Source organism: Cellulosimicrobium sp. I38E, assembly GCF_001647255.1.
Lineage (GTDB): Bacteria > Actinomycetota > Actinomycetes > Actinomycetales > Cellulomonadaceae > Cellulosimicrobium > Cellulosimicrobium cellulans_E.
In genome coordinates this window covers 1-55,073 of record NZ_LUAZ01000018.1, presented here as the reverse complement: position 1 = coordinate 55,073, position 55,073 = coordinate 1, and the positions used below count along the sequence as shown (strand labels likewise).

Annotated in this window: 54 protein-coding genes and 1 pseudogene (1 of these 55 running past the window's edge); 26 read left to right on the top strand and 29 right to left on the bottom strand. The window is 75.1% G+C overall.

Translation table 11 applies throughout. The features are described from left to right. The 7 genes from A0J59_RS06655 to A0J59_RS06625 all read left to right on the top strand — a co-directional run. Positions 1–62 carry the 3' end of a histidine phosphatase family protein gene (locus A0J59_RS06655; protein ID WP_047231138.1) on the top strand. 628 nt of this gene lie to the left of the window's left edge, so only the last 62 of its 690 coding nucleotides appear in the window; the start codon falls outside the window, past its left edge; it ends in the stop codon at positions 60–62. 56 nt (positions 63–118) lie between these two features. Beyond that, complete coding sequence (gene kynA / locus A0J59_RS06650; protein WP_064315622.1) at positions 119–988, top strand: tryptophan 2,3-dioxygenase; 870 nt, start codon at positions 119–121, stop codon at positions 986–988. Continuing rightward, the gene (locus tag A0J59_RS06645; RefSeq protein WP_064315621.1) at positions 985–2,091 is read left to right on the top strand and encodes a hypothetical protein; all 1,107 of its coding nucleotides are present in this window, start codon (positions 985–987) and stop codon (positions 2,089–2,091) included. The genes kynA and A0J59_RS06645 overlap by 4 nt, the downstream gene beginning before the upstream one ends. Then, positions 2,088–3,365: a kynureninase gene (locus A0J59_RS06640; protein WP_064315620.1), complete on the top strand. Its 1,278-nt coding sequence runs from the start codon at positions 2,088–2,090 to the stop codon at positions 3,363–3,365. Before A0J59_RS06645 ends, A0J59_RS06640 begins: the two co-directional genes overlap by 4 nt. Then, the gene (locus A0J59_RS06635) at positions 3,362–4,222 is read left to right on the top strand and encodes a PaaX family transcriptional regulator C-terminal domain-containing protein (protein WP_064315619.1); all 861 of its coding nucleotides are present in this window, start codon (positions 3,362–3,364) and stop codon (positions 4,220–4,222) included. Before A0J59_RS06640 ends, A0J59_RS06635 begins: the two co-directional genes overlap by 4 nt. Positions 4,223–4,435: 213 nt before the next feature. After that, on the top strand, positions 4,436–6,118 hold the full coding sequence (locus tag A0J59_RS06630) for a collagen-binding domain-containing protein (RefSeq protein ID WP_064315618.1): 1,683 nt from the start codon (positions 4,436–4,438) through the stop codon (positions 6,116–6,118). A gap of 229 nt (positions 6,119–6,347) precedes the next feature. After that, positions 6,348–8,498, top strand: a complete 2,151-nt coding sequence (locus tag A0J59_RS06625) for a metallophosphoesterase family protein (RefSeq protein ID WP_064315617.1) — start codon at positions 6,348–6,350, stop codon at positions 8,496–8,498. 71 nt (positions 8,499–8,569) lie between these two features. Here the strand turns inward: A0J59_RS06625 and A0J59_RS06620 are convergent, their stop codons facing one another. Further along, complete coding sequence (locus tag A0J59_RS06620; protein WP_064315616.1) at positions 8,570–9,946, bottom strand: ADP-ribosylglycohydrolase family protein; 1,377 nt, start codon at positions 9,944–9,946, stop codon at positions 8,570–8,572. 26 nt (positions 9,947–9,972) lie between these two features. Between A0J59_RS06620 and A0J59_RS06615 the strand changes: the two genes are divergently transcribed. Next, complete coding sequence (locus A0J59_RS06615) at positions 9,973–10,452, top strand: heme-degrading domain-containing protein (RefSeq protein WP_047231143.1); 480 nt, start codon at positions 9,973–9,975, stop codon at positions 10,450–10,452. A 128-nt stretch (positions 10,453–10,580) separates the two neighbouring features. Here A0J59_RS06615 and A0J59_RS06610 read toward each other — a convergent pair whose 3' ends face one another. Next, positions 10,581–11,120 carry an Hsp20/alpha crystallin family protein gene (locus tag A0J59_RS06610; RefSeq protein WP_064315615.1) on the bottom strand — a complete coding sequence of 180 codons (540 nt, stop codon included), beginning with the start codon at positions 11,118–11,120 and terminating at the stop codon, positions 10,581–10,583. 157 nt (positions 11,121–11,277) lie between these two features. After that, positions 11,278–11,940 (bottom strand): DUF4097 family beta strand repeat-containing protein, encoded by a 663-nt coding sequence (locus A0J59_RS06605; RefSeq protein ID WP_064315614.1) that lies wholly within the window; start codon positions 11,938–11,940, stop codon positions 11,278–11,280. 233 nt (positions 11,941–12,173) lie between these two features. Between A0J59_RS06605 and A0J59_RS06600 the strand changes: the two genes are divergently transcribed. Then, positions 12,174–12,908: a GbsR/MarR family transcriptional regulator gene (locus A0J59_RS06600; protein WP_053370580.1), complete on the top strand. Its 735-nt coding sequence runs from the start codon at positions 12,174–12,176 to the stop codon at positions 12,906–12,908. A gap of 18 nt (positions 12,909–12,926) precedes the next feature. On the opposite strand, the gene A0J59_RS06595 is transcribed toward A0J59_RS06600, so the two are convergent. Next, on the bottom strand, positions 12,927–13,937 hold the full coding sequence (locus A0J59_RS06595) for a hypothetical protein (protein ID WP_064315613.1): 1,011 nt from the start codon (positions 13,935–13,937) through the stop codon (positions 12,927–12,929). Continuing rightward, a complete protein-coding gene (locus A0J59_RS06590) occupies positions 13,934–15,274 on the bottom strand; it encodes an exonuclease domain-containing protein (RefSeq protein WP_064315647.1) in 1,341 nt (446 codons plus the stop codon). The genes A0J59_RS06595 and A0J59_RS06590 overlap by 4 nt, the downstream gene beginning before the upstream one ends. A gap of 208 nt (positions 15,275–15,482) precedes the next feature. On the opposite strand from A0J59_RS06590, the gene A0J59_RS06585 reads away from it, so the two are divergent. Together A0J59_RS06585 and A0J59_RS06580 are read left to right on the top strand one after the other, a co-directional pair. Continuing rightward, positions 15,483–17,249, top strand: a complete 1,767-nt coding sequence (locus tag A0J59_RS06585; RefSeq protein WP_082918804.1) for a M28 family peptidase — start codon at positions 15,483–15,485, stop codon at positions 17,247–17,249. Between the two features lie 171 nt (positions 17,250–17,420). Further along, positions 17,421–18,590, top strand: a complete 1,170-nt coding sequence (locus tag A0J59_RS06580) for a hypothetical protein (RefSeq protein ID WP_064315611.1) — start codon at positions 17,421–17,423, stop codon at positions 18,588–18,590. Positions 18,591–18,593: 3 nt separating this feature from the next. On the opposite strand, the gene A0J59_RS06575 is transcribed toward A0J59_RS06580, so the two are convergent. The 8 genes from A0J59_RS06575 to A0J59_RS06540 form a co-directional block, all read right to left on the bottom strand. After that, complete coding sequence (locus A0J59_RS06575) at positions 18,594–19,277, bottom strand: SDR family oxidoreductase (RefSeq protein ID WP_064315610.1); 684 nt, start codon at positions 19,275–19,277, stop codon at positions 18,594–18,596. A gap of 164 nt (positions 19,278–19,441) precedes the next feature. Beyond that, complete coding sequence (locus tag A0J59_RS06570; protein ID WP_064315609.1) at positions 19,442–20,023, bottom strand: PASTA domain-containing protein; 582 nt, start codon at positions 20,021–20,023, stop codon at positions 19,442–19,444. Positions 20,024–20,130: 107 nt separating this feature from the next. After that, complete coding sequence (locus tag A0J59_RS06565; RefSeq protein ID WP_172820029.1) at positions 20,131–21,447, bottom strand: NAD(P)/FAD-dependent oxidoreductase; 1,317 nt, start codon at positions 21,445–21,447, stop codon at positions 20,131–20,133. Between the two features lie 407 nt (positions 21,448–21,854). Continuing rightward, the gene (locus A0J59_RS06560) at positions 21,855–23,651 is read right to left on the bottom strand and encodes an AMP-binding protein (protein WP_064315608.1); all 1,797 of its coding nucleotides are present in this window, start codon (positions 23,649–23,651) and stop codon (positions 21,855–21,857) included. 79 nt (positions 23,652–23,730) lie between these two features. Next, complete coding sequence (locus A0J59_RS06555; RefSeq protein ID WP_064315607.1) at positions 23,731–24,621, bottom strand: aminoglycoside phosphotransferase family protein; 891 nt, start codon at positions 24,619–24,621, stop codon at positions 23,731–23,733. A 29-nt stretch (positions 24,622–24,650) separates the two neighbouring features. Next, positions 24,651–26,147 (bottom strand): amino acid permease, encoded by a 1,497-nt coding sequence (locus A0J59_RS06550; protein WP_082918803.1) that lies wholly within the window; start codon positions 26,145–26,147, stop codon positions 24,651–24,653. A 102-nt stretch (positions 26,148–26,249) separates the two neighbouring features. Then, positions 26,250–26,537, bottom strand: a complete 288-nt coding sequence (locus A0J59_RS06545; protein ID WP_047231151.1) for a hypothetical protein — start codon at positions 26,535–26,537, stop codon at positions 26,250–26,252. A gap of 3 nt (positions 26,538–26,540) precedes the next feature. Next, on the bottom strand, positions 26,541–27,083 hold the full coding sequence (locus A0J59_RS06540) for a hypothetical protein (RefSeq protein WP_064315606.1): 543 nt from the start codon (positions 27,081–27,083) through the stop codon (positions 26,541–26,543). Positions 27,084–27,234: 151 nt separating this feature from the next. Between A0J59_RS06540 and A0J59_RS06535 the strand changes: the two genes are divergently transcribed. Together A0J59_RS06535 and A0J59_RS06530 are read left to right on the top strand one after the other, a co-directional pair. Then, on the top strand, positions 27,235–28,299 hold the full coding sequence (locus tag A0J59_RS06535; RefSeq protein WP_156186267.1) for a C2 family cysteine protease: 1,065 nt from the start codon (positions 27,235–27,237) through the stop codon (positions 28,297–28,299). A 3-nt stretch (positions 28,300–28,302) separates the two neighbouring features. Next, on the top strand, positions 28,303–28,578 hold the full coding sequence (locus A0J59_RS06530; RefSeq protein ID WP_047231154.1) for a hypothetical protein: 276 nt from the start codon (positions 28,303–28,305) through the stop codon (positions 28,576–28,578). Positions 28,579–28,600: 22 nt separating this feature from the next. Here A0J59_RS06530 and A0J59_RS06525 read toward each other — a convergent pair whose 3' ends face one another. Further along, positions 28,601–29,221, bottom strand: a complete 621-nt coding sequence (locus A0J59_RS06525; RefSeq protein WP_064315605.1) for a bifunctional 2-polyprenyl-6-hydroxyphenol methylase/3-demethylubiquinol 3-O-methyltransferase UbiG — start codon at positions 29,219–29,221, stop codon at positions 28,601–28,603. 89 nt (positions 29,222–29,310) lie between these two features. Here A0J59_RS06525 and A0J59_RS06520 point away from each other — a divergent pair, with 89 nt between their 5' ends. Continuing rightward, on the top strand, positions 29,311–30,066 hold the full coding sequence (locus tag A0J59_RS06520) for an MOSC domain-containing protein (protein WP_082918800.1): 756 nt from the start codon (positions 29,311–29,313) through the stop codon (positions 30,064–30,066). Between the two features lie 4 nt (positions 30,067–30,070). Here the strand turns inward: A0J59_RS06520 and A0J59_RS06515 are convergent, their stop codons facing one another. Both A0J59_RS06515 and A0J59_RS06510 read right to left on the bottom strand, forming a co-directional pair. After that, positions 30,071–30,637, bottom strand: a complete 567-nt coding sequence (locus tag A0J59_RS06515) for a PH domain-containing protein (protein WP_255365043.1) — start codon at positions 30,635–30,637, stop codon at positions 30,071–30,073. A gap of 57 nt (positions 30,638–30,694) precedes the next feature. After that, a complete protein-coding gene (locus A0J59_RS06510) occupies positions 30,695–31,342 on the bottom strand; it encodes a histidine phosphatase family protein (protein ID WP_064315603.1) in 648 nt (215 codons plus the stop codon). Positions 31,343–31,650: 308 nt separating this feature from the next. Here A0J59_RS06510 and A0J59_RS06505 point away from each other — a divergent pair, with 308 nt between their 5' ends. The 3 genes from A0J59_RS06505 to A0J59_RS06495 all read left to right on the top strand — a co-directional run bounded on the left by A0J59_RS06505 (position 31,651) and on the right by A0J59_RS06495 (position 33,362). After that, complete coding sequence (locus tag A0J59_RS06505) at positions 31,651–32,277, top strand: DinB family protein (RefSeq protein ID WP_064315602.1); 627 nt, start codon at positions 31,651–31,653, stop codon at positions 32,275–32,277. Positions 32,278–32,326: 49 nt separating this feature from the next. Then, the gene (locus tag A0J59_RS06500; protein WP_047231158.1) at positions 32,327–33,025 is read left to right on the top strand and encodes a DsbA family protein; all 699 of its coding nucleotides are present in this window, start codon (positions 32,327–32,329) and stop codon (positions 33,023–33,025) included. Between the two features lie 157 nt (positions 33,026–33,182). After that, entirely contained in the window at positions 33,183–33,362 is a 180-nt protein-coding gene (locus A0J59_RS06495) for a hypothetical protein (protein ID WP_053370594.1), read from the top strand. Between the two features lie 78 nt (positions 33,363–33,440). On the opposite strand, the gene A0J59_RS06490 is transcribed toward A0J59_RS06495, so the two are convergent. Both A0J59_RS06490 and A0J59_RS06485 read right to left on the bottom strand, forming a co-directional pair. Beyond that, positions 33,441–34,445 carry a DNA-3-methyladenine glycosylase gene (locus A0J59_RS06490; RefSeq protein WP_255365041.1) on the bottom strand — a complete coding sequence of 335 codons (1,005 nt, stop codon included), beginning with the start codon at positions 34,443–34,445 and terminating at the stop codon, positions 33,441–33,443. Between the two features lie 118 nt (positions 34,446–34,563). Next, entirely contained in the window at positions 34,564–35,151 is a 588-nt protein-coding gene (locus tag A0J59_RS06485; protein ID WP_047231160.1) for a ribonuclease H, read from the bottom strand. 193 nt (positions 35,152–35,344) lie between these two features. On the opposite strand from A0J59_RS06485, the gene A0J59_RS06480 reads away from it, so the two are divergent. Beyond that, positions 35,345–36,070, top strand: a complete 726-nt coding sequence (locus A0J59_RS06480; protein ID WP_064315601.1) for a DedA family protein — start codon at positions 35,345–35,347, stop codon at positions 36,068–36,070. 86 nt (positions 36,071–36,156) lie between these two features. Here A0J59_RS06480 and A0J59_RS06475 read toward each other — a convergent pair whose 3' ends face one another. Beyond that, a complete protein-coding gene (locus A0J59_RS06475; protein ID WP_047231162.1) occupies positions 36,157–36,537 on the bottom strand; it encodes an FKBP-type peptidyl-prolyl cis-trans isomerase in 381 nt (126 codons plus the stop codon). 136 nt (positions 36,538–36,673) lie between these two features. On the opposite strand from A0J59_RS06475, the gene A0J59_RS06470 reads away from it, so the two are divergent. The 3 genes from A0J59_RS06470 (at position 36,674) to A0J59_RS22035 (ending at position 40,670) form a co-directional block, all read left to right on the top strand. Next, positions 36,674–37,828: a VIT1/CCC1 family protein gene (locus A0J59_RS06470; RefSeq protein ID WP_082918799.1), complete on the top strand. Its 1,155-nt coding sequence runs from the start codon at positions 36,674–36,676 to the stop codon at positions 37,826–37,828. Between the two features lie 106 nt (positions 37,829–37,934). Then, on the top strand, positions 37,935–39,089 hold the full coding sequence (locus tag A0J59_RS06465; RefSeq protein WP_064315600.1) for a hypothetical protein: 1,155 nt from the start codon (positions 37,935–37,937) through the stop codon (positions 39,087–39,089). Between the two features lie 84 nt (positions 39,090–39,173). Further along, positions 39,174–40,670: a hypothetical protein gene (locus A0J59_RS22035; protein ID WP_064315599.1), complete on the top strand. Its 1,497-nt coding sequence runs from the start codon at positions 39,174–39,176 to the stop codon at positions 40,668–40,670. 61 nt (positions 40,671–40,731) lie between these two features. Here A0J59_RS22035 and A0J59_RS06455 read toward each other — a convergent pair whose 3' ends face one another. Next, complete coding sequence (locus A0J59_RS06455) at positions 40,732–42,114, bottom strand: GntP family permease (protein WP_053370597.1); 1,383 nt, start codon at positions 42,112–42,114, stop codon at positions 40,732–40,734. A gap of 51 nt (positions 42,115–42,165) precedes the next feature. Beyond that, entirely contained in the window at positions 42,166–42,741 is a 576-nt protein-coding gene (locus A0J59_RS06450) for a gluconokinase (protein WP_053370598.1), read from the bottom strand. A gap of 164 nt (positions 42,742–42,905) precedes the next feature. Here A0J59_RS06450 and A0J59_RS06445 point away from each other — a divergent pair, with 164 nt between their 5' ends. Beyond that, positions 42,906–43,607: a FadR/GntR family transcriptional regulator gene (locus A0J59_RS06445; protein ID WP_064315598.1), complete on the top strand. Its 702-nt coding sequence runs from the start codon at positions 42,906–42,908 to the stop codon at positions 43,605–43,607. Positions 43,608–43,677: 70 nt separating this feature from the next. On the opposite strand, the gene A0J59_RS06440 is transcribed toward A0J59_RS06445, so the two are convergent. Continuing rightward, positions 43,678–44,136, bottom strand: coding sequence for a MarR family winged helix-turn-helix transcriptional regulator (locus A0J59_RS06440; RefSeq protein WP_053370600.1), 459 nt, complete (start codon positions 44,134–44,136; stop codon positions 43,678–43,680). 180 nt (positions 44,137–44,316) lie between these two features. Here A0J59_RS06440 and A0J59_RS06435 point away from each other — a divergent pair, with 180 nt between their 5' ends. Both A0J59_RS06435 and A0J59_RS06430 read left to right on the top strand, forming a co-directional pair. Continuing rightward, positions 44,317–45,135 (top strand): aldo/keto reductase, encoded by an 819-nt coding sequence (locus A0J59_RS06435; protein ID WP_064315642.1) that lies wholly within the window; start codon positions 44,317–44,319, stop codon positions 45,133–45,135. A 74-nt stretch (positions 45,136–45,209) separates the two neighbouring features. Next, positions 45,210–46,481, top strand: coding sequence for an MFS transporter (locus tag A0J59_RS06430; RefSeq protein WP_064315597.1), 1,272 nt, complete (start codon positions 45,210–45,212; stop codon positions 46,479–46,481). Positions 46,482–46,496: 15 nt separating this feature from the next. On the opposite strand, the gene A0J59_RS22615 is transcribed toward A0J59_RS06430, so the two are convergent. From A0J59_RS22615 to A0J59_RS06415, 3 genes are read right to left on the bottom strand one after another with little or no spacing between them, the layout of a single operon-like run. Further along, positions 46,497–48,698, bottom strand: coding sequence for an ABC transporter permease (locus A0J59_RS22615; RefSeq protein WP_064315596.1), 2,202 nt, complete (start codon positions 48,696–48,698; stop codon positions 46,497–46,499). A gap of 25 nt (positions 48,699–48,723) precedes the next feature. Continuing rightward, positions 48,724–49,617 carry a molybdate ABC transporter substrate-binding protein gene (gene modA, locus A0J59_RS06420; RefSeq protein WP_064315595.1) on the bottom strand — a complete coding sequence of 298 codons (894 nt, stop codon included), beginning with the start codon at positions 49,615–49,617 and terminating at the stop codon, positions 48,724–48,726. Beyond that, positions 49,614–50,018 (bottom strand): molybdopterin-binding protein, encoded by a 405-nt coding sequence (locus A0J59_RS06415; protein WP_064315594.1) that lies wholly within the window; start codon positions 50,016–50,018, stop codon positions 49,614–49,616. Before A0J59_RS06415 ends, modA begins: the two co-directional genes overlap by 4 nt. A 115-nt stretch (positions 50,019–50,133) precedes the next feature. Between A0J59_RS06415 and A0J59_RS06410 the strand changes: the two genes are divergently transcribed. Both A0J59_RS06410 and A0J59_RS06405 read left to right on the top strand, forming a co-directional pair. Further along, complete coding sequence (locus A0J59_RS06410) at positions 50,134–51,108, top strand: acyl-CoA thioester hydrolase/BAAT C-terminal domain-containing protein (protein ID WP_064315593.1); 975 nt, start codon at positions 50,134–50,136, stop codon at positions 51,106–51,108. A 134-nt stretch (positions 51,109–51,242) separates the two neighbouring features. Then, positions 51,243–51,731 (top strand): GNAT family N-acetyltransferase, encoded by a 489-nt coding sequence (locus A0J59_RS06405; protein ID WP_255365039.1) that lies wholly within the window; start codon positions 51,243–51,245, stop codon positions 51,729–51,731. Positions 51,732–51,847: 116 nt separating this feature from the next. Here A0J59_RS06405 and A0J59_RS06400 read toward each other — a convergent pair whose 3' ends face one another. From A0J59_RS06400 to A0J59_RS06385, 4 genes and pseudogenes are all read right to left on the bottom strand, one after another. Next, the gene (locus tag A0J59_RS06400) at positions 51,848–52,414 is read right to left on the bottom strand and encodes a DoxX family membrane protein (RefSeq protein ID WP_082141539.1); all 567 of its coding nucleotides are present in this window, start codon (positions 52,412–52,414) and stop codon (positions 51,848–51,850) included. Positions 52,415–52,600: 186 nt separating this feature from the next. After that, on the bottom strand, positions 52,601–53,359 hold the full coding sequence (gene narI, locus A0J59_RS06395; RefSeq protein ID WP_141388954.1) for a respiratory nitrate reductase subunit gamma: 759 nt from the start codon (positions 53,357–53,359) through the stop codon (positions 52,601–52,603). Continuing rightward, a complete protein-coding gene (gene narJ / locus A0J59_RS06390; RefSeq protein WP_082918798.1) occupies positions 53,356–54,111 on the bottom strand; it encodes a nitrate reductase molybdenum cofactor assembly chaperone in 756 nt (251 codons plus the stop codon). The genes narI and narJ overlap by 4 nt, the downstream gene beginning before the upstream one ends. Further along, positions 54,108–55,073 (bottom strand): annotated as a pseudogene (locus A0J59_RS06385) (hypothetical protein); the annotation flags it as partial. The gene narJ and the pseudogene A0J59_RS06385, both read right to left, overlap by 4 nt.

The following is a 55,073-nucleotide window of genomic DNA, read 5'->3' as shown; positions in this document are numbered from 1 at the left end:
CGGAGGACCCGACGGGCGAGTCCGTCGACGAGGAGGAGCGCCGCGCCGCGGCGGACGACTGACCTCGACGCATCGCACAGATCTAGCGGTCGTCACGTTCGTGACATACGCTCGGCGGATGGCCGACGCACCGCTGCCCGCGCCGAACGAGCGCGCGCTCGAGTCCGACATCGTCACGGACCTGCGCGAGCAGATGACCTACGGGTCGTACCTGCACCTCGACACGCTGCTCGCCGCGCAGGAGCCCGTGAGCGACCCGGAGCACCACGACGAGATGCTGTTCATCGTCCAGCACCAGACGACGGAGCTCTGGCTCAAGCTCGTGCTGCACGAGCTGCTCTCCGCGCGCGACCTGCTCGCGGCCGACGAGCTGGGCGCCGCGCTCAAGCGCATCGCGCGCGTCAAGCACGTGCAGCGCACGCTCACCGAGCAGTGGTCCGTCCTCGCGACGCTCACGCCGAGCGAGTACGCGCAGTTCCGCGGGTACCTCGGGCACGCGTCGGGCTTCCAGTCGTGGCAGTACCGCGCGGTCGAGTTCCTGCTGGGCAACAAGAACGCGCGCATGCTCGACGTGTTCGACGCCGAGCCGGACGCCCGCGCCGAGCTCGCCCGGCTGCTCGCCGAGCCGAGCGTCTACGACGAGTTCCTGCGCCACCTCGCGCGGCACGGCCACGACGTCCCGCAGCGCGTCCTGGACCGGGACGTCACCGTCGCGCACACGCTCGACGACGACCTCGTCGAGGTCTTCCGCCGCATCTACGACGACCCGGAGACGTACTGGTCGGCGTACGAGACGTGCGAGGAGCTCGTCGACCTCGAGGACAACTTCCAGCTCTGGCGGTTCCGCCACATGAAGACGGTGCTGCGCATCATCGGCACCAAGCGCGGCACGGGCGGGTCGAGCGGCGTCGGGTTCCTCCAGAAGGCGCTCGACCTCACGTTCTTCCCCGAGCTGTTCGCGGTGCGCACCGAGATCGGGCGGTCGTGAGCCTCGGCCGGGCGGGCGACGGCGGCACATGGCTCCCGCCGTTCGTCGACGCGCACGTGCACCTCGGCCTCGTCGATCCCGTCGCGGTGCGGCGCGGCGGGATCGCCGTCGTGCACGACCTCGGGTGGGTGCCCGACGTCGCACGCACGTGGCCCGGCCGGCCCGGCTTCCCGGAGGTCGCGTTCGCGGGCGCGTTCCTCACCGCGCCCGGCGGCTACCCGTCGGACCGGTCGTGGGCGCCGCCGGGGTCGGTCGAGGAGGTCGGCTCTCCCGAGGCGGCCGTCGCCGCCGTCGACCGCCAGGTCGCCGCGGGGGCGTCGTTCGTCAAGGTCGCCCTGCACTCCGACGCCGGTCCCGTGCCCGACGACGTCACGCTCGCCGCGCTCGTCGGGCACGCCCACGCGCAGGGCCGGGACGTCGTCGCGCACGTCGAGGGGCGCGACATGGCGGCGCGTGCGTTCGAGGCGGGCGTCGACCGGCTCGCGCACGCCCCGTTCTCCGAGCGCCTGCCCGACGACCTCCTCGCCGCGATGGCCCACCCCCGCCCGTCGCCGCTCGCCGAGCACGACCCTGCCCGCCGTCGAGCACGACCTGACGGTCGAAAAGGGCCGGATAACGACCCTCAGGTCGTGTTCGGCGGGTCGTGGGTGAGCTGGGTGAGCACGCTCGATGTCCATGGGTGGGGGAGCCCGACGGCCGAGCAGGACGTCGCGATCGACAACGTGCGGCGCTTCGTCGCGCTCGGCGGGACGGTCGTCTACGGCACCGACCTCGGCAACGGGCCGCTCCCGCACGGCGTGAACGCCCGCGAGCTGCGGGCGCTCGTGGCCGCCGGCCTCGACGCGCGAGCGCTGGTCAGGGCCCTCACGCACGACGCCGCGGCCGAGCGCAGCGTCTCCGCGCGAGTGCTGCGTCCCGGGACGCAGCACTCGAGCACGGACGCAGCGCTCGCGACCTGGATCCCCGGCGACCCGCCCGACCTCGACGACCTCGACGCCGTCGCCACGTGGCTCGCGCGCGCCGTCGTCGTCCGGTGCGACCCTGCCCGCGGCCCCGTACACGACCTCGCCCGCGACCCCGCCCCGCCGGAAGGACGACCATGACCGAGGACCACGCCGCCCGTTCCGCCGCGCTCGACGCCGCCGACCCGCTCGCGCGGTTCCGCGACGCGTTCGCCGACTCCGACGAGGTGACGGCGTACCTCGACGGGAACTCGCTCGGTCGGCCCACGCGCGCGTCGGCCGAGCGGCTCGCGCGGTTCGCGACGGAGCGCTGGGGCGCGCGGCTCATCCGCGGCTGGGACGAGGAGTGGTACGACCTCCCGCTGACGCTCGGCGACCGGATCGGCGCGGTGACGCTCGGCGCGGCGCCCGGGCAGACGTTCGTCGGCGACTCGACGACGGTGATCCTCTACAAGCTCGTGCGCGCCGCGCTCTCGGCGCCGCAGGTCGCGGGCCGTGACGAGATCGTGCTCGACGCCGGGAACTTCCCGACCGACCGCTACGTGCTGGAGGGCGTCGCGCGCGAGCACGGCGCGACGCTGCGCTGGATCACGCCGGACCACGACGCCGGGGTCACGCCCGAGCAGGTCGCCGCGGTGCTCTCCGACCGCACCGCGCTGGTGCTGCTGAGCCATGTCGCGTACCGGTCGGGGTACGTGAGCGACGCCGCCGCCATCACGACGCTCGCGCACGACGCCGGGGCGCTCGTCCTGTGGGACCTGTGCCACTCCGCGGGCGCGGTCCCGGTCGAGCTCGACGCGTGGGGCGTCGACCTCGCGGCAGGCTGCACGTACAAGTACCTCAACGGCGGGCCGGGCGCGCCGGCGTTCGGCTACGTGCGCGGCGACCTCCAGAGCGCGCTCACCCAGCCGATCCAGGGCTGGATGGGGAGTGCGGCGCCGTTCGAGATGGGCCCGGCGTACGCGCCGCACGACGGCGTCCGGCGCTTCCTCTCGGGGACGCCCGCGATCGTCGGGATGCTCGCGATGCAGGACATGCTCGACCTGGTGGACGAGGCCGGGATGCCGGCGGTCCGCGCGAAGTCCGTCGCGCTCACCGAGCACGCGACCGCCCTCGTGGACGACCTGCTGCTCCCGCTCGGTGCGCGGTACGCGTCACCCCGCGACCCGGACCGACGGGGAAGCCATGTCACGGTCGACCACGACGCGTTCGAGGCGACGCTCCCGCTCCTGTGGGGCCGCGGCGTCATTCCCGACTTCCGACGCCCGGACGGCCTGCGCCTCGGCCTGTCCCCGCTCTCCACGAGCTTCGAGGAGGTGCGCGTGGGCGTCGAGGCGGTCCGCGACGCGCTGCTCGAGGTGCTCGGCGCCCGGGCGACCACGGGCGCGTCGGCGGGCGCGGACGGCACCGCGTGATCCTCGACGACCTCGACTCCCGGCCCGGGAGCACGACGTCGCTGCTGCGCACCGTCGTCGGGCTGTACCTGCGCGACGTCGGCGGGGTGGTCGCGGTAGCCGACCTCGTCGAGCTGCTGGGCGCGCTCGACGTCCCGCCCGTCGGCGCGCGCGGCGCGGTCTCGCGGGCGAAGGCCAGGGGGCTGCTCGCCCCGGAGACCGTCGACGGCCGGGCCGGCTACCGGCTCGCGCCTGGCGCCGGCCGGATGCTGGAGCAGGGTGACCGGCGGATCTTCGCCTACCGCCAGCAGGGCGAGGACGACCCGTGGTGCCTCGTGTCGTACTCGCTGCCGGAGGAGCGGCGCGCCGCGCGCCACCAGCTCCGGCGGCACCTCGCGTGGATCGGCGCGGGAACCGTCGCGGACGGGCTGTGGATCGCGCCGGGCCACCTCGTGGACGAGGTCGAGGAGATCCTCCTGGCGCTGGAGGTCCGCGACGCCGCGACGGTGTTCCTCGCGGGGGCGCCGCGCGTCGCGGGGTCGTTCGCGGACGCGGCGGCGCGGTGGTGGGACCTCGACCGGGTCGCGGCGCTGCACCGCGCGTTCCTCGCGCGGCACGGTGCCTCCCGTGCAGGTCGTGGCTCGGTGCCCGACGGCGGCCCGCCCGTCACGGAGGACGGCCCGCCGCGCGCCGCGTTCGCCCGGTGGGTACGCGCCGTCGACGACTGGCGGCCGATCCCGTACGCGGACCCGGGCCTGCCCCCGTCGGCGCTGCCCGCCGACTGGCCCGGCACGGCGAGCGTCGCCCGGTTCGTCGCTCTCCGGGAGGACCTGGAGGCAGGCGCGCGCGACCACGTGCGGGCCGTCACGGGTCGCTGACTGGGCGGAAGGCCGGAGCGCCGCGCGGCGACGGCGCGCACGATCCGGACATCGCCGACACATGCGGAGGCATCGGCCGGCGCGGGGGTGGGGTTGCTCACACCGGTGTGACTTCACCCGGCTCTCAGACCTGGACGGGCGTCCAGGTTTGCCTACGGTGGTCGGGAGGGGTCGTCCGACCCCGTCGCCCGCGACACCGAGACCCAGGTAGTGATGACCCGCTCGACCCTGACACCTGAACAGCAGACCCCCTCGACCCCCCGCCGCGCCCGCCGACGCCCGGCCGCCGCGCTCCTCGCCGTCGGCCTCCTCTCCGGTGCCGGCCTCGTCGTCCCCGCGACGAGCGCCGCGGCCGCCGACGCGGTCAACCCCTTCGACCTGGCCGGTGGCTTCAGCGTCTACGCACGCGAGGACGCCCGCCTCGGCAACCACGAGACGGAGGGGTCCGTCGCCGTCGGTGGCGAGCTGACCGTCCGGGCCGAGGGCGGCATGTACGCGATCGTCCACCAGGTGGCCGGGACCGCCGACTACACGATCCCGACCGTCGACGGCGACCCGACCCGTCTGCTCGTCGGGTCGTACGCGACGACGTCCGGGCTGACGCAGATCACGAACGCCGGAGTTCCGGCGGGCAGCGGCGCCGAGCTCGAGGGCTACCTCAAGGTCGTCGGTGACGACCCCGCGTTCGACACCTACCAGCGCGGCGACTGGGTGCGGTACCGCACCGAGGTCGACGAGGCCCCGTCGATCGACGCGACCAACCAGAAGTGGCCCGACGGCGCGACGACCGTGGCGACCCAGCGCGACTCCGTCGCCGCGTACGTGGAGGCGGGCGCCACGGAGACGGCCGAGGTGCGCCAGTGCCTCGCGGACCTGGTTCCCAGCGGCTCGGCCCACGTGCTCTCGGTGACCGAGGACGTCGGCGACCGCGTCGTGCTCTCGGCGCTCGAGCCCGGGCGCCCGAACGTCGTCGACTACGCCACCATCGCGGACGCGTACACGGTGCAGTTCGCGGACGGCGTGCTCCCGTCGGCCGACACCCCTCTGGTCGTCTCCGTCCCCGCGGGGACGACCGACGTGCGCGGCTCGGTGTTCGGCGCCGAGGGTGCGGCGGCCCGCTCCGTCCTGTGGGACCTCTCGCAGCTCGAGGGCCCGGTCACCCTCGGCACCGGCGGGACGCGTCTCGACGGGTCCGTCTACGCGCCGACCGCGGACCTGACGGTCGAGGCGGCCCCGCTCGACGGCCAGGTCGTCGCACAGAACCTCACGCTGCTCGGCGGCGAGGCGCACGCCTACCTCTTCGCCGGCTCGATCCCGTGCGCCACCGAGCCCGTCGTGGAGACCGGCAGCCTCACGGTCACCAAGCGCGTCGCGGGTGACGCCGCCTCCACCGTTCCGGCGGGGACGACCTTCACCGTCGCGTACGACGCCGACGGGTCGACGGGCGAGCTCACCGTGCCCGTGGGTGGCTCCGCGACCGTCGCCGACCTCCCGCTCGGCACCGAGGTCGTGCTGTCCGAGCCGGGTCTCCCCGCCGTGGACGGGGTCGAGTGGGGCGAGCCGACGTGGCAGGTCGACGGCGCCGCCGTCGAGCCGGGCGACGACGGGACCGTGCGCGTCGAGATCGGCACCACGGCGGACGTCGCGGTGGTGCTGACCAACACGGCGGACACGCCGGTCGAGCCGACGCCCACGCCTCCGACCCCCACCCCGACCGAGCCCACGACCCCGACCGCGCCGGTCACGCCCGACGCGCCGACGCCGCCTGCCGCCGACGGTGGCTCCGACGGCCTGGCCACGACCGGCGTGCAGGCCTGGGGCGTCGCGCTCGCGGCGACCGTGCTGGTCGTGCTCGGCGTCACGGTCCTCGCCCTGCGCCGCCGCCAGGACGCCTGACCCGCGGCCTCGCACGCCCGACGCCGCGTCCCCGACCTCGGGGGCGCGGCGTCGTCGCGTTCCGGGCGCGTCCGGGACGGCCACCTGCGCGCCGTCGGGAGTTCACCAGGACGACGGGTGCCCGCCACCCCGGCTCCGTACGGTGACAGCGCTTCCCACCACGGGTCCGGCGCCGCCACGGTGGTCCGACGGTCGTCGCCGCGCGGACCCCTGACCTGCGAAGGAACCCATGAACCCGCACGCCTCCCGGCTGCCCGGCGCGCTGACGCGCGCGGCGGCGTCGGCGCTCGCCGTCTCGCTCGTCGGCACGGTGCTCGTCGCCGCGACCGCGACCCCGACGGCCGCCGCCGACGAGTCCCTGCTCTCGACGTCCGGCACGACCTGGCGCTACCTCGACGACAACACGAACCCGGCTGGATCTGCCGCGGACCAGCGCGCGTGGACGACCACCGCGTTCGACGACTCCGCGTGGAAGACCGCGACCGGTGCGTTCGGCGCCAAGCGCGGCGCCGCGACGGGGATCGGCGCCGCGTTCCCCATCACCACGCTCCTCACCCAGTACATCGAGGGCACGACGACGGACGTGCCCACGTTCTTCTTCCGCACCGACGTGGAGCTCACCGCGGCGGACCTCGACGGCGTCCCCGCGTTCGAGGGCGAGATCGTCTACGACGACGCGGCGATCGTCTACGTGAACGGCGAGGAGGTCGTGCGCCTCGGCGACGACGGGCGCGAGATCACGGAGAACCTCCAGTACCACGGCAACGGCCGCACCGACCCCGTGACGGGCACGTTCGTCATTCCCTCCGACGCGTTCGCGCCCGGCGAGAACACGATCTCCGTCGCGCTCTACCAGGACGCGCCGACGAGCTCGGACATCTACCTCGACGTGCGCTCGCTCGTCCCGAGGCACGGCGAGGTGCGCGACGTCGCCCTCAACGTCGGCGCGGACGAGACGCAGGCCAACGTCGCGTGGTTCTCGACCCTCCCCGGCGCGGGCGAGGTGCAGTGGACCCGTGCCGACGCAGCGGGCGGCGAGGTCGACTGGCAGGCGGCCGCGACGTCGTCGTCCCGGGACGGCACGGCCGCCGACGGCTCGACCTACCACCACGCCACGATCACCGGCCTCGAGGAGGACTCGGCCTACGCGTACCGCGTCGGCAGCGCGAGCACCGGCTGGTCCGCGCCGACGACGTTCACCACGGGCACGTTCGGCGACGAGTTCAGCGCGCTGTTCATCGGCGACGCGCAGATCGGCGCGAGCGGCAACGCGACGAACGACGCCACACGGTGGGCCGCCAACCTCGACACGATGACCGCGCGGCACCCGGACACCGCGTTCCTCATCTCCGCGGGCGACCAGGTGGAGAACGCGGGGAGCACCGCGCAGTACGCCGGGTTCCTCGCGCCGCGCCAGATGCGCGAGCTGCGCTTCGCCGTCCAGGACGGCAACCACGACACCGCGTCGGCGCTCTACGACCAGCACTACGCGATGCCGAACCTCTCGACCGAGCAGCGCCGCGACTACTGGTACGCGTACAACAACGTGCTCGTCGTCGCGATCGACTCGAACGACTCCGACCCGGCCGAGATCGCCGGCCACGAGGCCTTCCTGCGCGACGTCATCGGCACGCACGGTGACGCGTACGACTGGGTCGTCGTGACGTTCCACCACTCGCTCTACAGCCAGGCGTTCCACTCGCGCGACACCGACGTGGTGCGCATGCGCGAGGCGCTCTCGCCCGTCTTCAGCGACCTGGGCGTCGACCTCGTCCTCGCGGGCCACGACCACATCTACACGCGGTCGTACCTCATGGAGGGCGCGACGCCCGTCGTCCCGGCCGAGGCGCCGGCCGAGGGCGACGTGCTCACCCCGGACGAGGACCAGGTCCTCTACCTCACGGGCAACTCGTCGTCGGGGTCGAAGTTCTACGACTTCGACGGCGCCAAGCCGTGGACGGCGCGCTGGGAGCAGTCGCGAGAGGCCAGCTACTCCGACCTCGACGTCACGCCCACGTCCCTGACCGTCACCACCTACGCGACCGGGTCGCAGCGCGTCGTCGACCGGGTGACGCTCCAGCGCGAGGACGCGGCGGGCCCCGCCCTCGACGTCGAGACCAGCGCGCGCTGCCTCGCCGGCACCGCGTACGTCGCGGTCCGCGCGACGAACACGGGCGACGTGCCCGCGGACGTCACGCTCGCGACGCCGTTCGGCACGCGGACGTTCGCGGCGGTCGCGCCGGGCAAGGCCGCGTACCAGTCGTTCTCGACGCGGTCCGTCGCGGCCGAGGCGGGCTCCGTCACCGTGAGGGGCGCGCTGCCCGACGGCGGAGCCTCCTCCGCGCAGGACGTGGCCTACCCGGCGGTCACCTGCGGCTGAACCTCCCTGCCGAACCCGGGGTCGTTCCCCAGCGCACGCTCGCGCTGGGGAACGACCCCGGGTTCGGCGTCTCAGGAGGTCGCGTCGTCGAGCGGCTCGACGACGATCCCGCCGAAGCGGGCGTCGCGCGCCCGGTGCTCGACGCCGCCGATCCAGACCCGCCCGCTCCGCACCGCGTCGGACGCGGGGGAGCGGTCGAGGTAGTGCGCCTGGTAGCCGCCGCCGAGGTCCACGTTCGTCAGCGAGACGGCGCGACCCGCCTCGTCGGTGACGTCGGCCTCGCACCACGCGCACACGTGCCGCGGGTAGCGAGGGTTCTCGCGGAGCAGCGTGCCGCACAGCGGGCAGTACTGCGTGCGCACCGGCTCGGCGCCGGCCGGCGCGAGCACGCCCGCGCGGACGAGGCCGCCCTGCGCGGTGCGCCGGGCGAGCGCGGTGAGCTGGCGCCGCGCGATCCCGGGCCAGCCGTGGACAGCGGAGGCCCACTCGTGCGGCACAGCCCGTGCGCCGTAGGCGGCGCCGAGGAGCGCGCCGGCGATGGCCGCGACCGTGTCGGTGTCGCCGCCGATCGAGACGGCGGCCTGGAGCGCGGCCGCGAGGTGGTCGCGGTGGGCGAACGTCGAACCCTGCGGCGCGGCGGTCGTCGCGATCGCGTGCCACGCAGCCTGGAGGGCGGTGACGGTGAAGCCGTTCTGCCGCAGGTCGGCCGTGGGCCGCGCGAGCTCGGCGTCCGCGATCCACGCGGACCAGCGCGCTGCCGCGTCCGGGTCGAGGAGGTCCAGCCCCGCGCGCACGTCCAGCCGCTGCTCCGTCACGGCGACGCGCACCGCCTCCGACCAGAGCACGCACGACTCGGCGGCGAGCGGGTCGGTGTGCGTGATCTCCGCGACGGCCCGGGCCGCGCGGGCGGTCGCGTCCCGGTCGTCGAGCGCGACGAGCCCGACGACGCCCGTGCGCATGAGCGCGCCGTTCCCGGCCGTGCGTCCGGTCGCCGCGTGCAGCGCGGCGGACGCCTCGCGCAGGCGCGTCGCGGCGGGTCCCCGGCGGGCTGCGGCGTCGCGCAGCACGGCGGCGGTCTGCGCCCCGACGTCGGTCGCGCCCCCGGTGCGCCACGCCTCGAAAGCGGCCGCGACCTCGTCGAGCGGGGTCGCGCCGAACGCGTCCGGGACGGGGGAGACCACGTCCTGGGCGGCCGTGACCCGGGCGACGCACACCGACATCTGCGTGTCGTCGCTCCACTCGCCGGGCGCGTACGGGCCGAGGCCGCCGCCGCGCATGACCGCCACCGCCTCCGGCTGCCCCGGGCCGGGCGGCTGCGCGAACTCGTACGGCACCCCGAGCGCGTCGCCCGCCGCCTGGGCGAGCAGCACGCCCGACGCGCGGTCGAGCAGCCCGTGGTCGAGCGGGTCGAGGGGTTCGCGGGAGGGCGGAGGCGGCGTCGTCGTCACGGCGTGATCGTGCCACGATGAGCGGCATGACGACGACGCCCGACGACCTCGCCGCCCTCATCGCCTCCGTCGAGGCGGACGAGCGTGACCTCGTGCTCCGCACCTTCACGCACGACGACGCGTGGCGGCTCGGCTGCCTGCTCGTCGAGCTCGCCGACGAGCGCGACCTGCCCGTGACGATCGACGTCCGCAAGGGCCCGCAGCAGGTGTTCCACGCCGCGCGCGAGGGCACGACCCCGGACAACGACTCGTGGGTCGAGCGCAAGGTGCGGGTCGTCGAGCGGTTCGGGGCGTCGTCGTACCTCGTGGGCCTGCGCGCCCGCGCGAAGGGGACGACGTTCGCCGAGCAGCACCAGCTCCCGCTCCAGGAGTACGCCGCCCACGGCGGCGCCTTCCCGATCCGTGTCGACGGCGTCGGGATCGTCGGCGTCGTGACGGTGTCCGGGCTCGCCCAGGGGGACGACCACGCGCTGGTCACCGAGGCCCTGCGGTCCTTCCTCCGCTGAGCCAGGCAGACGGACGGGGCCGGCACCCGAGGGTGCCGGCCCCGTCCGTGGTCCGGTCGCGCAGGGGGCGGGCGCGACCGGGGTCGGAGCGCCGACGCGACGTCGTCCGCCGCGCCGGCGGTGCGGCGTCAGGCCGCGCGCGTGACCTCGATGCGCTGGGGAGCACGGCCGGCGAACACGCCGGCGACGGTCACGGTGAGCACGCCCGCGTCGTAGGACGCGCGGACGGCGTCGGCCTCCGCGGTCTTCGGCAGGGTGACGGTGCGGCGGAACTCGCCGAACCGCACCTCACGGATGCGGCGCCCTGCCGGGGCGGCCTCGGCCGCCTCGTCGGTGCTGGCCCCGTCCGTCCCCGCCTCGGGCTGCTCGCCCTCGGTCTCGGACGTCTCGGACGTCTCGGCCGCGGGGGCCTCGACGGCACGCTGGTCGCGACGCTCGCCGCGGACGACGAGGCGACGGCCCTCGAGCTCGACAGTCACGTCGCGCTCGGGGTCGACGCCCGGCACGTCGAACCGGGCGACGAGGTCGTCGCCCTCGCGGTAGACGTCGGCGGCGGGCGCGTAGCCGGACCGCACGGCGGGCGCGCCGACCGGGCGCGTCCAGAGCTGGCGCACGACGCGCTCGGTGGGGAGCGGGCGGAACGGCGCCACGGTGTAGGTGCTGATCATGGGGACCTCCAGGTTCCGTGCCACGGTCTGCCCGTGGCGTCCTGACCTGTCCAACCTTGAGCGGGACCGGCTCAGTCCCGAGTTCGCGCACGACGAACGCCGCCCGCCTTCTGGGTGGAAGACGGGCGGCGCGGAGAGCGGAGCTCAGAGGCCGTGCTCAGAGGCTGTGCGCGGTGATGTCGCCGTGCGTCGTGGTCGCGCGGATGTCGAGAGCGGCGGTGCCGTCGTTGCGGAGCGAGTTGCGCACCCGGCCGTACCCGGTGCTCGCGTCGAGCATCGCGGACACCCCGGATGCTGCCGCGACCGCGACGTCGCCCAGCTGGGTGCTGAGCACGACCGTGCCGCGCTCCGCCTCGGCGACCCGGACGTCTCCCTTCGCGGTGGTGATCTCCGCGGGGCCGGTCAGACGACCGACCGAGACGTCGCCGGCCTGGGTGACCAGACGGACGGATGCCGCCTCGTCGAGCGTGATCGCGCCGTACTCGTCCGCGGCGGTGACGTCGCCGAGCCGGCCGACGCCGCGCAGCTCGCCGCTGCCCGTGACCTCGACGTGCGACCCGGCAGGAAGCTGGATCGTCACCTCGACGGCACCGGACGGTCCGAAGGCCTCGTGCTTCGCCGGCGCGGCCGCGACGCGGACGACGCCGTCGTGGTGCTCGACCGTGGTGCGCTCGGCGGCCGTCACGTCGCGGTTCTTGGACGCGTCGAGCGGGAGGACCTCGACGACGGTGTCGGCCCGGCCCGAGGCGATGAGCTGGACCCGGGCGGCGGGGGCGTCGATGACGGCGGTGATCGGGGCGGGGGTGTCGAACGTGTGCATCGTGATCAGCTCCTGGAAGGTCGTCCTAATGATTTCCAACACCGTGAACGCTACGTAGCGTTCACGGTGACGGCAAGAGCAATGTTGCTGTGAGCGGACATATGTGCAGGTTAGAAGACATAAACCGATGCAATGGGCGCAGGTGCAACGCAACGCGAGGCGATCGTCCGCGTTGCATCGACGACAGGTGAACGCTAGCCTCGGGCGGTCGGCACCAGCGGAGGAGGACCACCATGCCCGGAGGAAGGCTCACCAGGCAGGAGCGCCAGCAGATCGCCCTCGGGCTGGCCGACGACCTCGCGTACGCGGAGATCGCCCGCCGGCTGGACCGACCGACGTCGACCGTCACGCGCGAGGTGATGCGCAACGGCGGACCCGGCGCCTACCGGCCCGACCTCGCGCAGCACGCCACCGAGCGCCGCGCGCGCCGCCGCCGGGAGCCGGGTCCGGCCACCGCGTCGTCGCCGTCCCGAGGTGCCGACGCCGTCCGCGAGTACGAGGAGACGTTCACGGCGCTCTTCATGCAGCAGGGCCTGCCGCGGATCGCGGCGGGGGTGCTGACGTGCCTCTACACCGCCGACACGGGCAGCCTCACGGCCGCCGAGCTCGTCGAGCGTCTTCGGGTGAGCCCGGCGTCGATCTCCAAGGCCATCCCCGTCCTGGAGAGCCACGGTCTGGTCGTGCGCGAGCGGGGCGAGGGCCGCCGCGAGCGCTACGTCGCCGACGGCGACGTCTGGTTCCAGTCGATGATCGCCGCGGCGCGGAACAACGCGCAGCTCGCCGAGACGGCTCGCCAGGGGGTCGCGATCCTCGGCCGGAGCAGCCCCGCCGGCGCGCGGCTCGAGAACATGGCGCGCTTCCTCGACTTCGTGGGGGAGAGCATCGCCCGGGCGGCCGAGCAGGCGCGCGACCTCCTCACCACCCCGGGAGACGCCGCCGGGGAAGACCGCACCACCGCGACGGACTGAACCGTCTGCGCACCGCGCTCACCCGCGGCGCGCGGCACGCCGGGCCTTGCGGGCGGCGGCGGCGCGCTCCTCCGCCTCGTTGAGCCGCGCGTCGGCGCCGTCGAGCGAGTCCTGGGCCGCGGCCACGCCGTCGCGCGCCTCGGCGAGCCGCGCGTGCAGGTCCTCGCGCTCGTCGGCGAGCCGGGCCAGCTCGTCCTCGACGCGCCCGAGCTCGTCCTCCACCTGCCCGACGGCGTCGCCCGCCGCGCGCACGCGCGTGTCCGCCTCGTCGCGCTCGGCCTCGAGGCGGTCGACCTCGGCCGCCGTCTCCTCGACCTCCCGCTCGGCGGCCGCCACGGCGTCCTCCTCGGGAGGCGCGCCGTCGGCCGGGCGGGTGTCGGCCCGCGCGGACCGGGCGCCGGGCGTCGTGCTCGTCTCCGGGTTCGCGGCTCCGGGCCCGCCCGCGCCCGCGGTGCCGCCGGTCCGCGCCCGGAGCTCGACGACGTCGGCGGGTTCGCCTCCCTCGTCGACGATCCCGAACCCGACGTGCTGGAGGGCCTGCGACAACCGACCGGCGCGGACGAGCGCGCCCGCGTCCGGGTCCATGACGGCGGCGGTGAGCGTCTCGGCGAGCCGGTCGAGCGCCGTCGCGGACACGGCCCGGCCGGCGACCTCTCCCGCGTCGCGCAGCTCGGCCACGACGCGCTCCACGCGCTCGCGCCGCAGCCGGTCGAGCGTCCTGATGCGCGTGCGGTCGCGGTCGGTCGTCGCGTCGCGCAGCTCGTCGCCCAGGCTGACGAGCGCGGCGACGTCGTCGGGCCGCTCGCGCGCGACCTGGTTGACGACCCACGCGGCGACGGTCGGCTTCGCGAGCCGGCCCACGCGCTCGGCGCCGACCGCGTCCCCCGACGCCTTGATCTCCTTCGCCGCCGCGGTGCGGGCGACCACGAACTGCTCGAGCGGCAGCGCGAAGAGCCCGTCGACGAGCGCGTCGACGTCGGTACCGTCCCCGACCGGGGCGTCGGCGCCGCGCGGGGCCTTCGGACTCATGACGCCCAGCGTCGCACCCCGGTGCCGGACGTGCGCCCGCTCGCCGGCTCGCCCCGGGCGGCGAGCAGCGCCGCGAAGGCCGTCTCGGTGACGACGGGGATGCCGTAACGGCGGGCGGTGCGGGCCTTGGTCGAGAGCGAGTCCGGGTCGGCGGCGACGACGAGCCGGCTCCGGCGCGTCACGTAGGGCCAGGGGGAGAGGCCGGCGGCACGCACGTCGCGCTCCCAGGCCTCGCGCGTGCGCGACATCGACCCGGTGAGCACGACCTCGTCGCCGTCCGCGAGCACGAACGCCGGGCGCGGTGCGACGGCCAGCTCCGCGGCGAGCCGTGCTCCGAGCGCCGCCTCGACGGCTCCGGCGACGTCGTCGGCGTCGAGGCCGAGCTGGCCCGCGACCTCGTGCAGGGCGGGGTCGTCGCGGACGGAGCCGCCGTCGTCGCGGTCGCCCGCGGAGGTCGCGCCGTCGAGGGCGTCGAGCTCAGCCCGGGCGAGGGCGGTCAGGTAGTCGCGGTGCACGCTCTCGACCGTGGCGCGGTCGAGCCCGGCCCGCCGCGCCTCGGCGAGGAGCGCGGCACGCTCCGAGTGCGAGACGTAGCGGTCGAGGAGCGCGGCGTCGAGCAGGCGCAGGTAGGTCCCGGTGTCGGCGTCCGGGCGCTCGGTCCGTGCGGGCGCGGCACCCGCGCGGGCGCCCGGCGCCTCGTCGAGCCCGGCGAGCCAGTGACCGTGGGCGCGGCTCGCGCCCCGCAGGACCGGCTCCACGCCGGGGAGCGCGGCGGGCAGCGACCACCGCACCCCGTCGGCCGCGGCGCGCGCCACGTCCCAGCACTCGTCGTCGGCCGCCACGTCGAGGTAGTACCCGAGCAGCCCCGCGGTCGCGCGCGCGTCGCCCAGGGCCGAGTGGACGCCGTCGTGCACGACGCCCACCGCCGCGCAGCACGCGGCGAGCGCGCGCGAGCCCGTGAGGTAGCGGCTCGCGAGCTGCTGCGTGCACAGGCACGCGACGGGGTCGATCGCCGCGGCGATCCCGGCGCGCCCGATCTCGGCGCGCAGGAAGCGCGTGTCGAACGCCGCGTTGTGCGCCACGAGGACGCGCCCGGCGAGCAGGCGCAGGAGCGCAGGGGCGACGCGGTCGAACGTCGGGGCGAGCGCGACGTCGGCCGCCGCGATGCCGTGGACGTGCTGCGGCCCGAGGTCGCGCTCGGGGTTGACCAGGGTGGACCACTCGTCCTCGACCTGGCCCGCGGCGTCGACCAGCACCACCGCGACCTCGGCCACCCGGTCGCCGAGGCGAGGGGAGAACCCCGTGGTCTCGAGGTCGACGACGGCGAATCCGGGCACGGGCACAGTCTGCCCGACGCCGCCCACGTCTCGTGCCCGCCGTGCTCAGGTCGGTGCGCAGGGGATTCGCACAGGGGTTTCGCGCAAGCCCCCGTGGGCCTACGCTCGCGAGCACACGAGCCTCCGCAGCGTCGCGTCTCGTGTGCGACTCGGCCGGACCCCGACACGACCGGGGTCGGTCGGCGGGGGCCACTGTCGAGGAGGATGCGTGAGACCACGAACGATCGTCCCGTCTGCCGCCGCCGCGAGCCTCGTGCTCGCGGCTCTGACCGCAGCGCCCGTCGGCGCTGCCCCCGGAGGCGGCCTCCGAGCCGCTGACGGGCCGCCCCCGCTCGAGGACCTCGTCACCGGCGACGCGGTCATGCAGCGGCTCCAGGACTTCCAGGACATCGCGGACGCCAACGGCGGCAACCGCGCGATGGAGACGCCCGGCTACGAGGCGAGCGCCGTCTACGTCGAGGACGCCCTGCGGGCCGCGGGCTACGAGCCCGAGCGCCAGTACTTCACGTTCGAGGACCTGGTCATCGACGACCTGTCCCTCACCGCGGCCGGCGTCGAGGTGACGTCGGACGTCTACCCGGCCGAGTTCGCGCCGGACACCCCGGACGACGGCGTCACGGGCCCGATCGTCCAGCCCGCCGACGCGCTGGTCCAGGGCTGCACGGCGGCGACCTGGGACGGCGTGGCCGTGGCCGGGGCCGTCGCCCTGGTCAGCCGCGGCGCGTGCCCGTTCGCGGACAAGGCCCGGTTCGCCGCGGAGGCAGGCGCCGCCGCCGTGATCCTCTACAACAACACCGACGGCGCACTGAACCCGACCCTCGGCGAGGCGAGCGACGTCTGGGTCCCGACCGTCGGCATCACGCAGGCCGACGGCCAGGCGATCCTCGCGGCGATCGCGGGCGGCGCCGAGGCGGTCGCGACCTACGACCTCCAGACGCACGTCGAGGAGTTCGAGACGTTCAACGTGCTCGCCCAGACGCCGGGCGGTCGCGACCACAACGTCGTCATGGTCGGCGCGCACCTCGACGGCGTCGAGGACGGGCCGGGCATCAACGACAACGGCTCGGGCTCCGCGGCGATCCTCGAGGTCGCGGTCCAGCTCGCCGCCGCGACCGACGGCGGCCAGGACGTCGAGAACGCCGTCCGGTTCGCGTGGTGGGGCGCGGAGGAGGTCGGGCTGCGCGGCTCGACCCACTACGTGAGCGACCTCGCCGCGAACGACCCCGCGGCGCTCGACGACATCGCGACGTACCTCAACTTCGACATGGTCGGCTCGCCGAACTACATCATCGGCGTGTACGACGCGAACGAGTCGACGTACCCCGCGCCCGTCGAGGTGCCGCCGGGCTCGGCGGAGACCGAGGCGGTGTTCACCGACTACTTCGACGGCATCGACCAGCCCTGGGTCGACACCGAGTTCTCCGGCCGCTCCGACTACCAGGCGTTCATCGAGAACGGCGTCCCGGCGTCCGGCCTGTTCACCGGCGCGGACGGCTCGAAGACGGCCGAGGAGGTCGCGCTGTTCGGCGGCACCGAGGGCATCTTCTACGACCCGAACTACCACTCGCCGGCCGACACGATCGACAACGTCGACGCGACCGCGCTCGACATCATGTCGCGCGCGATCGGCCACGCGGTGGCGGCGCTGTCCGAGGACACGTTCGCGATCAACGGCGTGGGCAACCCGCGCGTCGACGCGATCGAGGCGGAGGCACGGTGCCTGAACGGCACCGCCTACGTCGCCGTCCGTGCGACCAACGGCGAGGACGAGCCCGTCTCGCTGCGCCTCGTCACGCCGTTCGGGCAGCGGGCGTTCGGTCAGGTCGCGCCCGACGCGAACGCGTACCAGTCGTTCTCCACCCGGTCGGCGTCGGTCGACTCCGGCACCGTGAGCGTCGTCGCGCGCCTCGCGGGCGGCGGGGAGAACCACTCGCAGACGTACGACGTCGCGTACGACGCGATCGCCTGCGGCTGACGCAGGGTCGTTAGACGGGCGGGGCCGTCCTCCACGGGGAGGGCGGCCCCGCCTGCGTCCGCGGACGAGCGCCGAGCGCCATGCGGCGCGACGGGTCGGCGGGGTCGCCCCCGCCGGGTCTACGCTGGCCCGCGGTGCGCCGTCGGGCGGCGCGACGGACAGGGGGGTCACGTGGCGAAGGAACCGTTCCTCACGACGACGGACGACGAGCCGGGCGAGGGCCCCGACCTTCCCGGCACGACGTCGGGCGACGAGCGCAGCACCCTCGCGCGGCTGCTCGGCGAGAAGCGCCTCCTGCGCGTCCCCGCCCTCCCGGCGCTGCCGCGACCCACGCTCCCGCGGCCCTCGTTCTCGCTGCCCGTCCCGCTCCCCGGCCGTCGCGCGCGGCGCGACGCCGTCGACCCGGCGCGCGAGTCGGCTCCCGAACCTGACCTCGACACCGCGCTCGAGGACGCGCTCGTCGAGGCGCTCACGGACGACGCTGCCGTGGCCGACGGCGCCGACGGCGCGGACGGGGGTCTGCTCGACGGCGCCGGAGAGGACGGCGCGTTCGACGAGGTCGTCGCGGAGTGGGTGCGGCGCGCGATCGCCGCCTACCCGCGGCCGTCGTACCCGCTCGAGCGCGAGTGGGACGTGTCGGTCCAGGGGGTCGTGCGGCTCGTCCCGTACGTGCCGCGGTTCGCGACGGCGCCGCTCGCGCTGCTCGACCGGTTCGGCGCCGTGACGATCGGCCCGCAGCGGGTGGGACTCGACGGCAAGGACGTGGACTGGGACCGCGTGGTCGAGGTCCGCACGGCGCCCGCGTGGACGTGCCTGTCGGCCGAGGCGCTGGAGGTGAACCTCGCGCAGTACGTCGTGGCGCTGCCCCCGCTGCCCGGCCGCGCGTGGGTGCTGCGCAAGATCAGCGAGCTCCTGCTCTCGCTCTACCTCGCCGTGCTGCCGCCGGACGCGGACGGCGACGACGTCGTCTCCGACGCGCACGCGCTGCTCGGCGCGTCCGGCGACGAGGGCGACCCGGCGGACCGGCCCGACGGCGACGCGGACGTGGCCGACGCGGACGCGCCACCGGACCCGATGTTCGACCGGGTGGTCACGCAGGTCGTCTACCGGCGGCGGTTCGGGACGGGCGAGGCGCAGGCGAGCACGACGTCCGTCCTGCTCCAGCTCGCGCTGCGCGGCGCGACGGACACGATCGTCCGCACGGCCGCGGAGCGCGGGGTCGAGGTCGTGCACGTCCGCGCCGAGGACACGAGCGTCGGATCGGTCGTGGCGCGCGCGGCGACGTGGCGCCGCACGGCGCTCGACCTGCGCGAGCGCGTGGACCGACGCCTCGGGCGCTGACGGCTACCGGTCGAGCGCCTCGAGGATGGGGGTGTCGCCGGCGGTGAACCGGACGAAGCGGCCGACCGTCGCCGGGGTGCGCACGGCCTGCGCGACGACCATCGCGACGTCTGCGCGCGAGACCTGCGAGGCCGCGCCGCCCGGGACGTCGTCGGCGCCGTCGAGCCCGTCGGCACCGTCCCCGACGACGCGGATCGCGCCGGTCGGGTCGTCGTCGGTGAGCGTGCCCGGCCCGAGGATGGTCCAGTCGAGGTCGGTGCCGCGCAGGTGGTCGTCGGCGGCGAGCTTGGCGTCCGCGTAGGCGAAGAAGCTCGAGTCCGGGTCGACGCCGTGGTCCGGCACGGACCCGATCCACGAGACCATCAGGTAGCGGCTCACGCCGGCGGCCGCGGCGGCGTCCATGGTGCGGCTCGCGGCGTCGCGGTCGACGGCGTAGGTGCGCTCCGGGTCCCCGCCGCCCGCCCCGGCGGACCACACGACGGCGTCGAACCCGCCGAGCGCGGCGGTGAGCTCGTCGACGGAGGAGCGCTCGACGTCGAGCATGAGCGGCTCGCCGCCCAGGCGGCGGACGAGCGGGAGCTGTTCCTCGGCGCGCACGATCCCGGTCACGGCGGCGTCGTGGTCGACGAGGATCGGGACGAGCAGCCGGCCCACCTTGCCGTGGGCACCGACGAGGGCGATCTTCATGCGGCGGACTCCTGTCTGCTGGCGTCGAGATCGACCCGAGCGGGCGAGATCGACCCTCAGGGGGCCGATCTCGAGACGGTCAGGCCGACCTCGCGGTGAGGATCCCACCGTGCTCTCCCGAGGCCGACGCCGCCACCTGGGACGGCGTCAGGGCGCCGGGAGCGTCAGGGGCACTGCCGCGCGTTGGGTGCCGCGGCGAGCGTCACGGTCGCCGACCCCCGGAGGAGGTCGCCGCCCGCAGGATCCTGGGCGCACACCGTCCAGCCGTTCGACGCACCCGGCAGGGTGCCCGCGCCCGGGTCGCGCGCGTCGACCACGACGACGCTGGCGGCGCCGCGCTTCTCGAGGTCCGCGCGTGCCTGCTTGAGCTTGGTCTCCACGAGGTTCGGCATCGGGAACGCGGGCTCGATCTCTACCGAGACCTCGACGCCGTCGGACCCGCCGGGCGGGACCGGGGCTCCCGGCCCGGTGGTCGGGGAGCCGGTGGGCTCGGTCGTCGGACCGGGGGTCGGGGCCGCGGTCGGGAGCGCGGTGGGCGACGGCGTCGGCGTCCCGGGACCACCGGGCAGGGCCTCGGCGCGGCACCCGGCCAGCGCCGCCACGGCCACGGCGGCGAGCACGACGACGCGTGCGCGCCGCGGCAGCGCCGGGCCCGAGCGAGCCGTGCGCTGCGCTCCGCCCTGCTGCGAGATGTTCCTCTGCGTTCGGCCCGTCGTCGTCGACGGTGCCGTCGTTCGTCCTGCCACACGTGCCCCCGGTTGCCCCTGCAAACTTCCCTGCGTCTTCGAGGGTACGTGACGGTCGCGCCGGGTGCGGCCGGGAGAGGCGTCGACAGCGGGTGATCCTCGGCGCCTCAGCCGCGCCGGGGCGTCGTGCGCTTGGGCGGCCGGACGGTCGGGACGTCGCCGACGATGGGGATCGGGCGACGGTGGAACGGGAACCCGTAGCGCGTGACCAGGCCGGCGAGCGTCGTCAGCCGGTTGCGCGGCCCGATGAGCCCCATGATGTGGACGAACAGCCACGCGAGCCACGCGACGCCGCGCGTGAGGCGCAGCCTCCCGACGACCTCGGCGATCGCCGCGCGCCGGCCGATGACCGCCATGGTGCCCTTGTCGAAGTAGCGCAGGGACGTCGTCGGGCGCCCGGCGAGCAGCGCCTCGATGTTCCGCGCGACCTGCTCGCCCGACTGGATCGCGGGCTGTGCGAGCTGCGGCAGCCCGGCGGGCGAGATCGCGATGTCGCCCGCCGCGAAGACGCCCGGCAGGCCCTCGACCTGGAGGTCGTCGCCGACGACGACACGCCCGCCCTCGCCGCGCGGCAGGCCCCAGTCGTCGACCTCCTCGTGCGGGTGGACGCCGGCCGACCAGACCGTGAGGTCGGAGCGGATGCGCGTGCCGTCGGTGAGCACGACGGCGTCCGGCAGCACCTCCGCGACCCCTGCCCCCAGGTGCAGGCCGACGCCGCGGCGGCGCAGCTCCTCCGCCGCGTACCGGCGCAGCCTCGGGTGGAACGACTTGAGCACCTCGCCGCCGCGCTGGACGATCTTCACCTCGAACGCGTCGCCGTGGATCTCGGGGTAGGCGGGGCGCAGGCCCGCGGTGCGCAGCTCGGCGAGCGCCCCCGCGACCTCGACGCCCGTCGCGCCGCCGCCCACGACCACGACGCGCAGCCCCTCGTCGGTCCCGGGGTTCGCCGCCGCCTTCTCGAGGCGGATGAAGAGCGTGTCGCGGATCTTCATCGCCTGGGACCGCGAGTACATGGGGAACGAGTTCTCCTTGGCGCCCGGGGTGCCGAAGAAGTTCGCCGTGACGCCGTTCGCGACGACGAGGTAGTCGTAGTCGACCCACTCGTCGTTGAGGAGGTGAATGCGCCGCGCCTCGTGGTCGATGCCGACGAGGTGCTCGTGCACGACCCGCACGTTCCTCTGCTTGAGCCGCAGCCCGCGCAGGAAGTAGGTGACGTCGCCCGGGTTCAGCCCGCCCGTCGCGACCTGGTAGAGCAGCGGCTGGAACGTGTTGTAGACGCGGCGGTCCACGAGCGTCACGCGCACGGGCGCCTTGGCGAGCCCCTTGACGACGGCGAGCCCGGCGAACCCCGCGCCGACCACCACGACGTGCGGCAGGGAGTCGGGGGCTGCCGGACCAGGCGCAGCGGTGACGGGCTCGGGCACGGGGCCTCCTCGGGGCGACGGGGTGGGAGAGCGCCGGTGCCCGCCCGCCTGCGTCGCGGACGTCGCCGACGACGTCTGCCAGGTTACGGCGAACCCCGCCCCCGCGCCGAACAGGGCGCCGTGGGGCGAGGTAGAGCCGTGGTCGCGCGGGGTAGAGCCGTGGGTGTGCTCGACGGCGTGTGGTTGCGTTGGGTGGGCGGGGTGGGTGGTGGTGCCGCGTCTACCATCCGCCGCTCGTTCCTCGCGGCTCCCGCCAGGCCCGCCACGACGCGGCACCACCACCCACCCCGCCCGACGTCGTCTCACCCTGGTCCTCGCGCACCCGGGCGACTGCAGGACCCGCACGACCTGGGTTCTCCTTCGGCGGACCAGGGTTCTACCTCGGCAGTTGCGGGTCGGGGCGAGGGTCAGGCGCGGTGGTGCTCGACGTCGTCGCGGTCCAGGAGGTCCTCGCGGACGACGCGGCGCAGGACCTTGCCGATCTGGGAGCGTGGGAGCTCCGGCACGACGGCGAGCGTGCGGGGCAGGGCGTAGCGGGCGAGGCGCTTCTCGCCCCACTCGCGGACGGCGGCGAGGTCGACGCGCGGGGGCGAGGCGGCGTCGTCGGCGTCGTCGAGCACGACGACGGCCGCGACGTGCTCGTCCGAGCCGCTGCCCGGCACGCCCACGACGGCGACGTCGCGGACGCCCGGCATCCCGCGCAGGTGGTCCTCGACCTGGGAGGGGTACACCTTGAACCCGCCGGTGACGATCATCTCCTTGATGCGGTCGACGAGCGTGACGAGGCCGGCGTCGGGGCCGTCGAGCGCGACCCGGACGACGTCGCCGGTACGCAGCCAGCCGTCGTCGAGGAGCTGGTGCGCGGTCTCCTCGGGGCGGTTCCAGTAGCCGCGGAACACCTGCGGGCCGCGCACGAGGAGCTCGCCGCGCACGGTGGGGGGCGCGGCGGGGTCGTCCGTGGGCTCGGGGTCGGCGTCGCGCAGGTCGCCCGCGTCGAGCGCGTCGGCGTCGACCACGCGGATCTCGGTGCTGGGGAACGGGAGGCCGAGCGTGCCGGGGCGGCGGTCGTCGGAGCACGGGTTGCCGAGCGAGATCGGCGACGTCTCGGTCATGCCGTAGCCCTCGATGAGCAGCCCGCCCGTCGCGTCCTCCCAGCGCCGCGCGGTCTCGGCGGTGATGGGCATCGCGCCCGCGAACGCGAGGCGGATCGAGGTGAGGTCGGAGCCCGGGCCGGGCGCGCCCTCGGCGGCGGTGACGATGCGGTCGAACATGGGCGCGACGCCGGGCAGGAACGTCGCGGGGCGGCGCGCCTGCGCGGCGACGAACGCCTGCGGGTCGAACTTGGGGAACGCGACGAGCGTCGCGCCGATGCGCGCGGGCAGGGTGAGGCAGAACGTCAGCCCGAACGCGTGGAAGAAGGGCAGCACGCCGTAGACGGTCTCGGCGCCCTCCTCGAACGTCGCCCACGCCTGACCCTGCACGACGTTCGCGACGAGGTTGCGGTGCGTCAGCACCGCGCCCTTGGGGGTGCCCGTGGTGCCGCCGGTGTACTGGAGGAGCGCGACGTCGTCGGCGCCCGGGTGGGGGAGCGCCGGCGGGAGCGCCCGCGCGCGGCGGACGAGGTCGTGCCAGTCGGGTACCCCGGCGGGCACGGGGCCGCGCAGCGCGTCGCGCTGGGACCGCGCGCGGGCGACGGGCAGGCGGAGCGCGAGGCGGCTCCCACGCGGCAGGTCGCGCGCGATGTCGAGCCCGACGACGGTGCGCAGGCCGGGCGCGTGCGCGCGGGCCTCGAGCACGGCGGGGACGGTCTTGGTCCACACGACGGCGACGCTCGCGCCGGAGCCGGCGAGCTGGTGGGCGAGCTCGTCGGCCGTGTACGTGGGGTTGTGCTCGACGACGACGGCGCCGAGGCGCTGGACGGCGTAGAACGCGACGACGTGCGACGTGCTGTTGGGCAGCACGAGCGCGACGCGGTCGCCGTGGCGCACGCCGAGGTCGTGCAGGGCGCTCGCGGCGCGCTCGACCTGCGCGACGAGCCGCGCGTAGGTCGTGGTCGCGCCGAAGAAGTCGACCGCGACGCGGTCGGGCCAGCGCTCGGCCCCGCGGTAGAGGGCGGCCGTGACCGGCTCGTCGGGGATCTCGACGTCCGTCGGGACGCCGGGAGCGTAGCGGTCGGTCCACGGCCTCGTCGCCAGAGTGTTCACTACGCCACCGTAACCTACGGTTGCGTAGGTTCTGTGCGGCCTCGGTGCCGAGCAGGAGCGGACGGCGCGCGGCGAGGCGTCATCCCGCCAGGACGCGGTCGAGCGCCGCCCGGCCCGCGGGCCCCCAGCGGGTCTTGCCGCCGGGCAGACCCCGGTCGCCGTTCTGCCCCATGAGCAGGAGGAAGAGGGCCTTGAGCGCCGCCAGCCCGCGCGCGCGGCGGACCGTCGCGTCGTCGGCGCGCGCGTAGGCGTCGAAGAACCGCGCGGCGGTGCCGGCGGGCAGCAGCACCCAGGCGGCGGCGAGGTCCCACGCCGGGTCGCCGGCGAACAGGTCGCCGAAGTCGACGATGCCCGCGAGCGTCCCGTCCGCGACGACGACGTTCGCGGGGTGGAGGTCCCCGTGCACCCACACGGGCGGCCCCTCCCACGCCGGGACCGCGACGGCGTCGGCCCAGACGGACCGGACGGCGGCGGCGTCGTCGGGGGCGACGGCGCGCAGGAACCCCTCGAAGCCGTCCGTCGCGTCGCGGGGGTGGGCGCCCCGGTCCGTGGACGTCGGCGCGTCGGCGGGCGCCCCCACGTGCAGCGCCCGGAGGAAGCCCGCCAGCGCGTCGGCGGCGTGCGCGCCCCGCGTGATCGTGCCGTGGTCCAGCGGCTCGCCGGGGACCCAGGTCATGACCGTCCAGTGCCGCGGGAGACGCGCGGACGGCTCGCCGCACCGCACGGGCGTGGGCACGGGGAGCGGCAGGCGCGGCGCGAGCACGGGCAGCCACCGCCGCTCCTTGAGCTGGGACTCCGGTGTCGGGTCCATGCGCTGCACCCGGACGGCCAGGTCGTCCCCGAGCCGCCACATCTGGTTCCCCCAGCCGCCCGCGACCTCGCGGAGCGGCAGCCCGGCGAGGTCGGGGTGCTGCTCCTCCAGAGCCTCGCGGACGAGGTCGGCCGTGGTCCCGGTCTCCGTGGCGCTCATGCGCGCCCACGGTACCGACGCGTCGGCACCTACGCGGCGACGTCGCCCTTCAGCGGGTCCCGGCCGGCGACGGAGTGCCGGTAGCCGTAGATCGCGTAGATGACGAGACCCACGACGACCCAGCCGAGGAACCGGAGCCACGTGAGCGTCGTGAGGTTGGCCATGAGCCAGAGGCACGCGACGCCGGACACGATCGGCAGCACGGGCGACCACGGCACCTTGAACGAGCGCTGCAGGTCGGGCCGCGAGCGGCGCAGGATCGGGATGCCGAAGCTCACGAGGACGAACGCGGAGAGCGTCCCGATGTTGATCATCTCCTCGAGCAGCTCCACCTGGGAGAGCCCGGCGATGAGCGCCACGACGATGCCCACCCCCACCTGGAGGCGGACCGGCGTGTGGTACCGGTGCGAGGTCCGCGAGATGCCGCGGGGGAGGAGCCCGTCGCGGCTCATCGCGAACACGACGCGCGTGAGGCCGAGCAGCAGCACCATGATCACCGTCGTCAGCCCGATGAGGATGCCGACGGAGATCACGCGGCCGGCCCAGTCCGCGCCCACGAGGATGAACGCCGTCGTGAGGGACGGCGCGTCGGACTCCGCGAGCTCGGTGTACGACACCATGCCCGTCACGACGAGCGTCACGAGGATGTACAGGACGGTGACGATCGCGAGGCCGCCGAGGATGCCGCGCGGGAGCGTGCGCTGCGGGTCCTTGGCCTCCTCGGCCGTGGTCGCGACGACGTCGAACCCGATGAACGCGAAGAACACGAGCGCGGCGCCCGCGAGCAGGCCCATGACCCCGTACGTCGTGGGCTCGAGCCCCGTGAGGAAGCCGACCAGCGGCTGCTCGAGCGCCGACTGCTCCGGCGCGGGCTGGGCGGGCGGCACGAACGGCGAGTAGTTCGAGGCGTCGACGAAGAAGAACCCGACCACGATGACGAACAGCGTGATGCCGACCTTGATGACCGTGAACACGCTGTTGACGCGCGTGCTGAGCTTGGTGCCGATCGCGAGCAGCGCGGTGAACACCGCGACGATGAACACCGGGCCCCACTCGAGGTCGACCGGACCGATCGGGATCGTCAGCGGCAGGTCGATGCCGAACAGCCCGAACGCGTCACCGAGGTAGACGCCCCAGAACTTCGCGATGACCGCCGACGCGAGCAGCATCTCCAGGATGAGGTCCCACCCGATGATCCAGGCGACGAGCTCGCCCATCGTCGCGTAGGAGAACGTGTACGCCGACCCGGCGACGGGGATCGCGGACGCGAACTCGGCGTAGCACATGACGGCCAGGGCGCACACGATCGACGCGATGACGAACGAGACGATGACGCTGGGCCCCGCGTAGTTCGCGGCGGCCGTCGCTCCGACGGAGAAGATGCCCGCGCCGACCGCGACCGCGACCCCGAGGACCGCGAGGTCCCAGGAGGTCAGGCTGCGCTTGAGCGAGCGTTCCGGGTCGTCGATCGCCGCGAGCGAGTCCTCGACGGACTTGCGACGGAACAGGCCGGTCCTCGTGGCCACGGGTTCGCCTCCCCGGCGTCGGTGACAGGTCCGTCCATTGAACCGGTCCCGCGCCGACGTCGCGCGGTGGCGGTCCGGTCGCCCGTCCCCGGCCGGCGACCGTCAGGCCGGGTGCCAGCGCGCTCCCCAGCGGCGGGTCAGGCGGCCGCCCGACGTCGCGGCGTGGGCGCGCACCCCGGCCTCCACCGCGTCGGCGACCGCGTGCGCGGCCGCGTCCGTGTCGGCGAGGAAGCGGACGGTGACGCGGGCCTCGCCGCGCACGACGCCGACGTCGTACGCCTCGACCGTCGTCAGGGCGCGCGCCGCCGCCGCGGCGGCGGGGAGCACGGCCTCGGGGTCGGCGCCCGGGCGCAGCAGGCCCACGGCGAGGGTCACGCGGTACGACGGCACGGCTCAGCCGAGCTCCGGCAGGCCGGCCTCGTCGCACGGGTCGAGGTCGACCGGGCCGGACACGTCGAGACGGACCAGGTCGCCGTCGGCGGTCACGCGCACCGACCACCCCGCCGGGTCCGTGGCCTCGACCGAGGCGGACCCGCCGTGCTCGGCCTCGACCACGTCGGACGGCTCGCCGAACCCGTGCTCGTCGAGCACCGGGGCGATCGCGTCGGGGACGTCGGCGAGCAGGCCGTACGCGTCCTCGCCCCCCGGCGTGGCCCGGGCGTCGGGGAGGAAGACGACGCAGCGACCGTCGTCCTGCGCCGTCGCCGTGGCGCCCCCGTCGTCGTCGGTCCAGCCGTCCGCGCCGTAGACGTCGTGGACGGCGGCGAGGACGTCCTGGCGGGTCTGCTCGTACGCCGTGACGGCGTCCGGCGCGGGCGGCTCCGCCGGCTCGTCGGCGCCGCACGCGGCCACGGTGGCGAGGGCAGCCAGCACGAGCACCACCCCCGCGGCCCGCGCGGGCGCGCTCTCGCGCCGTGTCGTGGCCAGCTCCGTCATGGGTCCCCCTCGGTCGTCGCGTGCGCGTCCGCGGGGGACGCTACCAGCGCCGTCGGACGCGCGGCCCGCCGCGTGGATGGGGAGCACGACCCATGGACCGGCGTGGGCGCGCGGCGGTACGGTCTCGGCGACCTGCGGGCGAGGGGGAGACATGAGCGGGATGTACGGGGCGGACGTCGCACAGCTGCGACAGCTCGGACAGCGGTTGTCCGAGGCCGCCGACAGGCTGACGTCGCTGCGCGGCGAGCTCGACGCGCTGGTGACGTCCAGCCCCTGGGAGGGGCCGGACGGCGACGCGCTGCGCGGTGAGTGGTCCACGTCGCACGGCCCGGCCGTCGCAGCGGTCGGAGCGGTCCTCGGGGACGCGGCGACCGCCGTCGTGCGCCAGGCCGACCAGCAGGAGAGCGCGAGCACGGACGGCGCCGCCGGATCCAATGGCGGCGGGTCCGGCGGGGGCGGCGGCGACCGCAGCACGCCGGGCGAGGACGGCGACCGGCCCGGCGACCCGGACCTCACCGACGACCTCGGCGACTACGAGGACGTCCCGCCGATCGACCTCGAGAACGAGGACTTCTCGATCGACGACATCAACCAGGGGCAGGTCGGGGACTGCTGGTTCCTCGCCGGCCTGGGCGCGGTCACGACGACCGACCCGAACTTCCTGCGCGAGCACATCCGGCTCAACGACGACGGCACGTACACCGTGACGATGTACAAGGACGGCGAGCCGGTCGAGATCGTCGTGGAGCCGACGGTGCCGGAGAACGGCGTCGGCGGCCAGAACGGCGAGCCGAACTGGGTCTCGATCTACGAGAAGGCGGCGGCCGAGTACTTCGGCGGCGACTACCAGGACATCGACGGCGGCCACTCCGACGACGCCTTCGAGGCCATCACGGGCCGCCCGGCCGAGCGGTCGGGCGAGCTCAGCCTCTCCGACATCCAGGACCGGTTGAAGGACGGGCCCGTCGCCGTGGGCACGGAGGACGACGACGCCTTCTGGTTCTGGGAGGACGAGGTCGACGACAGCCGCATCGTCCCCAACCACGCGTACGTCGTCACCGAGGTCAAGGAGGTGGACGGCGAGCTGAAGATCCACGTCGTCAACCCGTGGGGACCCGGCGGCGGGATGCTGGACGGCGAGCAGAAGGTCGGCGACCTCTGGCTCACCGAGCAGGAGTACAAGGAGAACTTCGACTCGGTCTACACGGGAGGCTGACGCATGGCAGGCAACGACGAGGTGCGCCGGGCGCGGGTCCCGCAGGGGGCGCAGGCGGAGTTCGCCGACGTGCGGGTGGGCGTGATGCGCGTCGGCGTCGGCGCAGGGCGCGCGCTCGCGCAGCTCGCGGTCCGCTCGCCGCGCGGCGAGGACGTCCTGCGGGCGGACCTCGGGGACACGATCGACCTGCACGGCGCGGGCATGCTCCACGTCGACGACGTGGAGGGGGAGCCAGGGACGTCGAGCGGCGCGGTCACGTTCACGTTCACGCCCGCCTGAGCCGCGCGGTCGGCGCCGGCGCTCAGCCTGCCGCGTCGGCGGAGAGCACCGCGACGAGGAAGTCGGCGTCCGGGGTCCACGGGCGCAGGTCCCACGTCGCGAGGGCGAGGTCGAGGTGCAGCCCGGCCTCCTCGGCGTCGGCGAGGAACCGCTCGGGCGCGTAGCCACGCCCGGTCCCGAAGCCGACGACGGCCCGTCCGCCCGGCGCGAGGTGCGCGCGAAAGCGGCGCAGGACCTCGACCTCGGTCCCGGGCGCCAGGAACGTCATGACGTTGCCCGCGCACACGACCGCGTCGAACGGCTCCGTGACATCCTCGGACGGCAGGTCGAGCTCGGCCAGGTCGCCCACGCGCCAGTCGGGCCCCGGGTGGTCGGCGCGCGCGGCCTCGATCAGCACCGGGTCGACGTCGACCCCGACGACGGTGTGGCCGTGCGCGAACAGCTTCGCGCCGACGCGTCCCGGTCCGCACCCGGCGTCGAGCACCCGTGAGCCACGGGGCAGCATGGCGTCGACCAGCCGCGCCTCGCCCGCGAGGTCGGCGCCACGGGCTGCCATCGCCCGGAACCGCTCGACGTACCAGGTGGAGTGCGACGGGTCGGCGGCGGTCTTCTGCTCCCAGCGCGAGGGACGGGTGGCGCTCATGGCGACGACGCTACCCGCGCGGGGTGAGACCGGTCCCGTGACCTTGGTCCCCGGTGTCCTCCGCCTCGGCGCGCTGCGAGAATCGGAGGATGTCTCCCGCCGCACCGCCCGCCGCACCGCCCGCCGCACCCGACACCGCGCCCGTGACCGACCTCGCCTCCAGCGCCCCGACGGGCGAGGTCCTCGCCGTGTGCCGCGTGCACGCGCTCCTGCCCGACGCGGGGCCCGTCGGCGTCACCGCGATCGACAAGCGGCCCGTGGACGGGCCGGTGAAGGTGCGACGCCTCGGTCTCTACGCCGACCTCCAGGCCGACCGGGCGAACCACGGCGGCGAGGAGCAGGCCGTGTACGCGTACGGGCAGGACGACGCCGACTGGTGGGTCGGGCAGCTCGAGCGCGAGGTCCCGCCCGGCCTGTTCGGGGAGAACCTGCGCGTGCGAGGCATCCCCGTGAGCGAGGCCGTCGTGGGGGAGCGCTGGTCCGTCGGTACCGCGCTGCTCGAGGTCACCCAGCCCAGGACGCCGTGCTCGACGTTCGCGCGCCGGCTCGGCGAGGACAAGTGGGTCAAGCGCTTCACCGCCGCGAACCGGACGGGCGCGTACCTGCGGGTCGTGCGCAACGGCGAGCTGCGCGCGGGGGACGCGGTGACGGTGTGCTACCGGCCCGAGCACGGCGTGACCCTCGCCGACTGGTTCGGGGCGTGGAACGCGCGCGGCGCGGACCCCGAGCGCGCGGTGGACGTCGCGCGCCGCCTCATCGTCGCGCACCTCGAGGGCGACGTCGCGCTGACGGACGAGATGCTGGCCCGCGCCGAGATCGCGGTCGGGCGGGGCATCGAGGACTGACGCGTCAGCGCTCCGCGCGCGGGATGCGCGGGGCGCGCGGGCCGCGGGGCGGCTCGTTCGGCGGCCACTCGCCGTCGTCGGAGCCGTCGTCGGCGGTGAAGAGGAGGTCGTGCAGGCGGACCTGGACGTTCTCGACGTCGGGGACGTCGTGCAGGTTCAGCCCCGGCTTGTCGGTCGCGTCGGAGATGACGAGCGTCCCGCACCCGAAGATCCGGTCGATCGGGCCCTTCTCGTAGTTCACGTCGTTGATGCGGTACAGCGGGATGTCGCGTCCGGTGCGCGTGATGATGCCCGAGCGCATCGCGATGCGCTTGTTCGTCACGGTGTACTCCGTGGTCCGCCAGCGCAGCCACGGCACCAGCACCCAGACGATCGCCGCGACGAGGGCGAGGCCCGCGACGACCCAGCGGACGACGTCGTTCGGGACGAGCACGACCGCCACGACGACGGCCGCGACGAGGGCGACCAGCAGCACGAACGGCCAGAACAGCGCCTTCGCGTGCTCCTTGAGCTCCATGACGACGTGCTCGCCCTCGGTGAGGTGCTTCTCGCTCAGACCCATGGGCAGCATGGTGCCACCTCGCGGTCCGCGGGGGGAGAGCCGTCCCGCCGTCGGCCGGCCCGGGGGTCAGTCCTGTGCCGAGAGGTTCCAGCCCTCGATCGTGCGCAGCCCGTGCCCGTACCCCAGCAGGCAGATCGCGGCGGTGCCGAGCTCGAACCGCGCTCCCAGGCCGGGGTCGACGCCGAGCCACACGGTCGCGAGGACACGGAGCAGGTGCCCGTGCGCGAACAGGACGACGTCCTCGCCACCCTGCAAGGTCGGCTCGACGCGCCGGAGCACGCGCCCGGCCCGGTCGGCCACGTCCGTGAGCTCCTCGCCCCGGTGGCCGTTCGCCGCCGCGAGGACGTTGACGCCGTCCCGGAAGATCAGCCACTCGTGGCCCAGCTGCTCGCCGACGTCGACCGCGGTCCGTCCGTCGACGGGACCGTAGTCCCACTCGGCGAGGTCGTCGTCGGTCTCCGCGTCCGGGAACCCGGCGAGGTCGGCGGTGCGTCGCGCGCGCTGGCGCGGGCTCGAGAGCACGACGGCGGGGCGTCGACCCCGGCGGTCGGCCCACCGCTGGAGCCACACGCCGGCCGCGACGGCCTGCTGCTCGCCCGCGACCGTGAGGGGGATGTCCGACCGGCCGGTGTGGCGGCCGCTCGCGCTCCACTCGGTCTCGCCGTGGCGCACGAGGACGAGCTGCGGGTCGGGGACGGTGTCGGTCGCGGTCACGGGTCGGCCTTCCTGCGGGGGTCCTCCAGCAGGATCACCCGGGGACGCCCGGGGCGCGCGTCGGGGGTGTCAGCCGGGGACGCCGTCGACGCCGTTGATCGCGAGGAACACGACGAGGGCGCCGAGCAGGACGACGGCGATCCCGGTCGCGACGAGCAGGACGGTGCGGGGGCGGACGCGCACGGGGACTCCGGAGGTCGGGGGTGGGACGGTCGACCCCATTCTCGCGCGCCGGGGTGGGTGGTCCCCGTTAGCGTCGGTACGGACACGGAGGGGCGGCGACGACGCCGCCGGGGAGGGGGGACGAGATGGTGCACGAGACGGCGGACGGGGAGATCGCGTACGGGAGCCCGGAGTTCGACTGGTCGATCCTCACGGTACCGACGGCGCTCGCGGTCGTGCGCGGCCAGCTCGGGTTCTCGTGGCTCGAGGTCGCGGAACGGCTCGCGACCCTCACCCAGGCGGAGCTCGAGTGGGAGCCCGGCCCGGACGCGTTGCGCGTCGTGCGGCGCGGCACCGAGCGCACGCCGCGCACGCTCGGCGTCGGCGACTGGGTGATGGAGTGGCCGGACGGCCCGGACTCGTCGCAGCCGCGGACGATCGGGTGGCTGGTCGCGCACCTCACCGAGGCCTTCTTCGAGCGGTGGGAGTGGACGTTCGGACCCCACGAGCGCCGTCGCGACACGGTGGCGTTCTCGGGCGAGGTCGGTGCCGCCGTCGCGGGGCTGCGGCACGAGGTGGACCGGTGGCGGGCGGGGGTCGACGCGCTGCCGGACGAGGGGGCGTTCACGGTCGGGCTCAGCCAGGCGACGGAGATCGACGCGCAGTCGCCGTTCGTCCACCTCGTCGCGCACATGAACCGCGAGCTGATCCACCACGGCGCGGAGATCATGGTGCTGCAGGACCTCTACCGTGCGGCGAACGTCACGCCCTGACGCTCGGCCCGGGGGAATCGTGCGGTCGTCCAGATGGTTGAACGGTCACATGACGACGAACAGCCCCGCCGCGACGGACGCGACGGCCCCCACGGTGAAGATCGACATCTGGTCCGACGTCGCGTGCCCCTGGTGCTACGTCGGCAAGCGGCGCCTCGAGACGGCGCTCGGTCGGCTCGCCGAGGCCGGCGACGGCCCGCAGGTCGACATCGAGTACCACTCGTTCGAGCTGGCGCCGGACACCCCGGTCGACTTCGACGGCACCGAGGTGGACTTCCTCGCGGGGCACAAGGGCATGCCGCGCGCGCAGGTCGAGCAGATGCTCGGGCAGATGACCCAGCTCGCCGCCGCCGAGGGTCTGAGCTACGACTTCGACGCGCTCCAGCACACCAAGACCCTCACCGCCCACGAGCTGCTGCACCACGCGAAGGCGCACGGCAAGCAGGTCGAGATGAAGGAGCGCCTCCTCAAGGCGTACTTCGAGGAGGGGCGGCACGTGGGGCGCGTCCAGGAGCTCGCGGACCTCGCGGCCGAGGTCGGGCTCGACCGCGCCGAGGCCGTCGCGGCCCTCGAGGACGGCCGCTACGCCGACGACGTGCAGGCGGACATCGACCAGGCGCGTGCCTACGGGATCAACGGGGTGCCGTTCTTCGTGGTCGACGGCCGGTACGGCGTCTCGGGCGCCCAGGACCCCGCGGTCTTCGTCCAGGTGCTCCAGCAGGCCGTCGCGGAGCGCGACGCCGCCTGACTCGTCCGCTCTGCGAGACGAGGTTCGGAGAGCGACGTATCTCACACCCCGGTGCGGTGGACCTGCGACTCGGTATCACCGAGACTGGGACGCAGCCCGCACCGACGCCGGCTCCACACGTGCACCGGCGCCCGTGATTCCCACGAGGAGGCCTCAGATGACCGACACCACGACGAACCTCTACCACTCCATCGCGAACCCGCGCCGCACCACGCTCATGAGCGTGAGCGCCGCGGACGCGGCCGCCCCGCACCGCGAGACCGCGCCGTCGCTCACGCTCGTGGGCGCGGACGACGCCGCGGTCTGCGTCGACGGGGTGTGCGCGCTCCCCGAGTAGACCCGTGAGCGCAGGAAAGAGTCGCCGGAACGCCAGGTTCCGGCGGCTCTTTCGTGTCTTCAGGGAGGCGCGTGGCCGTCAGTTCGACCGGTGGTCCTGGATCGAGAGGCGCGGCCCGCGCCGAGGCGCGTGCGCCCTGCCGGAAAGCTCCAGGAGCCGGACGACGCGATAGCGGTGCGGGGAGTACGGCGCGAGGAGCTCGAGCATGCGCTCGTCGTCGACGCGCTCGCCGACGAGCGCCCAGCCGACCGCCTTGGCGAGGTGGTAGTCGCCCACGGACACGGCGTCGGCGTCGCCCAGCGCGCGCTGCGCGACCTCGGCCGCGGTCCACACGCCCACGCCGGGGACCGCCTGGAGCCGGGCGTGCGCGGCGGCGGAGCCCTGCGCGTCGAGCAGCGCGCCGCACTCCTCGAGTCGGCGGGCGACGCGCGCGGCCGCGACCACGGTCCGCGCACGACCCGGGTCGACGTTCGCCCGGTGCCAGTCCCACGACGGGACGCGCGCCCACGTGGCGGCGTCGGGCACGACGAGCATCCCGGCGTCGCCCGCGGGACCGGGTGCGCGCTCGCCGTACCGGCGCAGGAGCCACCCCCACGACCGCCACGCGGCGACCGTCTGGACGCGCTGCTCGAGGATCGCGGGGACGAGCGCCTCCAGCACGCGGCCGGTGCGGGGGATGCGCAGCCCGGTGCTGCGCCGGTGCGCGTCGCGCAGGGGCGCGGGCGGGATGAAGCCGGTGTCGTCGTCCTGCTCGCCCAGCAGGTGGGGGAGGGCGTCGAGCGCCTCCTGGGCGCCCGGTCCCCAGGCGTGCCCGACGACGTCGCGCGGCCCGGTCTGGGCGAGGCGGCAGGTCGCGGGGCCGGCGGGCATCCGCGTCGTGCGCCAGACGTCCCCGGACGGCGTGCGGCGGAACGTCGGGTCGTAGGGCCCGCGGGAGAGCCGCCCGAGCGTGAGGTGCAGGTCCAGGGGTCGGTCCGACCGGACACGCTGGACGAGCGCTCCACCGAGCACGGCGCCCGCGCCCGGACCGCCGCCGACCGCGTGCTCGGCGGGCGCTGGGCTCGGGCTCGGCACGACGGTCACCGGACCATCGTCCCACCCGCCGCCGACGGCCGAGCACGTCGTTGCGCGCCGTCGAGCACGACCTTGATGTCGTTATCCGCTCGATAGCGACACCAAGGTCGTGTTCGGCGGGTGAGGGTCAGTCGAACAGGGTGTCCATGTCCCACGCGGGCTCGGGCGCCGGCTGCCTCGGCGCCGGGGCGTGCGTGGCGACGGGTGTGGCGGCGGGCACCCGGCCCGCGGGGCGCGTGGGGTCGCCGAGCTCGGGGACGAGCGTGCCGTCGAGGTCGCCGCGACCGGCGGCCCAGTCCTGGGCGGCGAGTCCCGCGAGCTGGTCGGCGCGCTCGTTGAACGGGTCGCCGACGTGGCCGCGCACCCAGCGGAACCGCACGGGCCCCGCGCGCTCGGTGATGACCCGGTCGATCGCCTGCACGAGCTCGAGGTTCTTCACGGGTTGCCCGCCCGCGGTGCGCCACCCCTTGCGCTTCCAGGCGACGACCCACTCCGACGCGCACTTGATGGCGTACTGGGAGTCGGACTCGATGAGCAGCGGCTCCGCGCCCGGGTGCGCGCGGACCGCCTGGAGCAGCGCGGTCAGCTCGGCGACCTGGTTGGTCCCGCTCACGGCGCCGCCGGAGTCGAACGTGCCGTCGTGGTTGATCCACGCCCACCCGATGGCGCCGCCCGGGTTGCTCAGGCACGAGCCGTCGGTGCTGACAGTGATCACAGCGCTCCTCGATCACGGACGTCCCCGCCCGCCGGCTGCGGCGCGGGGAGGCGAATGCGTCGAGCCACATTGTCCCCCGGACCGGAGGGTCGTGGGACCACGCGTCCGCGGGCGGCTGGTCGGGGTCGCCTCAGGGGAGAACCGGGGGGATACCCCATGGTGCCGCGCGCGCACGCGGTCGAGGCTGGGACGCATGGTCGCGTGGGTCGTGGAGCTGTGGGGACAGGTCGAGGCGTGGCTGCTCGCGCTCGTCGACTCCGTGTGGGCGCTGCCGACGCTCTTCGCGACGACCGCGGGCGACGGGTTCTTCCCGCCGATCCCGGGTGAGACGGTCATCGTGATGCTCGCGGTGGGCGCCCAGTCCGGCGGGGGCGTCGCCTGGGGGCTCGTGCTGCTCGTCGCGGCGCTCGGCGCCTGGTGCGGCGACCAGCTCGCCTACGCGCTCGGGCGGGCGCTGGGCACGCGCGCGCTGCCGGCGCTGCGCGGCCCGCGGGGTCAGCGTGCCGTCGCGTGGGCGACGCGGTCGCTCGACCGACGCGGGGCGTCCGTCGTCCTGGGCGCGCGCTTCGTCCCCGTCGGGCGGACGGCGGTCAACGTGACGGCGGGGGCCGTGGGCTTCTCACGCCGCCGCTTCATGGCGCTCTCCGCCGTCGCCTCGGTCGCCTGGGCCACGTACTCGGTCCTCATCGGCACGCTCGCCGCCGCCTGGGTCGGCGACAGCCCGCTCCTCGCCGTCGTGGTGGGGGTCGTCGGCGGGATCCTCCTCGGCGTCCTCGTCGACACCGTGGTCCGCCTCCGGGCGGCACGCCGGGAGCGGGACGCCGCCCTGGTGCCGGGGCCCGTCACGAGCCCGGTGCCCGGTGACGGCACCCCGGAGACGGACCCCGCGCTGGTCGCCTGCCCCGGCCCGGCGCGGTAGGGCCTGGTCGCACGCGGGCCGTCCGCAGGGCGAAGCAGGAGGGCCCCGGTCGACGACCGGGGCCCTCCTGTGCGTCAGCGGGTCGGTCAGGACACGCCGAGCAGGTCGATCACGAAGATCAGCGTCTTGCCGGACAGGCGGTGGCCGCCGCCCGCGGGGCCGTAGGCGAGCTCCGGCGGCACGACGAGCTTGCGCCGCCCGCCCACCTTCATGCCGGGGATGCCCTGCTGCCAGCCCGCGATGAGGCTGCGCAGCGGGAAGTTGATCGACTCCCCGCGGTTCCACGAGGCGTCGAACTCCTCACCCGTCTCGTACTCGACGCCGAGGTAGTGCACGTTCACGGTCGCGCCCGGCGTGGCCTCCGGGCCGTCGCCGACGGTGATGTCCTCGACGACGAGCTCCGTGGGCGCGGGGCCCTCCGGCGCGTCGACCTCGGGGCGGGACAGCTCGTTCTCTCCAGTGGTCATGCTCCGATCCAACCACGACGGCGGACGACGGGCGGGCCCGAGGTTGGGGGCGCCCGGAACACCGGTCGGGGGGACCCCCGGACCCGCGTTCGGCCGCGCGCAACACGGCGCCGCCGAAGATCGCCATCATGGAGGCATGTCCTCCACGCCTGAGCCGCACACCGGCCTGCCCGCCGGCACCCCGCGCGGGGTGCCGTCGGGCGCGGACCCGGCCCCCGCCGTCGGGCACCGACCGACCCCGCAGGAGATCCGGCGGTGGCGCCGGTTCCTCGCCGACGAGCGCGCGGAGGCCGCGGTCTACCGGGACCTCGCGAGCCGACGGAGCGGGGAGGAGCGCGACATCCTCCTGGCGCTCGCGGACGCGGAGAAGCGGCACGAGCGGCACTGGCTCGACCTGCTCGGCGACGACGTCGGCAAGCCGCTGCGCGGCGACTGGCGCACCCGGACGCTCGGCTGGCTCGCGCGCCGGTTCGGCGGCGTGTTCGTCCTCGCCCTCGCGCAGCGCGCCGAGGCGCGCTCGACGTACGACACCGACGCCGACGCGACACCCACGATGGCCGCGGACGAGCGGATCCACGAGGAGGTCGTGCGCGGGCTCGCGACGCGGGGGCGCAACCGCATGTCGGGCACCTTCCGCGCCGCGGTGTTCGGCGCGAACGACGGGCTCGTGTCCAACCTCGCGCTGATCCTCGGCATCGGGGCGTCGGGGGCCTCGAACAGCACCGTCCTCCTCTCGGGGCTCGCCGGCCTGCTCGCGGGTGCGCTGTCCATGGGCGCGGGGGAGTACGTGTCGGTGCGGTCGCAGCGCGAGCTGCTCGACGCCTCGACCCCCAGCCCGCAGGCGTCCGCCGCGCTGCCGGACCTCGACGTCGACGCGAACGAGCTCGCGCTCGTCTACCGGGCACGCGGCATGGCGCCGGTCGAGGCGGAGGCGCACGCCGCCGACGTCCTCGCGACGTACACGCAGCAGACCGTCATCGCCCCGCCGCCCAGCGCGGACGAGCACGAGACGCACGGGACGGCCATGGGGGCGGCGGTGTCGTCGTTCCTGTTCTTCGCGTCCGGCGCGCTCATCCCCGTGCTGCCCTACCTCTTCGGCCTCACGGGGTTCGTCGCCGTGGGTGTCGCGGCGCTCCTCGTGGGGATCGCGCTCCTCGCGACCGGCGCGACGGTCGGCCTGCTCTCGGGGACGTCGCCGCTGACGCGCGCCATGCGGCAGATCGGCATCGGCTTCGGCGCGGCGGCCGCGACCTACCTCCTCGGCCTGGTGTTCGGGGCAACCGTCGGGTGAAAACGGACGCTCCCGGTGGTGAGCGTCACACGGGCATGCCTACCGTGACCCCGGACGGGCCTGCCGGCCCGCCGCTTCGCTGCACCGACGACCCACGGGGCACACGATGGACGCGACGCACGACGCGCAGGGCAGGCGCGCACCAGCCGCCCGTCGCTGGCTCGTGCGCGCGCTCGTGGCCGGTGGCGGTCTCGGTGCCGGCCTCGCGTTCGCCGTCGCGACGGCGGGCGGGGCGTCCGCCGCGGACGACCCGCTCGGACTCGGCAAGGCCCTGTCGCCCGTGACCTCGACGGTCCAGACCGTCGTGGACCCGGTCGTGCAGGAGGTCGTCAAGCCCGTCGTGCGCGACGTCGTCGCCCCCGTCGTCCAGCCGGCCGCCCCGGTCGTCGAGAAGGTCGTGACCCCGGCCGCGCCCGTGGTCGAGGAGGTCGTACGACCCGTCGCCCCGGTGGTGGAGCAGGTGGTCACACCGGCCGCCCCGGTGGTCGAGCAGGTCGTGGCGCCGGTGGCACCCGTCGTGCAGCCCGTGACCGACGCCGTCGCGCCCGTGACCACGCCGGTCCTCGACGCGGTCGTGCCGGCCGCGACGCCGGTGGTCGAGGCGGTCGCCCCGGTGGTGAACCCGGTCCTCGAGACCGTGGCGCCGGCGCTCGACCCGGTCGCGCCCGTCCTGGAGGCGCTGACCCCGGTCCTCGACGTCCTGGCGCCGGTCACCGACCCTGTCCTCGGTCCCGTCACCGGGCCGCTCACGCCGCTGGACCCGCTCGCGCCCGTGCTGCCCGAGGCGCCCGGGCCGGGCCCGGAGGTTGCGGGCCCGGCCGATCCGGCGGAGCCGGGAAGCTCCGCGCCGAACACTTCTGACCCCGGCCCGGCGGCTCCGTCGGCGTCGGCCGGCGTGCCCCCGTCCGCACCGGCGACCGGAGTGGATCGCGCGGGCCCGACCGCGTCGACCGGCGCCCGGTCCGGCGCGCCGCACCCAGGGCTCGACGGTGGCGTCCTCCTCGCCGCGGTCGACGCTCCGCCGGGCACGGTCGCGCCCGCGGGCGGTCCCGCGTCACCCGGCGGCATCCCCGCCGACGGCGGCCTCGGCACCACGCCCGCGCCCTCCGGCAGCGCGCAGCGCGCCGGGTCGGGCGGCGACCTCGCGGCGGTCGGCCACGGCGCCGACGCCCCCTCCCTCTCGTCCTGGACCGCCGTCGTGGACGACGCGCGGTCGAAGCACCCCTCGACGTTCTTCGAGGTCCCCGTCTCTCCTGCCTGAGGTGGTCCGTCGCCGCGCGTCGCGCGGCAGACGCGACCCGGCGCCGTCGTGCGCCACCACCTTTGAGCAGGAAAGAGACCGATCATGCACACCTTCGTTCGGCGCGCGCTGCGCACAGCGCTCGTCACAGGCGGCCTCGTGGTCGTCGGGGCCGGAGCGGCCCACGCAGCCGAGGGCGACCTCCTCGGCGACCTCGGGCTGGACGTCTCGGTCGAGGCTCCGCTGAGCCAGGTGACCGAGGTTCTGCCCGACGTCTCGGTCGACGTGCCCGTGCACGTCCCCGTGACCGTGTCCGACGTCGCGGTGGGCGCCCTCGGCGACGCGACCGTGACCTCGACCGCCGCGCCGGCCGCCGAGCCGGCGCCCGCTCCGGAGCCCGCCCCGGCGGGTCCGGCGGACATCGACGTGGACGTCCCGGTGACGGTTCCCGTCGACGTGTCGGGTGTCGCCGTCGGCGTCCTGGGCGACGCCGCGGTGGCGCCGGCCGCGGACCCGGAGCCGGCGCCCGCACCGGCTCCCGCCCCCGCGCCGACGCACGCGGAGGACGTGGACGTCGACGTGCCGGTGACGGTTCCCGTCGACGTGTCCGGCGTCGCGGTGGGCGTCCTGGGCGACGCGGCGGTCACGCCGGCCCCGGCAGCTCCGGCCGCCCCGGCCGACGGTACCGACGACGGTGCGACCGGGTCCGGCTCGGACGTGGACGTCGACGTGCCGGTCACCATCCCCGTGGACGTCTCGGGCGTCGCGCTCGGTGTCGGCGGCGACGCGACGGTCGGCGGTGGCGCCGGTGAGGGCTCCGGCGACGGGGCCGGTTCCGGCCACGCGTCCGACGGCTCGGGCCTGCTCGACGGTGTTCTGGGCGACGGCGGCCTCGTGGACGACCTGCTCGGCGACGGTCTCCTGGGCGATGGCGTGCTCGGCGGGGACGACGGCGTCCTGGACGGGGTCCTCGGCGAGGACGGTCTCGTGGACGACCTGCTCGGCGGCGGTTCGTCGGGCGACGGCCTGCTGGACGGCGTGCTCGGCGACGACGGCCTGCTCGGCGGGGTTCTCGGGGACGACGGCGTGCTCGGCGCGCTGCCCGACCTCGACGTCGACCTGCCCGTGACGGTCCCGGTCACGGTCTGCGGCGTGGGCGTCGGCCTGCTGGGCGACGCCTCCGCCGCGTGCCCGACGGCGGCGGTCCCGACGGACCCGACGGACCCGACGGACCCGACGGACCCGACGGACCCGACGGACCCGACCGACCCGACCGACCCGACCGACCCGACCGACCCGACCGACCCGACCGACCCGACTGACCCTGCTGACCCGGGGACCTCGGACGGCACGGACGGCACCGTGACCCGGGTGCTCAACCCGGTGGCAGGGAACGGTGCCGTGGCCGCCGCCACCGGCGGCTCGACCGTCATGGCGTCGGCCCCGACGGCCCTTGCCACCACCGGTGCGGGCGGCGACCTCGGGCTGCTCGTGATGGCCGGGCTGCTCACGCTCCTCGGGCTGTCGCTCCAGCGCTTCCGTCGGAAGTCCTGGGTCGCGGACCGCGACGCCTACACCCCGGTCTTCACCGACCGGGGCTGACGTCCACGACGACGAGGACCGCCCGGGCGCCGTGCCCGGGCGGTCCTCGCGGTGCGCCGCGCTACGCGACGGCGAAGACGAGCGCCGCGATGGCGAAGCCCATGACGCCGATGGCGGTCTCCATGACCGTCCAGGTGCGGAGCGTCGTCTTGACGTCCATGTCGAAGAACCGGCCGACCAGCCAGAACCCGGAGTCGTTCACATGACTGAGCACCACGGAGCCCGCCGCCACGGACACGACGACCGCGGCGAGCTCGATCGCGTTGAAGCCGCCCGCCTCCACCGCGGGGGCGATGAGCCCGGCGGCGGTGGTCAGCGCGACGGTCGCGGAGCCCTGCGCGACGCGCAGGATCGCCGCGATGAGGAACCCGGCCACGATCACCGGCAGCCCCAGGTCGCCGAGCACGTCGGCGAGTGCGTCGCCGATGCCGGTCGCGCGCAGCACGCCCCCGAACATGCCGCCGGCCCCGGTGATGAGGATGACCGAGCAGACCGGGCCGAGCGCCGAGTCGAGGGTCTTCTCCAGCGCCGTCCCGGAGACGCCGCGACGCCGGCCCAGGACCCAGGCCGCGACGAGCACCGTGATGAGCAGCGCGACCGGCGTCGCGCCGATGGCGCGCAGGGCCTGCACGGCGGGGTTCTCCGGGTCGACGGAGCCGGCGGCGCGCAGCGCGTCGAGCCCGGTGTTGGCGAAGATCAGCACGAGCGGGAGCAGGAGGATCGCGACGACGGTGCCGAACTTCGGCGGGTTCTCGAGCTGGTCCTCGTCGGCCTCGCCGAGGATCGCCGGGATGGGTAGCTCGATGCGGCGCCCGACGTAGCGCCCGAACAGGTAGCTCGTGACGTACCAGGTGGGGATCGCGACGACGAGCCCGAGGAGGATGACGATCCCGACGTTCGCGCCGAGGAACTCGGTCGCGGCGACGGGCCCGGGGTGCGGCGGCACGTAGATGTGCATGACGGAGAAGGCACCTGCCACGGGCAGCCCGTAGAGCAGGAGGGAGCCGCCCAGCCGGCGACCCACGGAGAACACGATCGGCAGCATGACGACGAGGCCGGCGTCGAAGAAGATCGGGAAGCCGAAGATGAGCGACGCGAGGCCGAGCGCGAACGGCGCGCGCCTCTCGCCGAACTTCCCGATGAGGAAGTCGGCCATGACCTTCGCGCCGCCGCTCGTCTCGACGAGCCTGCCCAGCATCGCGCCGAGACCGACGAGCAGGGCGACGGTCGCGAGCGTCGTGCCGAACCCGGCGGTCAGCACCTCGACGACCGAGCCCGTGGGGATGCCCGCCACGACCGCGGTGAGCAGGCTGACGAGCACGAGCGCGAGGAACGCGTGCAGCTTGAGCTTGATGATGAGGAACAGCAGGAGCGCGATCGCGCCCGCGGCGATCGCGAGCAGCGGTCCGGCGGTCAGGGTCTGTGTCCAGTCCTCAGGGGGCATGGGTGTGTCTCCGTCGACGGTCGAGGTCGGTGGTCGGGTCGTGGCGCGCGCTCAGCGGGCGCCGGGTGCGCTGCTCAGCCGCGTGCGCGCGAGGATCTCGTCCACGATCTGCTCGGGCGTGGAGGCGACGTCGAGCGTGAAGCCCGGCTCGTCGTCGGCCAGGGGCTCGAGCGTCGCGAGCTGCGAGGGCAGGAGCGACGTGGGCATGAAGTGGCCGCTGCGGTGCGCCATGCGCTCCGCGAGGAGGTCGGGACTGCCGTCGAGGTGGACGAAACAGACCTGGCCCCGCGCGGTGCGCAGCAGGTCGCGGTAGGAGCGCTTGAGCGCGGAGCAGGTCACGACGCCGGAGCGCCCGGCGTCCGCCTCGGCGCTCAGCCAGTCGCGGATCGCCTCGAGCCACGGCCAGCGGTCCTCGTCGGTGAGCGGCGTCCCGGCGCTCATCTTGGCGATGTTGGCCTCGGGGTGGAACTGGTCGGCCTCGGCGTACTCGGTCCCGAGGTGCTGCGCGAGCAGCGTCGCGACGGTGGTCTTGCCCGAGCCGGCGACGCCCATCACGACGAGGTGCTGGGGCAGGGAGTGGCTCCCGGCGTCGTCGGGCCGGTCGGTGGTGCTGACGTCCGTGTCCATGTGTCGACTTCCGTGTCGGGCGGGGCGTCCGGGGCGGGTCGGCGCCGTGCCGACCGCTCCCCGGGCGGCGACCGTCGTGGTCGTCGCTGGCCTCCACTTTGGGCTATTGGTAGCACCTTTGGCAAGTGATTGATAGCACCATTCGCCGCGACTAGGCTGCGAGCATGGCGACGACGGTCCTGCACACCACCGTGCTCGACTCCCTGGGTCGTCGCATCACCAGCGGCGACGCCCCGGCCGGCACGCCGCTCACGCTCGAGTCGATCGGGTCCGAGTTCGGCGTCTCGCGCACCGTCGCGCGCGAGGTCATGCGGCTCCTCGAGGGGCTCGGCCTCGTGCGGTCGAAGCGGCGCGTCGGGCTCGTCGTCCTCAGCATCGAGGAGTGGAACGTGCTCGACCCGCGCGTCATCCGCTGGCGCCTCGAGGGCCCGGGCCGCGACCCGCAGCTCCGCACGCTCACCGAGCTGCGGCACGCCGTCGAGCCGCTCGCGGCCGCGGGGGCGGCGGTCCACGCGACCGACGACGAGCGCGCCGAGCTCGTCGCGGCGGCCGCGCGCATGCGGATGCTCGGCGAGGCGGGCGACCTCGAGGAGTTCCTCACGCTCGACGTCCGCTTCCACGAGCTCCTGCTCCGCGCGAGCGGCAACGAGATGTTCGGCGCGCTCGCCGGCGTCGTCGCCGCGGTGCTCAGCGGTCGGACGCACCTGGGCCTCATGCCCGCCTCGCCGGTGCCCGAGGCGCTGGACCAGCACGAGGCCGTCGCGCGCGCCGTCGCGGACGGCGACCCGCGCGCCGCCGAGGCGGCGATGGCGGCGATCGTCGGCGAGGTCCGCGCCGCGCTCGGCGGGGTCGACCACAAGGCCTGACCGGACGGTCTCTCGCGCGTGCCCGGCTCTACCGCGTGCCGGGCGGCGCAGCCGACCGGAGCAGGTGGGGCTACGCCGCGCCGGCCGGAGCCGGGAGCGCGTGGAGCGCGTCGACGAGCGACGCGAGCTCGGGTGTCTCCGTCGCGTCGTGCAGGGCAGCCTCGAGGGTCACGTCGTGGGTGGGCCGTGCGGCGAGCAGGAGGGCCTCGCCGGCGGGCGTGAGCTCGGTGTAGATCCCCCGGCGGTCGTCCTGGCACAGGATGCGCGTGAGCAGGCCGCGGTCCTCGAGCCGGTTGACGAGCCGGGTGGTCGCGCTGGGGGAGAGCGCGGCGGCACGCGCGAGCTGCTGCATGCGCATGTGCCAGCCGTCCTGCCGGGAGAGCGCGTCGAGCACGGTGTACTCGACGACCGAGAGGTCGTGCTCCGCCTGGAGGGCGCGCTCGAGCGCGGCGTCGATGAGCCCGTGCAGCGCGGCGAGCGTGCGCCAGCCCTGCGCGCGGATCTCGACGGCGTCGTCGGCGATGCCCATGGGGTCCTCCTCGGTCCGTGCGTGTCGTCACAACTATAGCGCTTGTGCAACTAATCGGCGTGTGCAACTATCGATAGTGCGCGTCTGCAACAAGTGCAGACGCCAGCTGAACGCGTACGCAACGCCATCCCTTCCCGCTCGTCCTCCAGGAGCTCCCCCGTGTCCTCGACCCTCACGACCATGCCCTGCACGCCCCTGCGCGGCGGCACCTCGATCCCGCAGGTCGGCTTCGGCGTCTTCCAGGTGCCTGACGCCGAGACCACGCGCGCGGTGAGCCTCGCGCTCGAGGCGGGGTACCGCAGCGTCGACACCGCGGCGGTCTACGGCAACGAGGCGGGCGTGGGCCGCGCGCTCGCGCAGTCCGGCCTCGCGCGCGACGACGTCTTCGTCACGAGCAAGCTGTGGATCGACTCCCTCGCCCGCGACGCGGTCCGCCCCGCGCTCGAGCGGTCGCTCGAGCTGCTCGACCTCGACCGGCTGGACCTCTACCTGATCCACTGGCCGTCGCCCGCGCGCGGCCGGTACGTCGAGGCGTGGGAGGGCCTGGTCGCGGCCCGCGACGCGGGCCTCGTCCGCGAGATCGGCGTCTCCAACTTCGAGCCCGCACACCTGCGCGCGCTCGTCGCCGCGACCGGGGAGACGCCCGCCGTCAACCAGGTCGAGCTGCACCCCGCGCTCCAGCAGCGCGCGCTGCGCGACGTCCACGCCGAGCTCGGGATCGTCACCGAGGCGTGGAGCCCGCTGGGCCAGGGCACGGTCCTCGACGACCCGACGGTCGTCCGCGTCGCGGCCGCCCACGGCGTCACGCCCGCCCAGGTCGTCCTCCGCTGGCACCTGGAGCAGGGGACGGTCGTCATCCCCAAGTCCGTGACCCCCGCGCGCGTCGCGTCGAACCTCGACGTCCTCGGCTTCGCGCTCACCGCCGACGAGGTCGCCGCGATCGACGCCCTCGACGCCGCCGGTCGCATCGGACCGCACCCCGACACCTTCGAGGGCTGACCCGGCGGCGCGTCCGCACCGGCCGCGCCGCACGTCACCCGAGACCCGCACCTTCCCGGAACCAGGAGATCGTCATGCCAGTCGCCCTCTGGGCCCTCGCCATCGGGGGCTTCGGCATCGGGCTCACCGAGTTCGTCATCATGGGCCTGCTGCCCGAGGTGGCCGCCGACTTCGGCGTCACCGAGTCCGTCGCCGGCTACCTCATCTCGGGCTACGCGCTGTCCGTCGCCGTCGGCGCGATCGGCCTCACCGCGGCCCTGACGCGCGTCGACCGCAAGAAAGCCCTGCTCGGCCTCATGGTCCTGTTCATCGCGGGCAACCTGCTGTCCGCCGTCGCGCCGACGTACGAGGTCATGCTCCTCGGCCGCGTCGTCGCGGCGCTGTGCCACGGCGCGTTCTTCGGGATCGGCGCCGTCGTGGCGGCCGACCTCGTCGCGCCCGAGAAGCGCGCCGGGGCCATCTCGATCATGTTCGCCGGGCTGACCATCGCGAACGTGCTCGGCGTCCCGTTCGGCACGTTCCTCGGCCAGGCCGCCGGGTGGCGTGCGACGTTCTGGGCCATCACCGCCATCGGCGTGGTCGCGCTCGTCGGGATCGCGCTGCTCGTCCCGTCGCGGGTGGGTTCGCCCGACGCCGCCCCCGCGCCCGGCGGGAGCACCTCGCCCGGGACGGACCGCGCGTCGGGCAGTGCCGGGCTGCGCGGCGAGCTCGCCGCGTTCCGCAGCGCCCAGGTGTGGTTCTCGATCGCCATCACGGTGCTCGGGTTCGGCGGGATGTTCGGCGCGTTCACGTACATCGCGTTCACGCTCACCGAGGTGGGCGGGTTCACGTCGGCGTCGGTCCCGTGGCTGCTCGTGCTGTTCGGAGGCGGGCTGTTCGTCGGCAACCTCGTCGGCGGGCGCGCGGCCGACCGCCGCCTCGGCACGACGCTCGTCGTGCTGTTCGCGGCGCTCACCGTGGTGCTGGGCGTCTTCGCGCTCACCGCGACGAGCCAGGTGATGACCGTCGTGAGCCTCGTCCTCATGGGCGCCTTCGGGTTCGCGACCGTCCCCGGGCTCCAGATGCGCGTCATGTCCTACGCGCAGGGCGCGCCCACCCTCGCGTCGGGCGCGAACATCGCCGCGTTCAACGTCGGCAACGCGCTGGGCGCCTGGATCGGCGGCCTGACCATCGCCGCCGGGCTCGGCTTCACGTCCCCCCTGTGGGCGGGTGCGGCGATGACGGCCGTCGGGCTCGTCGTCCTGCTCGTCGCGGTCCGTGCCCGCGGCGGCGAGTGGTCGCGAGCCGTGCGGCCCCCGGGCGACGCGGCGCCCGCGCCCGCACCGGAGGCACCGGCCGCCGTCTGACTCGGCAGGGTGGGGTCAGCGGGGGTGGACGCGGACCTCCGCGGCCTTGACGACGAACCAGACGAGCTCGCCCGGGGTCAGGCGCAGCTCGGCGACGGCGCGGGTCGTCAGGTCCGCGGCGAGGTGCGGGGCGTCGTGCCCGACGACGGTCGTCGCCCCCGCAGCCTGGTCGCCCGGGCCCTCGCCGGTCGCGCGTCCCCACACGCGCAGCAGCGGACCGTGCGGCTCGACGCTCGTCACGACGACCCGGTACGCGTTGCGGGGGCTGCCCTCGGGCGTCGCCCGGTGGACCGCTACCGCGCGCGGCTCGAACACCGCGACGGCCCCGGTCCCGACCGCGAGCGGTTCGTCCGCCGTCCCGCGCACGCGGATCTCCGCACCGTCGACGGCGGCCGTCACCTCGCGTGCGGCGGCCTCCTCGTCCGGCCCCGCCTCGGTCGGGACCAGAGCCGCCTCCGCCCCGCCGGAGCCCGGCCCGCCCGGCTCCGTCCCGAGGCTCCCCACCGTGACGGGCTCCGGCACGGCGACGTGCACGACCGTCCCCGCCAGGAGGTTGACGCCCGCGAGGCGGGCCGCGAACCGGGACCGGGGTCGCGTGAGGACCTGGTCCACCGGACCGTCCTCGACGACGCGACCCGCGTCCAGCACGACGACGCGGTCCGCCAGCAGCAGCACGTCGAGCAGGTCGTGGGTGACGAGGAGCGTGGTGCGGGGCCGTTCGCGCTGGGCGTGGTGCAGCACCGACCGCACGTGCTGCGCGACGCCGACGTCGAGCGAGGCGAGCGGCTCGTCGAGCAGGAGCACGCGCGGGTCGGTGACGAGCGCCCGGGCGATCGCGACGCGCTGCGCCTGCCCGCCGGAGAGGTCGGTCGAGCGCCGGGTCGCGAGGTCGGCGGTGCCGACGTGCCCGAGCGCGGCCCGGGCCTCGCGCCGGGCACGGGCGCGCGGCACGCCCCGCGCCCGGAGGCCGAACGCGACGTTGTCCTCCACCGAGAGGGTCTCGAACAGCAGCGGCCGCTGGCTGAGCCACGCGAGGCGGCGGCGTCGCGGCGCGAGCCGCGTGACGTCGTCGTCCCCGACGGCGACCTGGGCGTCGTGCACGTCGCCGGGCGGGAGGAGGCCCGCCACGACCTGCACGAGCGTCGACTTGCCCGCCCCGTTGGCGCCGAGCACCGCGACGACCTCGCCCGGCGCGAGCGCGAGCTCGACGTCGAGGCCGCGGTCGGGGACGACGGCGCGCACGGTGAGCGCGGCGGGGGCCCCGTCGGCGCGCGGGGTCCGGCCCGCCGGGGGTGCCGACGCCGGGTCGGTGCCGCTCCCGGGCGAGACGTCTTCCCGGACGAGCCGGCCGCCGTCGGGCTGGGTGCCCGACCTGCGGGCCACCCGGCCCCCGCGCCGCGGGCGCGCCGTCCGGGCGTCCGGGCCGCCGAGGACGCGCGGGCCGTGGACGGCCGCCGTGATGAGCACCGCGACGACGACGAGCACGAACGAGAGCGCGACCGCGGCGTCCGGGTCGGCGCTGCGCTGGAGGTAGATCTCGAGCGGCAGGGTCTGCGTGACGCCCTGGAGCGCGCCCGCGAACGTGATGGTCGCGCCGAACTCGCCGAGCGCCCGGGCGAACGCGAGCACCGCGCCCGACAGCAGCCCCGGCAGGACGCGCGGGAGGGTGACGCGGCGCAGCACCGTCGTCGGCCCGGCGCCGAGCGTCGCGGCGACGTCCTCGAGGCGCGTGTCCTGCGTGCGCAGTGCGCCCTCGAGGCTCAGCACGAGGAACGGCAGCGCCACGAACGTCTGGGCCAGCACGACGGCCGTCGTCGTGAACGCGATCTCGATCCCCAGCACCTCGAGGTGCTGGCCGATCAGCCCGCGGCGCCCGAACGTGTGGAGCAGCGCGATGCCCCCGACGACCGGGGGCAGCACGAGCGGCAGCAGCACGAGGGCGCGCGCGACGCGCTGCCCGGGGAACGTCGTGCGCGCGAGGACGAGCGCCATGGGCGTGCCGAGCAGCACGCAGCACAGCGTCGCGACGAGCGCGGTGCGCAGGGACAGGCCGAGCGCGTCGAGCGCGGCCGGCGACGTCACGAGGGCCCAGAAGCCGCCGGTCCCGTCCGGCCCCGGCGCCAGCTCGACGCGAGCGACCATCGCCACCACGGGGACGACGACGAACAGCGCGCCGAGCAGCGCCGGGACGAGGACCCAGCGGGGGAGCCCGCGCATCAGGACCTGCGGGCTGGTGCGGACGTCACGGCGTCGCCGCGTCGGGGACGCCGAAGCCCGCGGCGGCGAGCGCGGCCTGCCCGGCGTCGCCGGTCACGAGGTCGACCCAGGCCTGCGCGAGCGCGACCTGCTCCGGGCCGGACTCCTCGGCGGCGGCGACGAGCGCGATCGGGTAGACGTTGAGCGCGGCGTCGGTCTCGGGCACGTCGACCACGTCGACCTCGTCGCCCGCGAGGGTCGCGTCCGTGACGTACACGAGGCCCGCGTCGGCCTCGCCCGACGTCACCTTGGCGAGGACGTCCGTGACGCTGGCCTCCTCGCTCACGCGGTGGACGGTGACGCCCGCGGCCGCGGCGACCTTGTCGGTCGCGCCCCCGCACGGGACTTCCGGCGCGCACACCACGACCTTGACGTCCTCGCGCGCGAGGTCGGCGAACGTCTCGACGCCGGCCGGGTTGCCGGGCGGGGTGACGATCGTCAGCGTGTTGGTCGCGAACGCGACGGGGTCGGACGCGTCTCCCGCCTCGACGACCCGGGTCATGGTGCGCTCGTCCGCGGAGGCGAAGACGTCGGCCGGCGCACCGGCGAGGATCTGGTCGCCCAGGTCGGACGACCCGGCGAACGACAGCGCCACGGTGACGCCCTCGTGCTCGGCCTCGAAGTCGGCCGCGAGGTCCGTGAACACGTCGCGCAGCGACGCGGCGGCGAGGACCGTGAGCGTGCGCTCCTCGGCCGGCGTGCTCGCGGCGTCCGTGGCCCCGTCCGACGGTGAGGCGTCGTCCCCGGCGTCCGTGCCCGTGCCGCACGCGGCGAGCGCGGCGACGAGGACCGCCGTCCCGAGCCCGGCGAGGGCTCCTCGGGCGCGGCGGCGGGAGGCGGTCGTGCGGGTGGTCGTGCGGGGGCGTGCGGACGCGCTCACGCGGTTCCTCCCGGGGTCTCGACGATGACGGTCGTCGCCTTGACGACCGCGACGGCCAGGCTTCCGGGCTCGAGGCGCAGCTCGCGCACGGCCTCGGTGCTCATGAGCGAGACCACGCGCTGGCCCCCGCAGAGCATCTCGACCTGGGACATGACGGCGTCGCTCACGACGTCCGTGACGATCCCGACGAACCGGTTGCGCGCCGAGCGCGCCACGCCGGACGGGTCGGGCGTCGGGTGCGACTGGGCGACGGCGAAGCGCGCGAGCTCCGCGCCGTCGACGACCTTGCGCCCGGCGTCGTCGGCGCTCGCGGCGAGGTCCCCGGCATCGACCCAGCGTCGGACGGTGTCGTCACTCACTCCGAGCAGGCCTGCGGCCTCGCGAATCCGAAAGTGCGGCATGAAGGTGACGATAAACCCGCACCTGCGGAGTGTCACGTCGTCGGACCGTGACAAACGACGCAGGCGGCGAGCGGGCGCTCGACATGTCTCGCCGCAGCGCTCGCTAGGGTGACGCATGGCCCTCCGACGACGCGCCCGTCCCGCCGCCGTCCCCACGGATCGACGGGGGACGCTCGCCGTCCTCGGGGCCGCCGTCGTCGCCCTCACGCTCGCCGCGTGCACCGCGGGCGCGGCGCCCGACGACCCGACCACGGCCCCGACGTCGGGCACGCCCACCGACGGGCCGACGCCGACGTCCGAGGTCACGACCCGGGAGACCGCGGCGGAGGGGTTCCCCGGGGTCTACGCGGTCCCGGACGGCCTCTCCGCCGACGACCCACGGCCCGCCGTCCTCGCGTTCGGCGGGTCCGAGGGCGGGTCGGAGACCGGGCGGATGGTCGCCGAGGCGATCGCCGGCCTCGGGTACCCCGCGCTCGGCATCGGCTACTTCAAGGGTGTCGACCAGCCGTCGTCGCTCGAGGAGGTGCCGGCCGAGACGTTCCTCGACGCCCTCGCCTGGCTCCGGGAGCAGCCGGGCGTGGACGGCGACGCCGTCGTCGCGTTCGGCGTCTCGCGCGGCGGGGAGATGGCGCTGTGGCTCGCGGCGAACCGGCCGGAGCTCGTGCACGGTGCGATCGCCCCGGTCGGCGCCGACGCCGTGATGTGCGGGTACCCGGACTTCTCGCGCTCTGCCTGGACCTTGGGCGGGGAGCCCCTCCCGTGCTCGTCGGACGTGCACGCGCAGACGCCGGCGAGCCCCGAGGCCCGGATCCCGCTCGAGGTGATCGATGGTCCGGTCGTGCTCGCGTGCGGCACCGAGGACGAGCTGTGGGACTCGTGCGCGTTCCTGCGGCGCGCGGAGAGCAGCCTCGCGGACCGTGACGCCGGGACGACCGTCGCGATCCACGGCGACGGAGCGGGCCACTTCGTCGCGACCCCGCCCTGGCTGGACCAGCCCTGGGGCGACCCGGAGACCGAGACGGAGGACCTCGACGTCCGCCGCCGGCTCTGGGCGGCCGTCGACGAGGCGCTCGCGTCGCTCGACTCCTGACCTCGCGCGCGTCGGCCGACCGGCCAGGGCGACTGCTGCGTCACGGTCCGAGCGTTGCGTCTCCGGACGCATCGTTCGTCCACGGACGCATCGCTCGATGTCGGCGGCGCTGGCTGGTGTGGGACGCTCGGGGCGTGAGCGAGACGACGACCCGGGCGGACGTGCGCGTCGCCGTCGAGGACCCGACGGCCGACGACGTGCTGGCGCTGCTGCAGGAGCACCTGGACGACATGCACGCGACGTCGCCGCCGGAGAGCGTCCACGCGCTGGACGTCGAGCGGCTGCGCGCGCCGGACATCACGTTCGTCACCGCGCGGTCCGCGGACGGCGGCCTCCTCGGGTGCGGCGCGCTCAAGCAGCACGACGCGACGCTGGGTGAGCTCAAGTCCATGCGCACGACGGCGGCCGCGCGGGGCCGGGGCGTCGCCGCCACGGTCCTCGCGCACCTGCTCGACGTCGCGCGCGACCGCGGCCTCGACCGCGTGAGCCTGGAGACGGGCACGGAGGACTACTTCGCCCCTGCGCGCCGGCTCTACGCGCGCCACGGGTTCGTGCCGTGCGCGCCGTTCGCGGACTACACGGACGACCCGAACAGCGCGTACCTGACGATCGCACTCGGCTGACGGAGGCTCTACCTCGCCACGGCGCGGTCGGCACCCCGACAGACAGGACCCCGTGACCGGTACCGGTCACGGGGTCCTGTGCGTCGGGTCAGGGAAGGCGTGGGAGCGCCGAGGTGTCATGCGTCGAGCTTCAGGCGAGCCCCGAGGGCGACGGCGGCGACGACGGCCGCGCCGGCGACGAGGACGACGTCCTTGAGCACGTACTGGCCCAGGAGGGTCATGCCGTGGCCGAAGAGCTCGTCGGCGAACAGGACGATCGGCGACAGGATGCCGGCCATCGCGACGGCGAGGGCGACCAGCCCGGCCCGCAGGAGGCGACCGGTGAGGAGGGTCAGCCCGATGAACGTCTCCAGGACGGCGGTGAAGATCACCGCCGCGGTCCCGCCGACGAGGCCGAACGTGAGGGTCTCGACGGTCCGTGCCGCGATCGACTCCGCCGGGCTCGCGCCGGGGAAGAACTTGAGGACGCCGAACCCGAGGAACACGAGCCCGAGGGCGACGCGCAGCGCGGGGACGGACCAGCGCGTGAGGAAGCGCGCGGTGGCGGCGACGGCCGTGTCGACGCGACCGGTCAGGCGCTCGGTCAGGACGGCGGCGCGGCGCGGGGCAGGGGGCGTGGTCGACGACGCGGACGGGCGGACGGCGCGGGGGCGACCGGCGGTCGTCGGGGCGGTGGTGGACATGCTCGAACCTCTTCCGGGTGACGGTCACGGTCGGGGTGACCGCCCCTGGAAGGAGGGGGTGTCGGGGCGTTCCGTGGTCGCCGCGGCGCTCATTTCACCCGGTGGTCCCCGGTGGTCGCTCGGGGCGCCACGGTGATTTCCGGCCGCTGACCTGGTAGTCCGCGGGCGCGGTGGGGCTGCCCGGGATCATCGCCCGCGCGGGCGCTCCGAGGGGTCCCAGCCGGGTCGCGGGGCTCGCGCGGCGACCGACGCCTCGCGCGACCGGTACACCACGTAGGGGCGGAACAGGTACGGCGCGGGCGCGGAGAACGCGTGCACGAGCCGCGTGAACGGCCACAGGATGAACAGCAGGTTGGCGGCGACGATGTGGAGCTGGAACGCCGCGGGCACGCCCTCCATGAGCGCGGGCTGCGGCTGGAGGTACCACAGCGAGCGGAACCAGGGCGAGATCGTCTCCCGGTAGTCGTACCCGTGGCCGCCGGCGAGAAGCTGTGTCTGCACGGTCGCCCACGACCCGAGCAGGATCGACGCCGCGAGGAACACGTACATGGTCTTGTCCATGCGCGTCGTCGCGCGGAAGACGGGACCCGTGGTGCGGCGTCGGTAGATGAGGATGAGCAGCCCGGCGACGAGCGCGACCGCCGCGATCGACCCCATGTACGTCGCGACGAAGTGGTAGGCGACCTCCTTGATGCCCACCGCCTCCGTCCACGACTTGGGGATGACGAGCCCCATGAGGTGCCCGAGGATCACGAACAGCAGACCGAAGTGGAACAGCGGGGAGCCGAGCCGCAGCAGCCGCTTCTCGTAGAGCTCGCTCGACCGCGTGGTCCAGCCGAACTTGTCGTACCGGTACCGCCAGATCGACCCCACGACGAACACCGCGAACGTCACGTACGGGAACACGACCCACAGCAGGATCTCGCCCGTGCTCACCCCGCTCATCGCACCGCTCCTCCGGTTCGGTCGGCCCCGGCGCCGTACGGCTCCAGCGCGAACGGCTCCATCCCCACGAGCTCGGCGGGCGGCCCCGCGGTCACGAGCTCGACGTACCGCTGCTGCGTGCGCTCGTCGAGCGGCGGCAGGGTGAGGCACACCGCCTCGACCAGGCCGGTCCACGGGCTCGCCATGCTCTCGAGCGCGGTCCGGAGCACCTCGATCCCGTCGCGGTGCGAGGCCAGCAGCCCGGCCGCGATCGTCGCGTCGTCGCCCTCCGTCCGGGCCGAGAACTCGAGCACGGTCGGCAGGTAGTCCGGCAGCTCCGAGCCCGTGACCTCCCAGCCCGCGGCCCGGTACGCCTCGACGAACGCGACGAGCGCCGTCCCGCGCCGCCGGGTGTCGCCCGCGGCGTAGTACGACAGGTACATCGAGCACTTGCGCTTGAGGTCGAACGTCGCGACGTAGCGGGCCTGGAGCTCGCGCAGGCCCGTCACGTCCGCGGACGCCGTCAGCAGGTCGCAGAACGCGTCGAGGCGCTCGCGGACGGGCGCCGGCAGCCCCGGCGTCGACGCCCGGACGGCGACGGCCGCGTCGAGCACGTCCGCGTCGGGGTAGGCGAGCAGCACGGACGCGGCCATGTGGGCCGTGCGGCGCTGGGTGCCCGACGCCGCGACGGGCGACAGGTGGTCGGGCTGCGGCCCGCGGGGTCGCGCCCCGGGACGCAGTGCCGGGGTCGTGAGCAGCGACCGCGTCCTCATCGGGTGCCCCCGTCGGGCTCGACGCCGGGTCCGTTCCCGGGCGCCGGTCCGCCTGCCGACCCACCGGGCGCCGACGGGCCGGGGATCGTGTCGTGGCGTGCGTCCTGGCGACCTCCGGGCAGCGAGCCGGGGCCCCCAGGGGTGACGCCGCCCGGTGCGCCTGACACGTCGCCCGGCTCGGGCCCCTCGCCCGGCGGGAAGAGTCCGGGCGGACGCCCGTTGCCGTCCCAGTTGAGGAGGTTGACGCGCCCGGGCGTCGAGGGCCCGTAGGGCGAGTCCGCGGTCTGCCGCGCCTGGAGCACGTGGAAGTTCTCGACCGCGACCGGGACGGGGCTCCCCGACGTCTCCCCGAACGGCCCGGCGCCGGTGAGGCCCATGCCGCCCATGCCGGGGCCGCCGTCGTAGTCGAGGGAGCAGGACAATTCGTCGAGCTCGCGGGCGATCTCGGTGTGGGCGGTGGGGATGACGTACCGGTCTTCGTACTTGGCGATGGCCAGGAGGCGGTACATCTCTTGGATCTGGGTGCCGGTCATGCCGACCGCGGCGGCGGTGCGTTCGTCGGGGTCTCGGCCGAGGTTGATGTCGCGCATGTAGGAGCGCATGGCGGCCAGGCGGCGCAGGACGCGTTCGACGGGGGCGGTGTCCCCGGCGGTGAACAGCCCGGCGAGGTATTCGAGGGGGATGCGCAGCTGGGAGATGGCGGCGAACAGGGTGCGTCCGTCTTCGCCGTCGTTGCCCGAGGCCGCGACGACGTCGACGACGGGGGACAGGGGTGGGATGTACCAGACCATGGGCAGGGTGCGGTACTCGGGGTGCAGGGGCAGGGCGACCTCGTAGCGGGTGATGAGGTCCCAGATGGGGGAGCGTTGGGCGGCGGTGATCCAGTCCTCGGGGATGCCCTCGGCGCGTGCGGCGGCGATCACTTGGGGGTCGTGGGGGTCGAGGAAGACGGCGCGTTGGGA

What these genes read in the sequence shown, in the direction of transcription:
- A0J59_RS06540 (WP_064315606.1), bottom strand. Translation starts at nt 27,083, where the DNA reads ATGACGGAGCTGGCCACGACACGGCGCGAGAGCGCGCCCGCGCGGGCC.
- A0J59_RS06465 (WP_064315600.1), top strand. Translation starts at nt 37,935, where the DNA reads ATGGACGCGACGCACGACGCGCAGGGCAGGCGCGCACCAGCCGCCCGT.
- A0J59_RS06630 (WP_064315618.1), top strand. Translation starts at nt 4,436, where the DNA reads ATGACCCGCTCGACCCTGACACCTGAACAGCAGACCCCCTCGACCCCC.
- A0J59_RS06470 (WP_082918799.1), top strand. Translation starts at nt 36,674, where the DNA reads ATGTCCTCCACGCCTGAGCCGCACACCGGCCTGCCCGCCGGCACCCCG.
- A0J59_RS06610 (WP_064315615.1), bottom strand. Translation starts at nt 11,120, where the DNA reads ATGATCAGCACCTACACCGTGGCGCCGTTCCGCCCGCTCCCCACCGAG.
- A0J59_RS06530 (WP_047231154.1), top strand. Translation starts at nt 28,303, where the DNA reads ATGGCAGGCAACGACGAGGTGCGCCGGGCGCGGGTCCCGCAGGGGGCG.
- A0J59_RS06615 (WP_047231143.1), top strand. Translation starts at nt 9,973, where the DNA reads ATGACGACGACGCCCGACGACCTCGCCGCCCTCATCGCCTCCGTCGAG.
- A0J59_RS06495 (WP_053370594.1), top strand. Translation starts at nt 33,183, where the DNA reads ATGACCGACACCACGACGAACCTCTACCACTCCATCGCGAACCCGCGC.
- A0J59_RS06400 (WP_082141539.1), bottom strand. Translation starts at nt 52,414, where the DNA reads ATGTCCACCACCGCCCCGACGACCGCCGGTCGCCCCCGCGCCGTCCGC.
- A0J59_RS06500 (WP_047231158.1), top strand. Translation starts at nt 32,327, where the DNA reads ATGACGACGAACAGCCCCGCCGCGACGGACGCGACGGCCCCCACGGTG.
- A0J59_RS06475 (WP_047231162.1), bottom strand. Translation starts at nt 36,537, where the DNA reads ATGACCACTGGAGAGAACGAGCTGTCCCGCCCCGAGGTCGACGCGCCG.
- A0J59_RS06455 (WP_053370597.1), bottom strand. Translation starts at nt 42,114, where the DNA reads ATGCCCCCTGAGGACTGGACACAGACCCTGACCGCCGGACCGCTGCTC.
- A0J59_RS06525 (WP_064315605.1), bottom strand. Translation starts at nt 29,221, where the DNA reads ATGAGCGCCACCCGTCCCTCGCGCTGGGAGCAGAAGACCGCCGCCGAC.
- A0J59_RS06535 (WP_156186267.1), top strand. Translation starts at nt 27,235, where the DNA reads ATGAGCGGGATGTACGGGGCGGACGTCGCACAGCTGCGACAGCTCGGA.
- A0J59_RS06520 (WP_082918800.1), top strand. Translation starts at nt 29,311, where the DNA reads ATGTCTCCCGCCGCACCGCCCGCCGCACCGCCCGCCGCACCCGACACC.
- A0J59_RS06575 (WP_064315610.1), bottom strand. Translation starts at nt 19,277, where the DNA reads ATGAAGATCGCCCTCGTCGGTGCCCACGGCAAGGTGGGCCGGCTGCTC.
- A0J59_RS06430 (WP_064315597.1), top strand. Translation starts at nt 45,210, where the DNA reads ATGCCAGTCGCCCTCTGGGCCCTCGCCATCGGGGGCTTCGGCATCGGG.
- A0J59_RS06480 (WP_064315601.1), top strand. Translation starts at nt 35,345, where the DNA reads ATGGTCGCGTGGGTCGTGGAGCTGTGGGGACAGGTCGAGGCGTGGCTG.
- narJ (WP_082918798.1), bottom strand. Translation starts at nt 54,111, where the DNA reads ATGAGGACGCGGTCGCTGCTCACGACCCCGGCACTGCGTCCCGGGGCG.
- A0J59_RS06410 (WP_064315593.1), top strand. Translation starts at nt 50,134, where the DNA reads ATGGCCCTCCGACGACGCGCCCGTCCCGCCGCCGTCCCCACGGATCGA.
- A0J59_RS06435 (WP_064315642.1), top strand. Translation starts at nt 44,317, where the DNA reads ATGCCCTGCACGCCCCTGCGCGGCGGCACCTCGATCCCGCAGGTCGGC.
- kynA (WP_064315622.1), top strand. Translation starts at nt 119, where the DNA reads ATGGCCGACGCACCGCTGCCCGCGCCGAACGAGCGCGCGCTCGAGTCC.
- A0J59_RS06605 (WP_064315614.1), bottom strand. Translation starts at nt 11,940, where the DNA reads ATGCACACGTTCGACACCCCCGCCCCGATCACCGCCGTCATCGACGCC.
- A0J59_RS06450 (WP_053370598.1), bottom strand. Translation starts at nt 42,741, where the DNA reads ATGGACACGGACGTCAGCACCACCGACCGGCCCGACGACGCCGGGAGC.
- A0J59_RS06415 (WP_064315594.1), bottom strand. Translation starts at nt 50,018, where the DNA reads ATGCCGCACTTTCGGATTCGCGAGGCCGCAGGCCTGCTCGGAGTGAGT.
- A0J59_RS06640 (WP_064315620.1), top strand. Translation starts at nt 2,088, where the DNA reads ATGACCGAGGACCACGCCGCCCGTTCCGCCGCGCTCGACGCCGCCGAC.
- A0J59_RS06595 (WP_064315613.1), bottom strand. Translation starts at nt 13,937, where the DNA reads ATGAGTCCGAAGGCCCCGCGCGGCGCCGACGCCCCGGTCGGGGACGGT.
- A0J59_RS06625 (WP_064315617.1), top strand. Translation starts at nt 6,348, where the DNA reads ATGAACCCGCACGCCTCCCGGCTGCCCGGCGCGCTGACGCGCGCGGCG.
- A0J59_RS06515 (WP_255365043.1), bottom strand. Translation starts at nt 30,637, where the DNA reads ATGCTGCCCATGGGTCTGAGCGAGAAGCACCTCACCGAGGGCGAGCAC.
- narI (WP_141388954.1), bottom strand. Translation starts at nt 53,359, where the DNA reads ATGAGCGGGGTGAGCACGGGCGAGATCCTGCTGTGGGTCGTGTTCCCG.
- A0J59_RS06445 (WP_064315598.1), top strand. Translation starts at nt 42,906, where the DNA reads ATGGCGACGACGGTCCTGCACACCACCGTGCTCGACTCCCTGGGTCGT.
- A0J59_RS06440 (WP_053370600.1), bottom strand. Translation starts at nt 44,136, where the DNA reads ATGGGCATCGCCGACGACGCCGTCGAGATCCGCGCGCAGGGCTGGCGC.
- A0J59_RS06555 (WP_064315607.1), bottom strand. Translation starts at nt 24,621, where the DNA reads ATGAGCGCCACGGAGACCGGGACCACGGCCGACCTCGTCCGCGAGGCT.
- A0J59_RS06505 (WP_064315602.1), top strand. Translation starts at nt 31,651, where the DNA reads ATGGTGCACGAGACGGCGGACGGGGAGATCGCGTACGGGAGCCCGGAG.
- A0J59_RS06600 (WP_053370580.1), top strand. Translation starts at nt 12,174, where the DNA reads ATGCCCGGAGGAAGGCTCACCAGGCAGGAGCGCCAGCAGATCGCCCTC.
- A0J59_RS22035 (WP_064315599.1), top strand. Translation starts at nt 39,174, where the DNA reads ATGCACACCTTCGTTCGGCGCGCGCTGCGCACAGCGCTCGTCACAGGC.
- A0J59_RS22615 (WP_064315596.1), bottom strand. Translation starts at nt 48,698, where the DNA reads ATGCGCGGGCTCCCCCGCTGGGTCCTCGTCCCGGCGCTGCTCGGCGCG.